The 54,424-nt window shown below is 43.1% G+C and carries 41 protein-coding genes, 7 tRNA genes and 2 pseudogenes (1 of these 50 running past the window's edge); 39 read left to right on the forward strand and 11 right to left on the reverse strand.

Annotation, left to right across the window (positions count from 1 at the left end; translation table 11 throughout):
* A protein-coding gene (gene smrB, locus H5114_RS14585) for an endonuclease SmrB (protein ID WP_124016323.1) crosses the window boundary here: on the reverse strand, nucleotides 1–461 show its 5' portion. The gene continues 67 nt to the left of window position 1, outside the view; the window shows 461 of its 528 coding nt (coding positions 1–461); it begins with the start codon at nucleotides 459–461; the stop codon falls past the left edge of the window.
* Nucleotides 462–540: 79 nt separating this feature from the next.
* Between smrB and prmB the strand changes: the two genes are divergently transcribed.
* The 7 genes from prmB (at nucleotide 541) to H5114_RS14620 (ending at nucleotide 6,593) form a co-directional block, all read left to right on the forward strand.
* Nucleotides 541–1,485 (forward strand): 50S ribosomal protein L3 N(5)-glutamine methyltransferase, encoded by a 945-nt coding sequence (gene prmB, locus H5114_RS14590; protein WP_124016324.1) that lies wholly within the window; start codon nucleotides 541–543, stop codon nucleotides 1,483–1,485.
* Nucleotides 1,486–1,540: 55 nt separating this feature from the next.
* Nucleotides 1,541–2,635 (forward strand): chorismate synthase, encoded by a 1,095-nt coding sequence (gene aroC / locus H5114_RS14595; protein ID WP_182723302.1) that lies wholly within the window; start codon nucleotides 1,541–1,543, stop codon nucleotides 2,633–2,635.
* Nucleotides 2,635–3,822 (forward strand): MFS transporter, encoded by a 1,188-nt coding sequence (locus tag H5114_RS14600; protein WP_124016326.1) that lies wholly within the window; start codon nucleotides 2,635–2,637, stop codon nucleotides 3,820–3,822. The genes aroC and H5114_RS14600 overlap by 1 nt, the downstream gene beginning before the upstream one ends.
* A gap of 35 nt (nucleotides 3,823–3,857) precedes the next feature.
* On the forward strand, nucleotides 3,858–5,012 hold the full coding sequence (locus H5114_RS14605; protein ID WP_182723303.1) for an ATP-NAD kinase family protein: 1,155 nt from the start codon (nucleotides 3,858–3,860) through the stop codon (nucleotides 5,010–5,012).
* Nucleotides 5,013–5,015: 3 nt separating this feature from the next.
* A complete protein-coding gene (locus tag H5114_RS14610; RefSeq protein ID WP_124016328.1) occupies nucleotides 5,016–5,294 on the forward strand; it encodes a YfcL family protein in 279 nt (92 codons plus the stop codon).
* Nucleotides 5,295–5,316: 22 nt separating this feature from the next.
* Nucleotides 5,317–5,856 (forward strand): RNA methyltransferase, encoded by a 540-nt coding sequence (locus tag H5114_RS14615; protein WP_182723304.1) that lies wholly within the window; start codon nucleotides 5,317–5,319, stop codon nucleotides 5,854–5,856.
* Nucleotides 5,857–6,230: 374 nt separating this feature from the next.
* Nucleotides 6,231–6,593, forward strand: a complete 363-nt coding sequence (locus H5114_RS14620; RefSeq protein WP_182723305.1) for a rhodanese-like domain-containing protein — start codon at nucleotides 6,231–6,233, stop codon at nucleotides 6,591–6,593.
* 748 nt (nucleotides 6,594–7,341) lie between these two features.
* Here H5114_RS14620 and H5114_RS14625 read toward each other — a convergent pair.
* From H5114_RS14625 to H5114_RS14640, 4 genes are all read right to left on the reverse strand, one after another.
* Nucleotides 7,342–7,417: transfer RNA gene (locus tag H5114_RS14625), tRNA-Met, on the reverse strand.
* Nucleotides 7,418–7,463: 46 nt separating this feature from the next.
* A tRNA-Met gene (locus H5114_RS14630) sits at nucleotides 7,464–7,539 on the reverse strand.
* A 46-nt stretch (nucleotides 7,540–7,585) separates the two neighbouring features.
* Nucleotides 7,586–7,661: transfer RNA gene (locus H5114_RS14635), tRNA-Met, on the reverse strand.
* A gap of 46 nt (nucleotides 7,662–7,707) precedes the next feature.
* Nucleotides 7,708–7,783, reverse strand: a tRNA-Met gene (locus H5114_RS14640).
* Nucleotides 7,784–8,079: 296 nt separating this feature from the next.
* Here H5114_RS14640 and rlmKL point away from each other — a divergent pair.
* The 5 genes from rlmKL to rmf all read left to right on the forward strand — a co-directional run bounded on the left by rlmKL (nucleotide 8,080) and on the right by rmf (nucleotide 14,681).
* Nucleotides 8,080–10,218 carry a bifunctional 23S rRNA (guanine(2069)-N(7))-methyltransferase RlmK/23S rRNA (guanine(2445)-N(2))-methyltransferase RlmL gene (gene rlmKL, locus H5114_RS14645; RefSeq protein ID WP_124016331.1) on the forward strand — a complete coding sequence of 713 codons (2,139 nt, stop codon included), beginning with the start codon at nucleotides 8,080–8,082 and terminating at the stop codon, nucleotides 10,216–10,218.
* The gene (locus H5114_RS14650; protein WP_182697069.1) at nucleotides 10,205–10,441 is read left to right on the forward strand and encodes a glutaredoxin family protein; all 237 of its coding nucleotides are present in this window, start codon (nucleotides 10,205–10,207) and stop codon (nucleotides 10,439–10,441) included. The genes rlmKL and H5114_RS14650 overlap by 14 nt, the downstream gene beginning before the upstream one ends.
* 1 nt (nucleotide 10,442) lies before the next feature.
* Nucleotides 10,443–12,359 carry an ABC transporter ATP-binding protein gene (locus H5114_RS14655; protein ID WP_182723306.1) on the forward strand — a complete coding sequence of 639 codons (1,917 nt, stop codon included), beginning with the start codon at nucleotides 10,443–10,445 and terminating at the stop codon, nucleotides 12,357–12,359.
* Nucleotides 12,360–12,384: 25 nt separating this feature from the next.
* The gene (locus tag H5114_RS14660; RefSeq protein ID WP_182723307.1) at nucleotides 12,385–14,274 is read left to right on the forward strand and encodes a DUF3466 family protein; all 1,890 of its coding nucleotides are present in this window, start codon (nucleotides 12,385–12,387) and stop codon (nucleotides 14,272–14,274) included.
* A gap of 230 nt (nucleotides 14,275–14,504) precedes the next feature.
* A complete protein-coding gene (gene rmf, locus H5114_RS14665; RefSeq protein WP_124016335.1) occupies nucleotides 14,505–14,681 on the forward strand; it encodes a ribosome modulation factor in 177 nt (58 codons plus the stop codon).
* A gap of 91 nt (nucleotides 14,682–14,772) precedes the next feature.
* Here rmf and fabA read toward each other — a convergent pair whose 3' ends face one another.
* The gene (gene fabA / locus H5114_RS14670; protein ID WP_124016336.1) at nucleotides 14,773–15,288 is read right to left on the reverse strand and encodes a bifunctional 3-hydroxydecanoyl-ACP dehydratase/trans-2-decenoyl-ACP isomerase; all 516 of its coding nucleotides are present in this window, start codon (nucleotides 15,286–15,288) and stop codon (nucleotides 14,773–14,775) included.
* Nucleotides 15,289–15,363: 75 nt separating this feature from the next.
* Nucleotides 15,364–17,103, reverse strand: coding sequence for an AAA family ATPase (locus H5114_RS14675; RefSeq protein ID WP_182723329.1), 1,740 nt, complete (start codon nucleotides 17,101–17,103; stop codon nucleotides 15,364–15,366).
* Nucleotides 17,104–17,376: 273 nt separating this feature from the next.
* Here H5114_RS14675 and H5114_RS14680 point away from each other — a divergent pair.
* From H5114_RS14680 to H5114_RS14730, 11 genes are all read left to right on the forward strand, one after another.
* Nucleotides 17,377–17,466, forward strand: a tRNA-Ser gene (locus H5114_RS14680).
* Nucleotides 17,467–18,075: 609 nt separating this feature from the next.
* Entirely contained in the window at nucleotides 18,076–19,590 is a 1,515-nt protein-coding gene (locus H5114_RS14685; RefSeq protein ID WP_182723308.1) for an RHS repeat domain-containing protein, read from the forward strand.
* A 70-nt stretch (nucleotides 19,591–19,660) separates the two neighbouring features.
* On the forward strand, nucleotides 19,661–20,194 hold the full coding sequence (locus H5114_RS14690; protein WP_182723309.1) for a hypothetical protein: 534 nt from the start codon (nucleotides 19,661–19,663) through the stop codon (nucleotides 20,192–20,194).
* A 160-nt stretch (nucleotides 20,195–20,354) separates the two neighbouring features.
* Nucleotides 20,355–20,576 (forward strand): hypothetical protein, encoded by a 222-nt coding sequence (locus H5114_RS14695; protein ID WP_182723310.1) that lies wholly within the window; start codon nucleotides 20,355–20,357, stop codon nucleotides 20,574–20,576.
* A gap of 942 nt (nucleotides 20,577–21,518) precedes the next feature.
* A complete protein-coding gene (gene aguA / locus H5114_RS14700) occupies nucleotides 21,519–22,631 on the forward strand; it encodes an agmatine deiminase (protein WP_182723311.1) in 1,113 nt (370 codons plus the stop codon).
* Between the two features lie 78 nt (nucleotides 22,632–22,709).
* Nucleotides 22,710–24,416, forward strand: coding sequence for an amidase (locus H5114_RS14705; protein WP_182723312.1), 1,707 nt, complete (start codon nucleotides 22,710–22,712; stop codon nucleotides 24,414–24,416).
* Nucleotides 24,417–25,217: 801 nt separating this feature from the next.
* Nucleotides 25,218–25,877, forward strand: coding sequence for a DsbA family protein (locus H5114_RS14710; RefSeq protein ID WP_182723313.1), 660 nt, complete (start codon nucleotides 25,218–25,220; stop codon nucleotides 25,875–25,877).
* Between the two features lie 167 nt (nucleotides 25,878–26,044).
* Complete coding sequence (locus H5114_RS14715) at nucleotides 26,045–27,757, forward strand: FAD-dependent oxidoreductase (protein WP_182723314.1); 1,713 nt, start codon at nucleotides 26,045–26,047, stop codon at nucleotides 27,755–27,757.
* A 37-nt stretch (nucleotides 27,758–27,794) separates the two neighbouring features.
* Nucleotides 27,795–29,144, forward strand: coding sequence for an APC family permease (locus H5114_RS14720; RefSeq protein WP_182723315.1), 1,350 nt, complete (start codon nucleotides 27,795–27,797; stop codon nucleotides 29,142–29,144).
* Nucleotides 29,145–29,249: 105 nt separating this feature from the next.
* Complete coding sequence (locus H5114_RS14725) at nucleotides 29,250–30,986, forward strand: thiamine pyrophosphate-dependent enzyme (RefSeq protein ID WP_182697063.1); 1,737 nt, start codon at nucleotides 29,250–29,252, stop codon at nucleotides 30,984–30,986.
* Nucleotides 30,987–30,995: 9 nt separating this feature from the next.
* On the forward strand, nucleotides 30,996–32,486 hold the full coding sequence (locus H5114_RS14730; protein WP_182723316.1) for an FMN-binding glutamate synthase family protein: 1,491 nt from the start codon (nucleotides 30,996–30,998) through the stop codon (nucleotides 32,484–32,486).
* A 117-nt stretch (nucleotides 32,487–32,603) separates the two neighbouring features.
* Here H5114_RS14730 and H5114_RS20540 read toward each other — a convergent pair whose 3' ends face one another.
* Nucleotides 32,604–32,915 (reverse strand): hypothetical protein, encoded by a 312-nt coding sequence (locus H5114_RS20540; protein ID WP_235781782.1) that lies wholly within the window; start codon nucleotides 32,913–32,915, stop codon nucleotides 32,604–32,606.
* Between the two features lie 607 nt (nucleotides 32,916–33,522).
* Here H5114_RS20540 and H5114_RS20730 point away from each other — a divergent pair.
* The 3 genes and pseudogenes from H5114_RS20730 to H5114_RS20740 all read left to right on the forward strand — a co-directional run.
* Nucleotides 33,523–34,263 (forward strand): annotated as a pseudogene (locus H5114_RS20730) (alkene reductase); the annotation flags it as partial.
* A 119-nt stretch (nucleotides 34,264–34,382) separates the two neighbouring features.
* Nucleotides 34,383–34,610 carry a hypothetical protein gene (locus tag H5114_RS20735; RefSeq protein ID WP_404948356.1) on the forward strand — a complete coding sequence of 76 codons (228 nt, stop codon included), beginning with the start codon at nucleotides 34,383–34,385 and terminating at the stop codon, nucleotides 34,608–34,610.
* 97 nt (nucleotides 34,611–34,707) lie between these two features.
* Nucleotides 34,708–36,075 (forward strand): annotated as a pseudogene (locus tag H5114_RS20740) (NAD-dependent succinate-semialdehyde dehydrogenase); the annotation flags it as partial.
* A gap of 416 nt (nucleotides 36,076–36,491) precedes the next feature.
* On the opposite strand, the gene H5114_RS14750 reads toward H5114_RS20740, so the two are convergent.
* Entirely contained in the window at nucleotides 36,492–37,190 is a 699-nt protein-coding gene (locus H5114_RS14750) for a Crp/Fnr family transcriptional regulator (protein ID WP_182723318.1), read from the reverse strand.
* 586 nt (nucleotides 37,191–37,776) lie between these two features.
* Complete coding sequence (locus H5114_RS14755) at nucleotides 37,777–37,962, reverse strand: hypothetical protein (protein WP_124016348.1); 186 nt, start codon at nucleotides 37,960–37,962, stop codon at nucleotides 37,777–37,779.
* A 173-nt stretch (nucleotides 37,963–38,135) separates the two neighbouring features.
* Here H5114_RS14755 and H5114_RS14760 point away from each other — a divergent pair, with 173 nt between their 5' ends.
* The 5 genes from H5114_RS14760 (at nucleotide 38,136) to ptsG (ending at nucleotide 47,120) form a co-directional block, all read left to right on the forward strand.
* Nucleotides 38,136–38,921: a PRC-barrel domain-containing protein gene (locus H5114_RS14760; protein WP_124016349.1), complete on the forward strand. Its 786-nt coding sequence runs from the start codon at nucleotides 38,136–38,138 to the stop codon at nucleotides 38,919–38,921.
* 898 nt (nucleotides 38,922–39,819) lie between these two features.
* Nucleotides 39,820–40,269, forward strand: coding sequence for a copper resistance protein NlpE (locus H5114_RS14765; RefSeq protein ID WP_182723319.1), 450 nt, complete (start codon nucleotides 39,820–39,822; stop codon nucleotides 40,267–40,269).
* Nucleotides 40,270–40,948: 679 nt separating this feature from the next.
* Nucleotides 40,949–42,244 carry a carbohydrate porin gene (locus H5114_RS14770; RefSeq protein WP_182723320.1) on the forward strand — a complete coding sequence of 432 codons (1,296 nt, stop codon included), beginning with the start codon at nucleotides 40,949–40,951 and terminating at the stop codon, nucleotides 42,242–42,244.
* 494 nt (nucleotides 42,245–42,738) lie between these two features.
* Nucleotides 42,739–45,321, forward strand: a complete 2,583-nt coding sequence (ptsP, locus tag H5114_RS14775; protein ID WP_220487537.1) for a phosphoenolpyruvate--protein phosphotransferase — start codon at nucleotides 42,739–42,741, stop codon at nucleotides 45,319–45,321.
* Between the two features lie 47 nt (nucleotides 45,322–45,368).
* Nucleotides 45,369–47,120, forward strand: a complete 1,752-nt coding sequence (ptsG, locus tag H5114_RS14780) for a PTS glucose transporter subunit IIBC (RefSeq protein ID WP_182723321.1) — start codon at nucleotides 45,369–45,371, stop codon at nucleotides 47,118–47,120.
* A gap of 167 nt (nucleotides 47,121–47,287) precedes the next feature.
* Here ptsG and H5114_RS14785 read toward each other — a convergent pair whose 3' ends face one another.
* Complete coding sequence (locus H5114_RS14785) at nucleotides 47,288–48,190, reverse strand: LysR family transcriptional regulator (RefSeq protein ID WP_124016353.1); 903 nt, start codon at nucleotides 48,188–48,190, stop codon at nucleotides 47,288–47,290.
* Between the two features lie 106 nt (nucleotides 48,191–48,296).
* Here H5114_RS14785 and H5114_RS14790 point away from each other — a divergent pair, with 106 nt between their 5' ends.
* The 8 genes from H5114_RS14790 (at nucleotide 48,297) to H5114_RS14825 (ending at nucleotide 54,375) form a co-directional block, all read left to right on the forward strand.
* Entirely contained in the window at nucleotides 48,297–48,764 is a 468-nt protein-coding gene (locus tag H5114_RS14790) for a CidA/LrgA family protein (protein ID WP_182723322.1), read from the forward strand.
* A gap of 4 nt (nucleotides 48,765–48,768) precedes the next feature.
* Complete coding sequence (locus tag H5114_RS14795) at nucleotides 48,769–49,455, forward strand: LrgB family protein (RefSeq protein WP_124016355.1); 687 nt, start codon at nucleotides 48,769–48,771, stop codon at nucleotides 49,453–49,455.
* 708 nt (nucleotides 49,456–50,163) lie between these two features.
* On the forward strand, nucleotides 50,164–50,583 hold the full coding sequence (locus tag H5114_RS14800) for a secondary thiamine-phosphate synthase enzyme YjbQ (RefSeq protein ID WP_182723323.1): 420 nt from the start codon (nucleotides 50,164–50,166) through the stop codon (nucleotides 50,581–50,583).
* A 250-nt stretch (nucleotides 50,584–50,833) separates the two neighbouring features.
* Nucleotides 50,834–51,478, forward strand: coding sequence for a UvrY/SirA/GacA family response regulator transcription factor (gene uvrY, locus H5114_RS14805; RefSeq protein ID WP_011638098.1), 645 nt, complete (start codon nucleotides 50,834–50,836; stop codon nucleotides 51,476–51,478).
* 44 nt (nucleotides 51,479–51,522) lie between these two features.
* Entirely contained in the window at nucleotides 51,523–53,355 is a 1,833-nt protein-coding gene (gene uvrC / locus H5114_RS14810; RefSeq protein ID WP_124016365.1) for an excinuclease ABC subunit UvrC, read from the forward strand.
* 44 nt (nucleotides 53,356–53,399) lie between these two features.
* Nucleotides 53,400–53,948, forward strand: coding sequence for a CDP-diacylglycerol--glycerol-3-phosphate 3-phosphatidyltransferase (gene pgsA / locus H5114_RS14815; protein WP_124016366.1), 549 nt, complete (start codon nucleotides 53,400–53,402; stop codon nucleotides 53,946–53,948).
* Between the two features lie 236 nt (nucleotides 53,949–54,184).
* Nucleotides 54,185–54,260: transfer RNA gene (locus H5114_RS14820), tRNA-Gly, on the forward strand.
* A 41-nt stretch (nucleotides 54,261–54,301) separates the two neighbouring features.
* Nucleotides 54,302–54,375 (forward strand) — tRNA-Cys (locus H5114_RS14825).
* Nucleotides 54,376–54,424 lie beyond the last annotated feature (49 nt).

Consider the following 54,424-nt stretch of genomic DNA (forward strand, 5'->3'; position numbering starts at 1 on the left):
TTTGGTGCTTGGTGAAAGGCTTTTACGTTTGGATGTTGTGCTAGCCACATTGGCGTTTGTTGCTTTAAAATTCCCATTCCATAACCGTGCATTACACTGCAACATATTATGCTTTGCTTAACGCATGCTTGAATCAGTGCTGCTAATTCAAGTTTGGCTTCTGCTTGTCGCATTCCATGTAAATCTAACAATAGGTCGGGTGAATAGTCCCCGCGTCTTAAACGTTTCAATTCATGTTTATCTGTGTTGGAATTAATCCAGCGCATAGGTCCATCGACCGGCATAAGCGGCTGATATATGTCCGAAAAATAACTATCAGCATGAATCTGACGTTCTTTGGTTTCGAACTGTTGTTTGGCTTTGACTGGCTGTTTAAAGTGGTGAGTATCTTGCCGTAGCGGTTTGATATCTGCGATTAATGCACTAAACAGCGATGAGTCTGCATAATTATCGTGTTTCATAAGCGTATTGTATTGAATTCTAGGTCATCTTAATAGACATCAGTTACAATAGCGCAGAACAATTTTTAAGGAGTGTGTTTTGGATAAGATCTTTGTAGATGAAGCTGTCACTGAGTTAAGTACCATCGCTGATATGTTACGTTGGGCTGTTAGCCGTTTTAATGATGCCAATATTTATTATGGTCACGGAACGGATAATGCTTGGGATGAAGCGATTGCATTGGTTTTTCATGCTCTACACTTACCTGAAGAAATCGGCCAACAAGTTATTTTAAGTAATTTAACCAGTAGCGAAAAACACAAAATCGTTGAATTAATCATTCGTCGAGTTCGTGAGCGTTTACCTGTACCGTATTTAACCAATAAAGCCAATTTTGCCGGGCTTGAATTTTATGTTGATGAACGCGTGCTTGTACCGCGTTCACCGATTGCTGAAATGATTAATAATCAATTTAGCCCTTGGTTATACAACAAGCCAGTTAATCGCATTATGGATTTATGTACTGGCAGTGCTTGTATTGCCATTGCTTGTGCTTATGCATTTGAAGATGCAGAAGTGGACGCATTAGATATTAGTGAAGATGCGCTTGAAGTTGCTCAGATTAATATTGAGTCATTGGGCGTATTAGATCGTGTTTTCCCTATGCAATCTGATTTATTCTCGGCTATTTCTAAAGGCCCGCATTACGACTTAATTGTTTCTAACCCGCCATATGTAGATGCCCAAGATATTGGTGACATGCCAGAAGAGTATCATCACGAACCTGCGATTGGATTAGCATCTGGTAATGACGGCTTAGATTTAACCAAGCGTATCTTAGCTAATGCAGCAGATTATCTTACCGAAACCGGTTTACTGGTCGTTGAAGTAGGTAATTCAATGGTGCATTTGATTGAGCAGTATCCGGATATGCCGTTTACTTGGGTTGATTTTGAATTTGGCGGTGATGGTGTGTTTGTATTGACCCGTGATCAGCTAGTTGAAAATGAATCACTTTTCGCCATCTATAAAGATAGTGAATAATAGGCAGGTACAGCAAACGCATTACTGTAAATTTAAATAGAGGTAGTTAACGCTCATGTCAGGAAATAGTATCGGTCAAAATTTTGTGGTGACAACTTTTGGTGAAAGCCATGGTGTCGCGTTAGGTTGTATTATTGACGGCTGTCCGCCAGGACTTGAGTTAACAGTTGAAGATATGCAGCATGATTTAGATCGCCGTCGTCCTGGCACGTCTCGCTATACTACTGCTCGTCGGGAAGCTGATGAAGTGAGAATTTTGTCAGGTGTCTTTGAAGGCAAAACCACTGGCACCTCTATTGGTTTATTGATTGAAAATACCGATCAACGCAGCCAAGATTACTCCGATATTAAAGACACCTTCCGTCCCGGTCATGCTGATTATACTTATCAGCAAAAGTACGGCATGCGTGATTACCGTGGCGGTGGCCGTTCGTCTGCGCGTGAAACGGCAATGCGTGTTGCCGCGGGTGCCGTAGCTAAAAAATATCTCAAGCAAGTTCATGGCATTGAAATTTATGGCTACCTTGCTCAATTAGGACCTATTTGTGCTGAGACTATCGATTTAGCTCAAATTGAACAAAATGCATTTTTCTTTCCTGATGCCGCTAAGTTAGAAGCATTAGATGAGTATATGCGTGGCTTGCGCAAATCCGGCGACTCAGTTGGTGCCAAAGTTACCGTTGTCGCGACTGGCGTACCAGTGGGCTTAGGCGAACCAGTATTTGACCGTCTCGATGCCGACATTGCCCATGCATTAATGGGCATTAATGCGGTTAAAGGTGTTGAAATTGGTGATGGCTTCGGGGTTGTTACTCAAAAAGGTTCCGAAGGTCGCGACTTAATGTCTCCACAAGGTTTTGCCTCTAATCATGCTGGTGGCGTTTTGGGTGGAATTTCATCTGGTCAGCCAGTCGTTGCCCATATTGCGTTAAAACCCACCTCAAGCATTAGCGTGCCAGGCCAAAGCATTACAGTGCAGGGCGAGAGTATTGAGATGATCACCAAAGGTCGCCATGATCCTTGTGTGGGCATTCGTGCAGTTCCTATTGCTGAAGCGATGCTAGCCATTGTTTTAATGGATCATTTATTAAGACATCGTGCTCAAAACCATGATGTAACCAGTCAAACGCCAGTTATCGGAATGCGCTAATGTCCTCAGTGAAGCGCGCCGAGCCAGATTTACGCTGGCTCGGCGCTTGTTATTTTTTCTTTTTTTCCATTCTCGGCATTATGGTTCCCTATTTGGGCGTTTTCTTTGATAGTCGAGGATTCAATGCCCAAGAAATTGGTTTTCTCTTGGCAATACTGATGGCGACTCGAATTGTTGCGCCTAATGTGTGGGCTGCTGTGGCTGATCGCACCGGTATGCGCTCAGAACTGATTAAGCTCGGCTCCTTTGCCGCTGCGATTACTTACACCAGTTTTTTCTTTGATGGTAGCTTCATATATCTCGCGGTCAGTCTGGCTATTTATACCTTCTTTTGGAATTCGATTCTTGCTCAATTAGAAGTAATTACCTTAGAAACCTTAGGTGATAAAGCAGAGCGTTATGGGGCTATTCGCAGTTGGGGCAGTGTGGGATATATCGTGCTGGTGATCAGTGGTGGCCTGGCAATTGATCACTGGGGGCCAGAAGTATTGCCTTATATGGGGATGATATTATTTTTAGGTTTATTTGCTTGCTCGCTCCCATTACCCGCTAATCGCAGTGTGGTGGTCAATAAATCTGAACGGCCCAAGCTGACATTTGATGCATCATTAGTGTGGTTTATGTTATCGGCAATGTTATTGCAGATGAGTGTAGGGCCATTTTATGGCTTTTTTGTATTGTATTTAAAACAGGTCGGCTACTCTGAAACAATTGCTGGAATACTGGTTGCTTTAGGCGTTTTAGCTGAAATTGTGATCTTTTTCTATTCATCGCGTCTTATCCGCCAATATGGTATTCGAGTGTTACTGGTGGTGAGTCTTTTGCTGACTTCGGTTCGCTGGTTACTGTTAGCGTTTGGCGTTGAACATGTTTCATTATTAATCGTCAGCCAATTATTACATGCATTTACCTTTGGCTTAGTGCATGCAGCATCAATTCATTTTATTCATCGGCATTTTAATGTCAGTCACCGCAGCACTGGGCAGGCATTATATGCCAGTGTTAGTTTTGGGGTGGGCGGTGCACTAGGTACATGGATAAGCGGCATGATTTGGGGCGATGGTAGTCAAACCATGTGGGTGTGGGTATTTGCTGCAAGCTGTGCATTGCTATCAATGTTTGCGGTACTGATGATCCCCAACATCAATGGTGAAGCAGCTACAAATACAACCACTGCTCAAGGTTAATTAAAACAGTATTGTCGTTATAGCAAGGAGTTGATGTGAAACGTTTTCGCTTAGGAATTATCATTAATCCACTCGCTGGTTTAGGCGGGAGTGTCGGCTTAAAAGGCTCTGATGGTGTAGCTAATGAAGCCTTAGCTAAAGGCGCCATACCCAAAGCACAACAACGTATGCAACAGGCTTTGGATGTCATTTTACCGTTTGCTGAACAAATCGATATTATTACCGCATCTGGTGACATGGGCGGGTTGTTATGTCGCCAAATGGGCTTTAGCACTCAAGAGGTGTATCGCGCTATTGAGACTCGCTCTGCTGAAAAAACATCTGCGCTAGATACACAGCAAGCGGTTAAATGCTTACTTGAGCATCAATTAGATTTGCTGTTATTTGCCGGTGGTGATGGTACTGCTCGTGATATTTACGCTGTTGTTGATGATTCTTTCCCTGTACTGGGCGTTCCCGCTGGAGTGAAAATTCATTCTGGAGTGTATGGCATTACTCCGCATGCATCGGGTGTAGTGGTCCGTATGCTATTAAACGGTGAGTTAGTCAGTTTGATGTCAGCCGATGTTATGGATATCGATGAAGTTGCGTTTAGGCAAGGCATTGTAAAAGCGAGACGATTCGGTGAGATGACGGTTCCTGCAGAGCCGCGTTACATACAAGCCGTTAAAATGGGCGGAAAAGAAGTCGATGAATTAGTGCTGGCCGACATTGCCGCTGACATAATTGAATCCATGGACGATGAACTTTATATTATGGGGTCTGGCAGCACTGTTGCCGCCGTAATGGAAGATTTAGGCTTAGCTAATACCTTGCTCGGTGTTGATGTTATTCAACATAAACAGATTATGGCTCAGGATGTAACGGCGCAGCAACTGCTCACGTGCATTGCGGATAAAAAAACGTATCCCAGCGTAAAACTGGTGATCACTTTAATCGGCGGGCAAGGGCATATTTTAGGTCGAGGTAATCAGCAGTTGTCACCTGATCTCATCAGACAAATAGAAAAAGACAATATTTTAATCTTAGCGACAAAAACTAAGTTAAAAGCACTTGAAGGTAGGCCACTTATTGTGGATAGTGGCGACCCTGAATTAGATAAAGCACTCACTGGCTATTACAAAATAGTCACGGGTTACCATGATTACGTGATGTATCAAGTAGCCAACCCAGATTTAGTGGAGAACTAGAACATGTTAGAACAGTACGATGCAGCATTAGAGTCCTGGATTGAAGACAGTGTTAGCCACAGCGACGATGATGCATTGTTTGCTTGTGGTTATTTACAAGGCCATGTCGCCGTTGTGTTAGCCGAATTAGAAATAGAGGCTGAACAAGATTTAGCAGCACTGGACCAAAAATTAGTTAAGTGCCTTGCCTTGGCAAATGAAGAATTAGATGAACATGATTTTTCGTTAGTGGAAGCTGCGTGGCAGCAATTACGTCAACGTATTGTTGCTCAAGCAGCATAACTGGAATAGATAAACAGCTTTTATGGTAAATCCTTCTTCGCAAGTGACTATTGGTTTAGTCAATCCTAAGACTCCGGTTAATGTTGGCGGTATTATGCGTGCAGCAGGCTGTTACGGTGTTGGTAATGTTTGCTATACCGGAAAACGCTACGAATTAGCAGCGAAGTCAGGAGATGCTCAATACGATGTCGACACTAAAGATGCAGCCAAACGGATTCCTCTAGTGGGTGTCGAATCACTACTTGATAGCGTGCCAGAAGGGGCGACGATAGTCTGTGTTGATCTGGTAGTAGGTGCTACGCCGCTGCCTTTATTTATTCATCCCGACAATGCGTTTTATATATTTGGCCCAGAAGATGGCACTATTCCACAGCAATTAATTGATGCTGCTGAGAATGTTGTCTACGTCCCCACATTGGGCTGTATGAATTTAGCTGCTTCAGTGAATGTGTTGCTTTATGACCGATTAGCAAAAACAACTCAAGTTAGAGCCGATGATGAATTAATTAAGCAAAGCCGGGACAATAATAATCGCACCAGAGTAAAACATTGGTTGAAGTAACTTTATTTAAATCAATATTTTAGATAATAAAAATGCCGAACGAGAGATCTTTCGGCATTTTTATTATCACTGTAGCACTAGAGTAGAAATATGTTAAATAGTCGCTAGCTCTGGTACTTGAGTATTGCTTAGGTGCTGCTTCATGTTAGATTTAACGTTAGTGATATCCATATAATCTATGTTAATTAAAGCTTGATGAATTGGCTTATGTGGCAGATATGGTCGCCATAGTGATTATTGATAATGACCATTGATAGTGATTTTGATATAAACCTAAAGTCATCATTATTCATTTGATGCCTTGGAACCAATCAATATTTTTCAATCAAGCCTGATTAGGCATACGCATTAGGCAGCAATATTTGGAGTATGTCATGTCGATATTAAACAATCTGGCTCAGTGGCTACCATTTGGAAAAGTACCTGAAATGGACGCCCAAGCGGTGTTTAAGCGACTTCAGAAAAATAGCATTCAAATAGTAGATGTTCGATCAAAAATGGAATGGGACAAGTCGCATATAGAAGGTTCGCTAAACCTGCCCATTACATCGCTTTCCATTAACACGATAAAACAGCTGCAATTATCACAAGAGATAACCACTGTCGTTATATGTCTCTCTGCCCATCGAAGCATTCCTGGAGTTAGAAAGCTTAAACAGTTTGGGTTTACTGATGTGTATCAACTTGAAGGTGGAATGCTCAGCTGGTGGAAATTAGCATTGCCAATATCAAAATAACAGCAGAAAAAAGACGTTAACAATGACGTTAATATTTCTGCATGGTTGAGGATGTAGCGTGTTGTTTGGGAGTATCAACAGCAGTTTTTTGATAATGCTGTAACACTTCACCTTCCAGAGCCCCCACAAGGTAATAAGTTAACCATTGTGAGCTAACTAGCACAATGGCTGATGAATTACATTGAAGATAGACATCTCAAAATATCTTTGAGCCCTAAGAACCCAAATTAATTTAGCGCTTAAAGACTGCGGCCCTAGGGTTATGTGAAATGATTTTTATGCATGTGATAAGTTTGATTTTATAGGGAGCCTTGAAGCAATTACGATTCCGGTTCACATTATTGTCGGTGATAAGGAGCAGATGATGTCTTTGATGTATGCTATTTTTTGAATCATAACTTACCTAAAACAGAGTTCACGATTATCGAAGCTCCAACTTACACGACCTTTTCTGACAGCCTGACTTAATCTATAAAACAATTGAGCAGTTTCTAGCAAGCCTCTAAAAAATGACAGTATTGAGTCCGAAGGGGCATTAATCGCTGTGATTAGCTATGGGAATGGTTGCATTACGATGAGGTATTAGATGAATATAGGAAGTTTACTATTAGAAAATGGTTGCGGGAGTAGGACTTGATAAAAATCTACGACCTTCGACTCTTTATTTATAAAAAGCTGAGCCCAACAAACAAGTGATTGATTTTACGATGAGGTGTTAGGTAAATATAGGAAGTTTACTAATATAAAATGGTTGCGGGAGTAGGACTTGAACCTACGACCTTCGGGTTATGAGCCCGACGAGCTACCAACTGCTCCATCCCGCGTCCGATAAAACGCTATCAATTGTTTTTATTCTATTGATTAAAGAAATGGTTGCGGGAGTAGGACTTGAACCTACGACCTTCGGGTTATGAGCCCGACGAGCTACCAACTGCTCCATCCCGCGTCCGATAAAACGCTATCAATTATTTTTATTCTATTGATTAAAGAAATGGTTGCGGGAGTAGGACTTGAACCTACGACCTTCGGGTTATGAGCCCGACGAGCTACCAACTGCTCCATCCCGCGTCCGATATAACGCTATCAATTATTTTTATTCTATTGATTAAAGAAATGGTTGCGGGAGTAGGACTTGAACCTACGACCTTCGGGTTATGAGCCCGACGAGCTACCAACTGCTCCATCCCGCGTCCGATTGACGCTACTTTGATTTAGCTTACTAAACTCGCTGGTTAGCGTGTTTAACTGTCTGCTTCAAAGCGGGGCGAACTATAGCGATCCCCGTTTCTATTTGCAAGTAAAATCTAGGCTGTAGCTATTTGTTTGCTGGTAAAATAAGCGAGTTACTGCTTTATCGAACGATATAAGGTTATTAAGCCTAAAATAAGGGAATTTAACAGCCCATTTCGATAAGTCGTTGGGGTTATGTGTTTGAACAGGTATAATGCTGCACTGAATTTTGCGTAACCGATGACTGACTAAATACATGTTTAATTTTTTTGCTGCTGCCCCAAAGGGGTTCGAATATAGCCTTGCTTCTGAACTTAAAGAGTTTGGCGCAACCGACGTTAAAGAAAGTGTTGCTGGGGTGTATTTTACTGCTCCATTAGAGCTGGCTTATCGAATCACACTATGGACTCGTTTAGCGAGCCGTATCGTATTAGTGATCTATAAAGGAGCCTGTGATTCTGCCGAGCAACTTTATAACGCGGCATACTGTATTGATTGGCCATCGCATTTTTCCCATAAGAAAACATTCAGTATTGATTTTCACGGCACGGGTGGTTTCATTAACAACACTCAATTTGGCGCGTTGAAAATTAAAGATGCGGTTGTTGACCGTTTTCGTGACGATGGTACTCCTCGTCCAGATGTAGAACGTGTTAATCCCGATTTTAAAATTGATGCCCATTATCGAAATGGTCAGTTGACTATTTCAATGAACTTCTCAGGCGCGTCATTGCATCAACGTGGATACCGTTCAACTACAGGCGAAGCACCATTAAAGGAAAACCTCGCGGCCAATATGTTAGTACGCAGTGGCTGGCAAGCAAATCCAATTACAGTGCTTGACCCATTTTGTGGTAGCGGCACGGTACTAATAGAAGCGGCATTAATGGCTGCTGATATTGCACCAGGACTCAAACGCGAAAAATTTGGTTTCGAAAATTGGCAGAGCCACAATAAAGCGATGTGGCAGGTTATTTTTGACGAAGCTCAAGCGCGTGCAACTTTGGGGAAAACCCGTTGCAAACTCAAATTCTACGGTTCAGACATCGAACCACACCTGATCTCTATCGCTAAACGCAATGCTGAAAATGCTGGTGTTGCTGAATTAATTGAATTTAGCGTGTCTGATGCACTCGATGTCACACCTCCGGTAAGCGAAGGATTTTTGATCTCCAACCCTCCTTACGGTGAGCGTTTAGGTAATGTCACTGAGCTTTTACAACTTTATTATCAACTTGGTGATAAGTTTAAAAAAGAGTTTGGTGGCTGGAAAATTGCCATGCTGTGCAGTGATGTTGAACTCATTTCATCGCTTAAGCTTAAAGCCGACAAGCAAATGAAAATGTTTAACGGTGCATTAGAATGTGCTTTTAATATTTATACCTTACACGCTAACAGTACCCGTCGCGACGTACCTGAATTGCCTGAAGGTGTTGATATCATCGACATAGCTCCAGCATTTGCGAATCGTATTAAAAAGAATGTTAAACAGTTTGAAAAATGGGCTAAAAAAGAACGTATTGATAGCTACCGTTTATATGATGCTGATTTGCCTGAATATAATGTTGCGATTGATCGATATGTCGATTATGTGGTTATCCAAGAGTATTCTGCTCCAGCAACAATTCCTGAAGCGGTTACCAAGCGCCGTATTAGTGATGTGCTATTAGCATTGCCTAGTGCTTTAGGGATCCATCCTGACCGTATTACGTTAAAAACTCGTGAACGTCAGAAAGGCGCTAATCAGTATCAGAAGATCGATGAGCGCAAAGTAGAAGTTATCACTGAAGAATACGGTGCTAAATTCAAGCTTAACTTAACCGGTTATTTAGATACTGGTTTGTTCCTTGATCACCGTGTTACGCGTAAATTAGTGGGTGATAAATCTAAGGGTAAAAATGTCCTTAATTTATTTGCTTATACTGGTTCTGCGTCTGTACATGCTGCAATTGGCGGGGCAAAATCTGTCACTACTATTGATATGTCTAATACCTACATCAGTTGGGCTAAAGAAAACTTTGCCTTAAACGGATTGTCTGGTAAACAATATGACTTTATTCAAGCAGACTGTTTACAGTGGATTAAAGAAAACAGCCACCAGAAGTTTGATCTTATCTTTATTGATCCTCCTACGTTCTCTAACTCAAAACGCATGGAAGACAGTTGGGATGTGCAACGCGACCATGCAGAGATGTTAGGCGGGTTGATTAAGCTTCTGTCTCCAAATGGCGAGCTTATTTTCTCCAATAACAAACGTAAATTTAAAATGGATATCGAAGCGTTGAACCAAGCTGGTATCGATGTAACGAATATTGACCATTTATGTTTACCGCTGGATTATAAGCGTAATCCGCATATCCATAATGTGTGGCTACTGACTCATGCAAAAAAATAGTTCAGTCGCTTATGTGTTATATCACACAGAGGGTTGCCATCTGTGTGATATCGCCCAAGCATTGGTTGAGCAAACCGCAATAGATTATCAGCACATCGATATATGTGATAACGCCATACTTGCAGAGCGTTATGGCATGAGCATCCCTGTATTTGTACAGGGTGAACGTGAGTTATTCTGGCCTTTCGATGCCGCACAATTACAAGATTTTTTAGGAGTTTAGATTGAGTCTGGTACGTATTAATAATGGCTCGTTAGCCTACGGTTACATTCCTTTGCTGCTTAATGCAGACTTTACCATTGAGCCAGGTGAGCGTGTGTGTATCGTTGGTCGCAACGGTGCCGGCAAATCAAGTTTAATGAAAGTGTTATCAGGTGATGTACTGCTTGATGATGGCGAGTTTAATATTGCCAATGACGTCAATGTAAGTCGTTTACAACAAGATCCTCCTAAAGCTGAAACTGGAACCGTTTACGCTTATATTGCAGCAGGTCTTAAAGAAATTGGCGAAGCGTTAGAGAAGTATCATCAACTATCACACGATGTTGCAGATGCTAATCCTGAGCAGATGGAACGTATGCTCAACCAAATGCAGCGTCTGCAAGAAGTATTAGATCATAATAACGGTTGGCAATTAGATTCGCGGATTATTCAAAACTGTCAGTTATTAGGTCTAGACCCTGATAAGCCATTAAATGAATTGTCTGGTGGTTGGCAGCGTAAAGTGGCATTAGCCCGCGCACTTGTGGTTAACCCTGATTTACTGTTACTTGACGAACCCACCAACCATTTAGACATCGATACCATTGAATGGTTAGAGCAATTTTTATTAAGCTTTAAAGGTGCCATCGTATTTGTAAGCCATGACCGTGGTTTTATTCAAAGAATGGCAACCCGTATCGTCGATTTAGATCGTGGTGTGGTGGTCTCATTTCCAGGTAACTACCAAGCCTATTTGGATGGTAAGCAAGAATGGTTACGCGTAGAAGCAGAAAAAAATGCTCACTTTGATAAAAAACTTGCCGACGAAGAAACCTGGATCCGTCAAGGTGTTAAAGCACGTCGTACTCGAAATGAAGGTCGTGTTCGAGCGCTAAAAGCGTTACGTACCGAACGCAGCGAACGTTTAAATCGCCAAGGTAATGCCAAAATGTCGGTATCGGATACCGAACGCTCTGGTAAGTTAGTTTTTGATATTAAAGATGTTAACTATAATTTGCCGGATAAAAATTTAGTTAAAGATTTCAGTACTACTGTCATACGTGGTGACCGTATAGCATTAATTGGTCCAAATGGCTGTGGTAAATCAACCTTAATCAAGTTGTTGATCGAGAAGCTACAACCTCAATCTGGCGAAATTAAAGTCGGTACCAAGCTAGATATCGCCTATTTTGACCAGTATCGCGAAGCGCTTGATCCTGAGAAAACAGTCGAAGAAAACGTGGGCGAGGGTAAAAGTACCGTTACCATTAATGGCCAAGATCGCCATATTCTTAGTTATCTGCAAGATTTCTTATTCTCGCCAATGCGTGCACGTACGCCAGTAAAAGCCCTTTCTGGTGGCGAGAAAAACCGTTTGCTATTAGCAAGATTGTTACTGCGTCCAGCCAATCTTATTATTCTTGATGAACCAACAAACGATCTTGATATTGAGACACTAGAGTTGCTAGAGTCACTACTTGCCGATTTTGCTGGAACATTACTTATTGTGAGCCACGATAGAGCATTTATCGACAATACGGTTACCAGCAGTTGGTGGTTTGCCGGTAATGGACAATGGGCTGAGTATGTTGGTGGTTACCAAGATGCCGTTGCTCAAGGCGCAAAATTTTATTCTGAGGAACCTGTTGCAGATACTGTTGTCCAAACTTCCGCAGTGGTTGAAACCAAGCCTGTAAGCACACCTGAGAAAGTCACTAAAAAACTGTCTTATAAATTGCAAAAAGAATTAGATACGCTTCCGAGCCAAATGGAACAGCTCGAGCAAGAGATTGCCCAATTGCAGCAAACTGTCGGTAGTGCTGATTTTTACAATCAACCACAAGACTCGATTAATAAAGCACTGCAGTTGTTAGCAGAAAAAGAACACAATTTAGAAGTTTGCTTCGAGCGATGGGAAGAGCTTGAGTCACTGAAGTAAAATATAATAAAACAGGAATAGTTACATGAAGTTAAAGTTTGATAAAGCCTTGTCCCTCGTTGCGATAGGTGTATTAAGTGTGATTGGTTCAGCACAAGCTGCACCCATATATGAAATTGTTAATATCGAAAATTTCGACTTGAAGGGCACCATTGACGGTACACGTAATGGCTATGCCATGGCCGTGAACAATCAAGATGAAGTGGTAGGCATTTCAAAAGGTAAAAAGAAACTTAGCACTGAAGACATTGCCGGCGGCATTATTGATGTTGAAGACGGTATATCTGGTGCTGAAGAAATAACCTATTCAGTGCTAAAGCCTATTGAAGCAAACAACTTTACCATAACAACCAGTGCAAACGCAGCTGAAGGCGCTTGGACACCGACATTTTATAGCTTAGCTGGCACCACTAATCCTACAGATGTAGGCAGTGATGGCGAGTTAATTATTAATTCAATTGATACTTTCTTTTATGGTTTAAACAGTAATGGCACCAAAGTAGGCGCATATACTGGTGTCGAAAAAACCTTACCTTATGTTGGAACGAGTACTACCCAAAAACTTTGGTATTATCGTGACTTTGAGCTTCGCGCTGTTGCTGTAAAAGACGATGTTGAATTCTCATTATCGCCGCCTTATACCACTTATGAGCGTGCTCAAAGTGGTGATATTACTGCCGCTACCGTAGAGCTAGGCGGTTCATCTGTTGCTGCTGGTGTAAATGATAATAACCTCGTTGTTGGTTATGGCAGCACAGCATTAGTTTCATCAAGTAAAGACCGTATTGATACTTGTATTACCAGTGCGCAAGATACCGAGACTGATAATCCTACGCCTTTGGAAATTTGTGTTCAGGATTCTCAGTACCCAGATACTAATAACCGTCGTTATATTCTTTATCAAACACGCGCATTAGTGTGGGATTTAAACAATTTAGACGATAGTGGTGTACCAGGTCGTACTGAATTACCGTTAGGCTTAACGCCATCAGCAGATTCAACGCTCATTTATACCTCGCAAGCATTAGGCATTAATAGTATTGGTGATGTTGCTGGACGTTCACACGTTTATCGCGGCGGTGATACTGATAAGCTATATTTTGATGCAGCTTATTGGAAAAAGGATGCTAATGGAGAGTATCAATATAATTGGGTTAAAATGGACGATGAAGTCACTAACTCAATTGCTTATGATATAAATGATGATGGTATTTTAGTCGGTAGTTATCAAAAGTATATTGGCGGTTATTTACGTAATAAATTCTTCACCTTAGATACCAATAATCCTGAACAAGGCATTGTTACGCCGAATGACTTCCAAACTACATTGTCGGATTTAAGTAGCAAACCTAAAGATATCAATAATAAAGGCCAAGTCGTTGGTTATGTTGAATCAACTTACGACAAAGAAAAGCCCCGTCCAAAAGTGGGTTTCTTATTTGATAATAACACCAGTGAATTTGTTAACTTAAACGATCGTCTTGTATGTGGCTCGAAAGGCTATGAGCAAAATACTGACGGGGAATGGGTTCGTCATCAGGTGAGTATTCAAGACGGCACAGGTGAAACGTTAACCTATAGTTCAGATATTAAAATCGTTGAGGCGAACGGTATTAGTGAAGACGGGACGATTGTCGGCACAGCATTTATTCGTAAACCACAATATCAAACAGATCCCATCACTGGTAACGTGGTTGTTGGCGACAATGGTTTACCTCTGTTCAAATTAGATGGTAACGGTGCTCCAGTGACAGCCTATTTACCGCGTATGGTTATTTTGAAGCAAACTTCAGGTGAAGCATGTACTACTTCTGATAGTGTTGAAGAAGAGCCTTATGTGCGTCAAGGCGCCGCCAGTTTTGCTTGGTTGTTTGCCTTGCCATTATTATGGTTGCGTCGCCGAGTAAAAAAATAGTTTTACTGTTAGTTAGCAAATAGCTTCTCAAATTAGAGGCAGTCTGATAGCACAAAAAATCGAGGATAAATTCCTCGATTTTTTTTAACTTAATTCTCAACACCTTAATAAAAAATCAGTCAAATGATGTTTTTTTTAATTGATTTCGATTAAAAAACGTTCTATTCCTATAGCTAAGGCTTCAACTTCATCACGTCAAATAGAAGCCCGTCAATGAAGAGGACTCATGTATGAAAAGACAGAAAAGAGATCGTTTAGACAGAGCATTTTCAAAAGGATTTCAAGCCGGAGTTGGGGGGCGCTCTAAGGAGATTTGTCCCCATTCAAATCTGGATTCACGGTCTCATTGGTTAGGCGGGTGGCGCGAAGGTATTGATGGTCGGCTTAATGGACTATTTAACAAGTAATACTTAAGTAACACGCAACAAAATGCCCTCGCGATAAGTATCGGAGGGCATTAGTGAAATATAACAGTTACGTAAAACTAAATCCGTATTATTAGAACGTCGACGTATCGCTAAAAATACCCACTTTTAGATCAGTAGCTGAGTAGATTTGACGGCCATCAACTTCCATAGTTGCATCAGCAATACCCATCACTAACTTGCGATGAATTTTACGTTTAATGTTAAGTTTATAAGTGACTTTTTTAGCTTCAGGCAATACTTGGCCGGTAAACTTCACTTCACCTACACCTAATGCACGACCTTTGCCTTCAGCGCCTTCCCAACCCAGGAAAAACCCCACCAGCTGCCACATAGCATCTAAACCTAAACAACCAGGCATTACCGGATCGCCTTTAAAGTGACAATCAAAAAACCAAAGATCTGGAGTGATATCAAGTTCGGCAATAATTTCACCTTTACCATATTCACCGCCATCTTCATTAATGGTAATGATACGATCAATCATCAACATATTGTCTACAGGTAAACGGGGTCTATTTGGGCCTAAAAGATTGCCATGACCACATGCGACAAGTTGCTCTTTAGTGAAACTATTAGCTTTTTCCATTGAAATCGATACCACTTATTTGACTGATAATCTTAACAAGATAGCGAACACGTGTACGCTAAACAACTCCGATCACTAAATAATTCGTAATCTAGCTAACAATTTAGCAAAAAAGTTCAACTCAACGTCATCATCATCTTGCCCTGCTAACTTATCTAAACGCTGTTGTACTAATCCGTAAAGCGTCTCTGGCGCAAAGTCATTATCTTCATTAGCAACGCCAGCGGGCATTTGCATTAGCAATTCAACTGCTTGATCCATATGCTCAATTGCATGGATATGGAATAATCCTTTATCAATAGCTTCAATCACATCCGGTTCAAGATTCAACTGCAAGACGTTGGCCTTAGGCATAATAACACCTTGATCGCCTGTTAACCCGCGGCGTTGACATAAATTAAAGAAGCCTTCAATTTTTTCATTCACACCACCAATGGCTTGGACATTACCAAACTGATCTAATGCACCAGTCACCGCTAAACTTTGGATAATCGGTTGCTCTGCTATTGCAGACATTAAGCAGCAATATTCAGCAAGTGAAGCACTATCACCATCAATTTCTTGATAAGACTGCTCGAACACGATATTAGCATTGAGGTGAAGAGGTGCATCTCGACCGAAAATACGATACAAGCAAGATGATAGGATCATCATGCCTTTTGCATGAATATTGCCACCCAATTCTGATTTACGTTCAATATCCGCGACTTCACCATCACCATAATGCACTGATGAGGTAATACGTGCAGGCTCACCATAGGTATAGTCTCCAGTATCAATAACAGTAAGCGCATTAATTTGACCTACCATAGCACCTTTAGTTGGCAGATTTATGAAGTTGTCATCAAAACTTTGGGCTGAATACACTTCAGAACTATTATGGCGGAAGGTTAATTTTTCGAGTGCTTTGGCTATCGCAGCAGCATTTAACGCTGATTGACCGCAATAGGCTTTTGCTTGACCTAACAGGTGCCTAAACTCCAACATACTTAAGCTTAAACGTTGCTGATGCTCGACCAAACGAGAGCTGTACCAAAACAACGGCAGTAAACTTGACGTTTCTAACTCAACTGATTCACTCTGGGCAAGTACATTTAGCCACTGCACATATGAAGACTCAGGATGTTGGGTTAAATCTACTTCATTGCTCATTTCAGCAAGCAGCGGAAAATGCCGACTAAAGTGCCTATCTTCAACACGAAGCTGGCTATAGGATAAACCGCTTCCGACAAGCACGATCTTACAATTAAGCGGAATAGGAGCGAGTTCGTTATTAATCCGATAAAAGCCGTCGTGGAGAATCTGCATCAACAAATCCCACAAACTCTCACGTTGCCACAATGATGCTAAGCAAATAAACACAAAATGATTTTTCGCTAATGCTCCAGGTTTATAAACACTGGATTTATCGGTTTTAAGCATTTTTCCGAGCAGGTCTGCACGGCGAATCGTCCCCTGTAAATAACAAGACAAGGATTCTTGCCTAGCAATAATACCGACATGCTCTGGTGGCAGAGTTTGCTGCCACTTAAACTGGATCTCATCTTCTTCGTGCGTTTTTTTTGTAGCAACAAGATATTGGTTTGACGGTGTATTAGCTTGGGTTACTAACGCATTAATAAATAGTGGTCTATCCACACCCAAAAAATCAGCAAGAAATAGATGTTGCGAATTAATTTTGCTCATTAGTTTGAAGGTATCAACTACTCGTTCTTGACCAAGTAAGATATGACTTGGAAAACATGCTGAAGTCGATGGGTCAGGTAAATGATACTGAGGAGCGAGTTTGGCACTAGGCAATAGCGTTGAATTCATATAGTAGTAATCTAGCTGCGGCAACGAAAAATAATAAAATGATATTAGCATAAAGCGTCGTAAAAGCCTTAGCAGATTCAATTGTTAGCGCTTATCTCATGGTTATTACGTCTGTCAGCCGCCAAAAGCGACTTTACTAAGGTCAGTCTGATTCAAAAATGCTTTAATAATGATAAAAATATGTTCATGCTGATTAATTGCTATGCATTCAGATGTTTTTTTTACAATTATGGTTTACAAGCAAACGCGTTACTTATATTATTCAGCCCGTTCGGAGGGATGGCAGAGTGGTCGAATGCACCGGTCTTGAAAACCGGCAACGGTTTATCCCGTTCTAGGGTTCAAATCCCTATCCCTCCGCCACATTAAACACGAGAAAAGCCGTTGATTATCAACGGCTTTTTTTGTTTCTGGCGTTTAAGGGGCTCTCCACAATGATTGACTCAGACAATCTATATTTATCGAGCACCCAACAATGTATACTTTACACGTATCTGTTTATCCAAATATTTACGTGGCAAGGATTTCCCCTTTGACGTAAAAGTCTCCTTACTGACTCGTGACAGAGCAGAAGCGGTCATCCGTAACATTGATGTAGCCGGAACACTCAAAAAATCATCAAGTCTATTGACCATAAAACCCGTATTAATGACTTTATTCGCTACGTTGATGAGGTCATTAACCATCTCAGAGCTCAGTTTGATGCTGATGATTCTGATATTACGTTCAACATCACGCAAAAACCTCATTCCATACCAATCAGAGACACTAAGTAGTCAGAGCATCGTGAAACCACAGCTGTTGCGCAAGCAAAGCCTGTCTTAACGTTAGATGAGGCGTTAACCTCATTTATTATCTCAAAACAAAAATCGGCTATTAGGTCGCTGTCTATCAAGCAGCTTGAGCATCCCACAATTATGTGGGGCTAGTACGTAACCCGGTACGTTTATCTCCCACTTTTTGTTCCAAAAAGTGGGAGATAAACTCGGGCAGGGGGATTATCCCTTTGAACCCCAAAAGCCAAGCACACCTGAGCGCAATCGCACCCAAGACTTCACCTATGACAATAACGATAACAGGCTCACGGGTGATGGCGTAACGTTAAGCTATAACGACCAAAACAAGCCGTTAACGGTAGAACGCAATAATGTAAGAAGTATATTCAGTTACGATGCGAATGGTAACCGCTATAAACAGGTTAAGCAGCAAAACGGTAGTGTGGTATCGACTACGTATTATGTGGGCAGTTTTGAGCGTGAAGTGACCCTAAGCAGTACGGTAGATAAAACCTATATTGGTGACCACACCATTAAGATGAAAGCCCATGTGGGCAGCTTAGGTAATCAATCACCGTTCCAGCACGTACTGCGCGACCACTTAGGCAGTGTTGATACCTTGATGGATGCCAGAACCGGTGCCGTATTACAGCACCGTGGTTATGATGTATTTGGTCGTCCAAGAGATATTGCATCAGGTAATACATTATTAAGTAGCTGGCAGGGGGTAACCAAAGGCTATACAGACCATGAGCATTTGATTGACCAAGAGCTTATTCATATGAATGGGCGGATATACGATTTTAACATCGGTCGTTTTTTAAGTGTTGACCCGTTTTTGCAGTTCCCAGAGAATAGTCAAAGCGCTAACCCGTATTCGTATATTTTGAATAACCCGATGAGTGGGGTTGACCCGACTGGGTATAGATCTGAAGAATTAGACGAGGTTATATCAGGTAAGGCGTTTGAGAAGCTTGAGAAAGATGAAAGTGGGAATCTTTATGTGACAGCTGATGGGGAAACTTATAAATTAACTTCAGTTTCAAATGGCGAGAAGAACTTTTCCATATCATTTGACGGTAATGGTGGCGGTACCGCGCAGGTTGGTAAAACTACAGGAACCGTTAGCTTACATAAAGGAAATAGTAGTACCAATGTAGATAAGGTGGACATTTCTGGCTCTAAACGGGGCGAAAAGAAAGGCAAAGTCCATGAAGCGGATTTCGAGGTTGTAATTGCTGATGACTTTGAAGATGGCTGGGCTGACCCTCATTATGCAGCTAAAGCATTTTATGACCGAAATGAGGCGGCATATCAGTTAACCGATAAAGACTCAGAGCTCATGGGATTCGTTGTCCAAGGGGATAATGGGAATTACTACTTCACCACAGCAGAAAAGGTCTCTGCGACATTTACGGTGTCGGCACTCATAAGAAAACCAAGCGGCTGGGGCTCGAGAAAGAGTTGGAATGCACTTACTGTTCACACTCATCCCGGAGGACATGGAAATCAGGAGGGTTTCAGTAAAACAGATGCTCAAGCAGTTCTTAGTGGTTCAACTGCCGGGTATTACGTTCGCACCCCTAAAGGCGACGTTAGGTTTATAAACGAATCAATCGCCAAAAGAACCAGAGAGAGGTGGGGAGCTAAAGGTGAATCAATATGCTCTGGAGGGGCGCCATGTATGACACCGTATGGTTCGTCAAATTAAGGATTGAATAATGCTAAACACTATAAAAGTAACATGCTTGTTTATTATGTTTGTTTCTACGGGGTGCGCAATGGCCGAAGATTACCAAAGGACCTCAGAGCCATTACCGAAGGCGTCACCTAGAATAATCGTTGTTGAGAGTTCACCTACAACGAAAAGCGCTATCAGTAATTATTCTGGGTTGTTTGCTACATTGATGGTTAGGCCAAAAGTAAGGAATGGTGAATACTGGAAACCAAAAGGGTTGCGAGAAGCTGCTATGGAGTTAAACAGAATGTTGCCTCCAAAGTTTATAAAACGATTTTCGAAATACTATGGTCTAGGAAATAGCCTAGAGGCACTCAATGGCTACACGCCCGACAGTGACATAGAAGAGCGCCAGTACGACCTTGACCAATACCTGATATACATTTGGGGCCTTGACACAAATTCAAAACTAGGAGTGGAATTTCAATGTATGGGAATCTTTGAAAGAGACCTTCATAAGTTTTATGTTTTCTGGGCTGGACTTGAAGCTGAAACAAACGGTATGAGCATTGAAACTGATATTTCAACTGAGTATCACAAACTTAAAAGTTATTTAAAAAAAGAGTGTGGCTTTTAGATTCGTACTGACTTTTGCTGGCCGTATCCCTGCGGGATCCGGCCCTTACTTTACCAACCATCATCACTGCTTCACCCCACTTCAGCATCAGCAACAACCCCACACCATCTCCAAAATATTCCAATTTTAGACTATAATCTCGAAAGTTATGGAGAGCCGAATGAGTAATATCAGCAACTTAGAAGATTACAGAACACCCACCCCAAACACCGAAAACTCGAAAGTTACCAATACCCGCAAATATAAAGATGTTCGTGAGCGTGAGTATCTAACATCATCAGAGATTGAACGCATCAGCAAAACTGAAAGCCTAGTCGTTGCATTATGGATAAAGCCAACTTCAATTGACAATTTTTCATTTCAATCATATAGTCAATCTTAGTTAGCAATTGCAGACTTTGAAGATGAAAATCTCTGCAACCAAATGAATTTAAACGACTATTTTACCTATTTAATTCGAGAGTCTGGGTTCAAATTCCTATCCTTCCGCCACATTCAATGAAAAGGCCTTATCGAAAGATAAGGCCTTTTTGTTTGGGCAAAAGATAGGGATTTAAACCAAGTGTTCTTCTTTATTACAAGTAAGCTACCCCTCCGCCATATTAAAGACGAAAGGCTCATCAGAAATGATGAGCCTTTTTTCGTTTAGGCGATAGATAGGAAATTGAACCTAGGGTTCCTATTTATAAAAGATCACTATCCCTCAGTCACATTCAACGAGAAAGCCTCATCCGAAATGATGAGCCTTTTTTCGTTTAGGCGATAGATAGGACTTTGAACCCACGGGTCCTCTTTATAAAAGAAAGCTATCCGTTCTCAAGATTCAACGAGAGAGCCTCATCAGAAATGATAAGGCTTTTTTGTTTGGCGAAAGATAAGACTTTGAACCTAGTAAGCTTCTAGAATAGTAGACACTTCATAAAGGTAGTCCGTTAGATATTAGCAACACCTAAAAAGCCTTAATAACTATGTCACTAAAAATTGCCCATAAATGTGCCTTAAGGCGTAAATTATGTGTCCCATTGCGTGATTGCACTCATCAAGAGTGCATTAAGCTTGCAACCTTCTTACCTTACAAATTATTATCTATGCCCTGCATACAACTATCCAACGCAAGCAGTCTTAAATGATAAGATACACAGTAATATTTCAACCAAGCTGAAACTCACCGAGTGAAGACGTGGCAATTTTGGCCTAACTATCGCCTGATGAATGCGGTAATTCGATTTATTGATTTGATTAACGTTAGGTGTATTTTTATTCTGTCGTCCTATGTTAGGACGCACACCCTTATAGATTTTCAGCATTACTGGAGACAAAACTCATGACAAACGTGACAGTGGATGCCACGCAGTTAACGACTAAGCCATCACAAGATGGTTTTTACATGCCCGCTGAATGGGCAGCGCAACAAGCGGTGTGGATGATTTGGCCGTATCGTCCTGATAACTGGCGCTCTGCTGGGGCTTATGCTCAGGCGACGTTTGCCAAAGTGGCCGATGCCATTGGTGCAGTTACACCCGTTTATATGGGTGTTCCTAAAGAATTTTTAGTTCAAGCTAAGACAGTGATGCCTTCCCATGTCACTTTGGTCGAAATAGAGAGCAACGATTGTTGGGCTCGCGATACTGGGCCTACTGTAGTAATGAATGCCAAGGGCGAACGCCGTGGTGTTGATTGGAGCTTTAATGCCTGGGGAGGTCACAATGGTGGCTTGTACTCTCCATGGGATAAGGACGAACAAGTCGCACAAAAGATGCTAACACAGCATGATTTTGAACGTTATGTCGCGCCGCTGATCCTCGAAGGTGGTTCAATTCATGTCGATGGTGAAGGCACCTGCATAACGACAGCCGAATGTTTGCTCAACAGCAACCGCAACCCAGATCTGAGTCGTGAACAGATAGAAGCATTACTGGGCGATTATTTAAATGTGCAGCAGTTTATCTGGTTGCCAGAAGGCGTGTACATGGATGAGACCGACGGACATATTGACAATATGTGCTGTTTTGTTCGCCCTGGCGAAGTGGTTTTACACTGGACTGATGATCAAACCGATCCCCAGTATCCTCGTTCAAAAGCCGCGTTGGATATTTTGCAAAGTACTGTGGATGCAAAGGGGCGTAAGTTAAAAATCCATCTATTGCCACAACCGGGTCCTTTGTATTGTACCGAAGAGGAATCTCAAGGCGTAATAGAAGGAACTGGTGTGCCTCGCACTGCGGGTGAGCGTTTAGCGGGTTCATATGCGAACTTTTTAATCACCAATCAGCGTATCGTTTTCCCGCTACTCGATCCTGCAACCGACGATATCGCAGCCCAAAAATTGCAGGAGATTTTCCCTGAGTATGAGATTGTCGGTGTGCCTGCTCGCGAGATCTTATTAGGTGGTGGCAATATCCATTGTATTACCCAACAGATCCCCTCTGGAAAATAAGTGAACCCAAGGAGAACACAATGACCATGTATGTCACTGTTGTTGCAATACAATTGGCTTTCATTAGGAGCGTGTCGCATGTTTGAAGTAACTGAAGTTTCTATTGCCGAGCTACGTGCCGCCCTCGAATCCGGTCGAACTACTGCGGTTGAACTGGTGCAGTCTTATCTTGCACGAATTGATGCTTACGACGGCCCAGCGACACAGACTAAGCTGAATGCATTAGTCGTCCGCAATCCTGATGCGATCAAGGAAGCAGAGGCTTCTGATGCACGCCGAGCTAATGGTGAAACACTTAGCCCACTTGACGGTATTCCCTATACCGCCAAGGACAGCTACTTGGTTAAGGGGCTGACGGCAGCTTCTGGAAGCCCAGCGTTTAAGGACTTGGTTGCCCAATACGATGCCTTTGCTGTTGAGCGCTTGCGCGCCGCGGGTGCTATCTGTTTAGGTAAAACCAACATGCCACCTATGGCCAATGGTGGTATGCAACGCGGTCACTACGGTCGCGCCGAAAGTCCATACAACGCTAACTACCTCACCGCACCTTTTGCCTCGGGGTCTTCTAACGGCGCGGGTACTGGTACGGCTGCAAGCTATTCTGCTTTTGGCCTAGCTGAAGAGACATGGTCGAGCGGGCGTGGGCCGGCATCAAATAACGGTCTGTGTGCCTATACCCCATCTCGGGGCGTGATTTCTGTGCGCGGCAACTGGCCGTTGACACCGACCATGGATGTAGTGGTGCCTTACACTCGCACTATGGCAGATATGCTCGAAGTGCTGGATGTTATCGTTGCTGACGACCCGATCACCCGTGGCGATCTATGGCGTCTGCAACCTTGGGTCGAAATTCCCAAAGCATCAACAATCCGTCCTGCATCTTATGTGGCGCTTGCCGCTCAGGCCGACACGCTCAAAGGTAAGCGTTTCGGGGTGCCGCGCATGTACATCAATAAGGATGAATTAGCTGGCACCAGCGAAACCCCTGGTATCGGCGGCCCGACCGGTCAGCGTATCAATACGCGTGCATCAGTGATCGACCTTTGGCAAGCTGCACGCACAGCGCTGGAAGCTGCCGGAGCCGAAGTGATTGAAGTTGACTTCCCGCTGGTGTCAAATTGCGAAGGTGACCGCCCAGGCGCGCCGACTGTATTTAATCGCGGCATCGTTACGCCTGAATTTCTCGATGATGAGCTGTGGGCACTATCGGGCTGGGCATTTGATGAATTCTTGCGTGCCAATAATGATCCTAAACTCAACAAACTGGCTGACGTCAACGGCCATTTGGTTTTCCCGCACGACCTTGGCACCTTGCCCAATCGTGAGGGCGATCTTGCCGCTGGTATGGATGAGTATGTCAACATGGCCAAACGAGGTCTCAAGTCGTATAACCAAATCGACAGCATACCGGATGGTCTGCGTGGCTTAGAGAAAACGCGCAAGCTGGATCTCGAAGATTGGATGGACGAGTTAAAACTTGATGCCGTGCTGTTCCCAACCATGGCAGACGTGGGGCCGGCGGATGCGCATGTTAATCCAGCTTCCGCTGATATTGCCTGGAGTAATGGTATTTGGGTCGCTAACGGCAACCTAGCGATTCGTCACTTAGGTGTACCAACGGTGACAGTGCCTATGGGGGTTATGGCCGATATTGGCATGCCAGTCGGTTTGACGTTCGCGGGCCGTGCTTATGACGACAATAATCTGCTGAGGTTTGCTGGTGCATTTGAGGCAACTGGTAGCAAGCGCATGATACCTGCGCGCACGCCAGAGCTTAGTCAATAAGCACTAAGCCAAAGCACTTAGTAATACAGAACGGGATTGGCGTCTACACGCCAATCCCGTTTTTTTAACGCCAACGTAAATACATCGTTAACATACACATGATGTAAAGATGTCGTTGAGCATAGTCAAAGAGCAAACGTCCTTAAAACAGCACTTAAGACGGCCTTTTACTGCCCATCATAGCGTCGATTATTAATGGCGAAATCAATACTTTGATCTAGGTTTGAGCAAATGAGTGGCATGTAAAATGGTCACCTATTTGTTACGCGGTAATCCTCATAGTTTCCACAGAGACTTGACGGCGACATATTGGCCGCCAACGCTCAATGGTGCGCCAAGCCCAAGGTCAATCTTAACTAAGCCTTTCGCTGAACGTTCAGCTAAAAGCGCTTGCCCCATCACTTTTTTGAGCGCGAAAGGGTGTCGTTTGGGTTATCGATTTGCCAAAATGTTGTGATCTAAACCGATTCAGTCGAATCACTTTCAATAAAATGGTCGATCAGTGTTAAGGGCAAACTCACACCTGAAGTTACTGATCACAATCAAACCTAATTGTCAGCACTTTACCTAGAACAGAAATTCTTTTCTGCACTAGGCCTGCTATTGACTAAGGCTCAAGAGATTACGAAATCGTGCCATTCATTTGCATGCTTGTTGACAGGTAATGGTGCTGAGATGTCTGTAGATAAGTGTATGTACGCAGTCGCACAGACAGTGTGATCGACTGATGGCATCATTTGAAGTTCTGACCTTATCCCATAGTGTCATTAAACCGCCTCAGGTGCAGGAGTGACATGCCAAATGAATAAAACCTTAGTCATAGATTATTACACTGACATTCTTTGTGTTTGGGCTTGGATTGCTCAAAAACGTGTCGATGAACTTAATAAAAAATTGGCAAACAGCATCGAACTTCAATGTTACTACGTTGATGTTTTTGGTGATGTACCGACAAAAATAAACACCCAATGGCAATCAAAAGGCGGTTTTATTGGCTTTGCCGAGTACATACAACAGTCTGTATCTGCCTTTGAATACGCTCATGTAAACCCGAAAGTATGGACGCAAGTTAGACCCACGACTTCAGCCAATGCGCATTTGATGCTTAAAGCGATAGAGATTACTTATGATAAAAAGAAAAGTATCGATATGGCGCTAACGTTTCGAAGTGCATTTTTTGTCGATGGCTTGGATATTGGCAATCTTGACGTGCTCTATGATTTAGCTAACGCCAATGGACTTGACCTAAACGCCATCGATACCAGTATTCGTGATGGTTCTGCTATGGCGTCATTAATGGGTGACTATCAAAAATCAAAGCAACAAAACATTAACGGTAGCCCGTCTTTTGTGCTTGATGGTGGGCGACAAATATTGTACGGCGACGTAGGTTTTCGCGTAATTCTTGCCAATGTTGAAGAGCTTTTAAAGCATCCAACAGATGAGGCAAGCTGGTGCTGAAATGAGCGCGACTCGCTCATTGATGCTATCGATAGTGACATCGATCAGATGCCTGCTTAGCGATGAAGGGATTTTGGACCATTCGATACATAAAGAGAAACACGAATCCTAAAATCCCCCCTACAAGCACGTTAGACAAGAGCGACGATAATGTTAAGAGGTGATAAATGGTAGCCGAATCTATGTCTACGTCCACAGAATCAGCCACACAAGCGAAAACGGTTGCTGTTTTTGGTAGCGGTATTGCCGGACTAACGGCAGCGCATGAATTTGTAAAACTTGGCTATAAAGTCAAAGTGTTCGAAGCCAATCCTGATGCCGGTGGTTTTTTTAGAAGTGCCAGAAGAAAAGAAGATCAAGATATGCCTTCTGAATACTCCTGGCATGGAATGGGCCCTTGGTATAACAATTTTTTCGAACTCATCAAGGAAATCCCCTTTGATGAACACTCCAGTCTTTATGACAACATCCTTTCAAGGCCGGTAGTATTCGGCTTGGCGCCCAATTCAGGCACGGCGCATTTTGGTGATTCTAATTCCAAAAATGTCGATTTGGAAAACCTGTTTAGTATGACGACCAAAGAAAAATGGCTTTGGTGTTGGCTGATGGGAAAAGCATGGTGTTCAAATAATAGGAGCAGCCAAAAGTACAGCAACATCAATGCTAAAGAAGCTTGGCGCCCCTATTTAGCCGCTTCGACGCTGAGCACCTGGAGTTCCACTTTTGGCCCTTGGGTGGGTTCCGACTGGTGTCATGTTTCTTTCCATCATGTGGCGCATTTTTTTCGTAAACAATTAGTCACCAAGTATTCGTATCATCATTCAGGAGACAGTGAAGGCGGCCCGTGGGATCACACGGCGCGCGACGGTTGGCTGCTTCTGAACGGGCCCAGCAGTGAGGTTTGGTTTGATAAATGGGTCGATGATCTGAAGCAAAAGCAGGTCGAGTTTCATTGGCAGACCCCACTTTATCGTTTGAGTTTTGAGAATAACAGCATCACAGCGGCAGAGCTCGCCAATGGCGAAACCGTTCAAGCCGATATCTATGTCCTGGCACTGAATCCTTTTTCTGCGGCAGATATCTTGGCAAGAACCCCTGAGCTTGAAAATAAACCGCAACTTAATCTTTTTAAATCCTTGGTACAACAGGGGCCTCACACCCAAGTGTCTTTTAGAATTGGCTTCAAAGAAAAAATGTCTTGGCTGCGACAAAGATGCGCGCTGGTTATTTCAGACTCCGCCTTTAACCTGACGCTTTTTTCTCAGGAACAAGCGTGGGGAGAGTCGAGTTCTCTGGGGGACGATATTCAATCTCTGTGGACTGTCACCGCTTGCGTTTCAAAAGTCCCAGGCCCGGTTCATGGTCTTTGTTTGGAACAATGCACTGAGGAACAATTTCTTGATGAAGTGTTATTTCAATTAAAACAGAGTCATGCCCTAGATGAACTGGTGAAAAAGGCTAACGGCGGCAAAAGCTGGCAAGATTTTTCGATTGTAAAAATCACAGTTTGGCATGAATGGGCGTTTTCTCCTGAAGGAATAACATCGGCGCAACCCAAATGGGTGAATTCGACCAATACCCAGCAATATATGCCACAGCAAAAGACAACAATATCCAACCTTGTTCTTGCAGGCGCTCACACCCAAACGACCGCAGATGTGTGGAGCATTGAGGCCGCGGTCGAGAGTGGCAAGCTGGCGGTAAAGGTTTTTGAGCCGCAACTTAAGGTCATTCCACAGTCGAACTTTCTGGTGTTGAACGTCCTTGGGAAAATAGACGATGTGCTTTATTACTACAAACTTCCAAACGTGTTGGATGTTGGTTTAATCGTCATGGTTATGTTATCAATAAGTCTAATCGCCTTTGGGCTTGCCGGATAAAGAGTAGCTTATATAAAACACAAATAGCGGAGGACTTATGCATGACCATGAGGATAAAAAATCGCATTATCAAAAAGATAGCCTGACATTGGTCGGTGCTGTTGCGCTTGGCACTGGCGTTATGATTGGCGCTGGTATATTTGCCTTGACGGGCCAGATGGCCCAGATGACCGGAAGCCTTTTCCCGCTGGCATTTCTTTCGGCTGCGGTGGTTGTCATATTTAGTGCATATTCTTACGTCAAAATGTCCAATGCCTATCCTTCCGCCGGTGGCATAGCCATGTACCTGAAAAAAGCCTACGGCAGCACGGTGACAACCGCTTTTCATTCCCTGCTGATGTATTTTTCAATGGTGATAGCTCAGAGTTTTCTGGCGCGTACCTTTGGTACTTATACATTGCAGCTGTTTGGTATCGATGATACTAGCTTGTTGGTGCCGACATTGGGTGCCGGATTATTGCTGGTGGCGTTTCTGATCAATTTGTCCGCCAACAAGATGATCGAAGGTGTCGCGTCGGTGCTCGGCTTTATTAAGATTGGCGGTATCGTTTTGTTCGGTATCGTTGGCGTAATGGTGGCTGGCTCGGTAGAAGTCGATTTCTCAACAGTCAGTTCAGACGCTTCAACTTCTGGTGCAACAATCGCTGGTTTTATTGGTGCAACCGCGCTGGGTATTTTGGCCTTTAAGGGCTTTACCACCATTACCAATAGTGGCTCAGAGCTTATCGATCCTCACCGAAATGTAGGCCGAGCCATTATGATCGCTATTGCTTTGTGTGTGGTGATTTATACGCTGGTGGGCTATTCCGTCGCCAGTAACCTGTCACTTCAGCAAATCATCGAAACAAGAAATTACTCGTTGGCCGCCGCTGCAAGGCCTGCGCTGGGCGAATATGCCGTCTGGTTTACGGTTGTTCTGGCCATGTTGGCAACAGCAGGCGGTGTTATCGCCAGCATATTTGCGGTTTCGCGGATGTTAGCAATGCTGACCGATATGAAACTCGTTCCCCATAGCCATTTTGGCATGCCCGGTAGCATCCAAAAGCACACCCTGGTTTATACCGTCATTTTAGGTTTGCTGTTGACCATATTTTTTGACCTGACGCGGATTGCGGCTATGGGCATCATCTTTTATCTGATTATGGATATCGCGGTACATTGGGGGATCTTGCGACATTTGCGCCATGACATAGGTGCAAAACTCAGTATTTTGATCACCGCCATTATCCTTGATCTGATTGTTCTGGGTGGTTTTGTCTGGGTCAAGATAAACAGTGATCCATTGGTGGTCGGTGTCGCTGGTGTGGTCATGCTGGCTATTCTGCTTGTCGAAGTGCTGTTTTTAAGGCATCACCCTATCGAATCAAAAGACCACAAACACGGATAAAGTAAATAGTACGCCGCAGCAGATGGACATTTTGCTGTACTTCTCTGCTGCAGGTTAGCTTGGTCATTATACCGAATATTTTTTATGTAAACATTGGAGCTAATTATGTCAAAAAACGTATCAGATCATTTAGTCGAAATGCTGGTAGAAGCCGGTGTTAAGCGAGTTTATGCCGTGACTGGCGATAGCCTTAATCCGGTCAACGATGCTGTGCGAAGGGATGGCAGATTGCAATGGATCCATGTTAGGCACGAGGAAGCTGGCGCCTATGCGGCCTCTATGGAAGCTGAGCTCAATGGTATCGGTTGTTGCATGGGCAGCAGTGGTCCTGGGCATGTTCATTTAGTCAATGGACTCTATGATGCCAATAGAGCTGAAAATCCGGTTATTGCGATTGCTTCAACTATTCATACTGAAAAAATGGGCCTGGACAACTTTCAAGAGACAAGACCCGAAGCGTTATTTCAAGATTGTTCAAAATATGTATTTCTCGCCAATACCCCTAAACAAGCTGTCAATGGTTTGCAAACCGCGATTCAGCATGCCATCAGCAAGAAAGGGGTCGCTGTGCTCGGGCTTCCCGGTGATGTGGCTTCAGCAAGTCTGGAATCTGTGCATACGGCGAATAAAAACTTCTATACCCAACCCAGAATAACCCCAAGCCATGAACAGCTTCTAGAACTGGCAAACGTCATTAACGAACATGAAAAAGTAATGCTGTTTTGCGGCCATGGTTGTCGCTATGCCGTTGAAGAAGTGATGGCATTGGCCAAAAGGCTTAATGCCCCATTGGGATATAGCTTTCGAGGCAAAATATTTTTTGAACGTAAAGAAAATCCTTATGCCGTTGGATTAAATGGGCTGTTAGGCAATAAATCCGGTTTTGAAGCCATGCATCAAGCCGATGTCCTGTTGATGCTGGGCACAGATTTTCCATATAGTGAGTTCCTTCCCGAAAAATGCAAAATTATTCAAATCGATACTAAACCCGAAAAATTAGGCCGTAGAGCTAAAGTGGACTTGGGATATTGTGGTGATATTAAATCAACCCTTGAAGATCTTATGCCGTTAATTGATGTCAAAACGTCCACGGATTTTCTCGACAAAACCCGTTCACTGCATCAAAAAATTGAAGCTATCTATGAGAGCTATGTGGAAGAAAAGGGATCGGAAAAAAACATTCATCCAGAATATGTCGCTCATTTGGTGGATAAACTTGCCGATGACGATGCGATATTTACCGTTGATACGGGCATGAGCGCCGTGTGGGCCGCGCGTTATTTAAAGGCGGGAGCCAATCGTTATCTGACCGGTTCCTTTAATCATGGCTCGATGGCAAATGCCATGCCTATGGCGATGGGGGCAGGTTTATCACAACCAGACAGACAAGTGATTGCGTTTTGTGGTGATGGCGGTATTTCAATGCTGCTCGGCGATTTAATGACCATTAGCCAATATCAAATTCCTGTCAAAATCATCATCTTTAATAACCGTTCGTTAGCTATGGTGAAGCTTGAAATGCGGGTAGAAGGTTATATGGAGTGGCAGACGGATATGGTTAATCCTGATTTTATAAAATTGGCAGAGGCGATGAACATTGCTGCATGGGAGGCGACGGAGTCCAAAGATGTGGAGCTTGCACTGGCAAACGGATTCAAGCATAAGGGACCTGCGATAATCAATATTTTTACCGATCCCAATGCTTTGGCAATGCCACCTACCTTAAACTTTGAGCAAGTAAAAGGCTTTGCGGCATCGATGACAAAATTAATGGTCAATGGAAAATTTGCCGAAATAGTCGATACCACTAAGAACGATTTAAAATACTTACGGGAATTATGATAAAACATTATGAAGCAAGCTATTAGGTTCACCACAATCGTCCTGGTTATTTTTGTCGTCATTATCGGCATTATACTCTGGCCTTTAGCGGGTCTTATTGTTCTTGTAGCCTTGCTCGTGCTGCTTGGATTGTATGATTTATTTCAAACAAAACACTCGATACTGAGAAACTTTCCTGTTATTGGTCATATTCGTTACCTATTAGAAATGATAGGCCCAGAGCTGCATCAATATTTCGTGGAGTCGGATACTGATGGTAAACCGATTAATAAGAATCATCGCAGGTACATCTATGAGCGAGCCAAAGAGCAAAATCAAACATCCCCCTTTGGCACTGAGCTCAATGTATATGATGATAATTATAAATGGATGCAGCACAGCATCTATCCCGCTAAGAAAATGGACACACCGCCACGGGTTGTGATTGGTGGCAAAGATTGCCAACAACCTTACAGTGCTAGCCTATTTAATATCTCAGCCATGAGTTTTGGTGCTTTGAGCAAAAATGCCATTCAAGCCTTAAATTTGGGCGCTAAAGCCGGTGATTTTTTTCACGATACCGGCGAGGGCGGTATATCCGAATATCATTTACAAGGTGGCGATTTAGTGTGGGAAATCGGTACAGGGTATTTTGGTTGCCGCACAGAAAATGGCTGTTTTGATGCGGAAAAATTTAAACAAAAGGCCAATTGGGCGCAGGTGAAGATGATTGAAATTAAACTCTCACAAGGTGCCAAACCCGGCCATGGAGGAGTACTTCCCGCAGCCAAAAATAATCAGGAAATTGCTGACATAAGAGGCGTTCAACCCCATACCGATGTGCTTTCACCTCCCGGCCATTCCGCTTTTAGCAATGCAGCAGGGTTATTGCAGTTTGTTGAGCAATTAAGAGTGTTATCCAACGGAAAACCTGTCGGCTTCAAACTTGCTATAGGCAGTAAACAAGAGTTTATTGAAATATGTGAAAAAATGCTCGAAACAGGCATCAAACCCGATTTCATCACTGTGGATGGCGCAGAAGGGGGAACGGGCGCGGCACCTATCGATTTCTCAAACTATGTTGGTATGCCTTGGGAAGATGCACTGCTTTTTGTCGTGGATACGCTCAATACCTACACGCTCAAACAAGACATAAAAGTGATTACGGCGACTAAGATATTTACCGCTTTTGATTTGTTTAAAGCCCTTTGTATCGGGGCTGATGTGTGTAACTCCGCGCGGGGCATGATGCTGGCTTTGGGTTGTGTTCAGTCCTTGAAATGCAACACCAATGAGTGTCCTACAGGCGTCACCACAAATAACCCCAAATTAGTGCGAGGTTTGGTGGTTGCAGAAAAATGGCAAAGGGTCAGGAATTATCACCAACATATGTTGGACGATTTTTTGCAACTAATGGCCGCTTCGGGTTGTCATTCACTTGAAGAAATGAATCAAAATTTAATTTACAGGAAGGTGGATAAGCACTGGCTTTCCTATGCTGAAGTGGTAAAAGCCCGCTGATTTTTATGGATCATGCCGCTCCAATCGCCGTATCGTTATAACAGAAGCCGGGTCCACGCCTGCCAATATACTATTGGCAGGGATATTACGTACAACAATTGTCAGTGACGGAGACTATTAGTCACTCGCGAGGCTCTGCAAAGCATTGGTGATCTCACTCATCCGCGCCGCCGTGACTTTACCATGAACCTGCGAGATCAGATTACCGTTCTTATCCAAAACAACAATGACCGCCTCTTCGCTATCGGATGGAACACCCAAGGCGCTTTCCATGATTTGTGAGTTGAGAATCCAGGTTTGATCGTGATAGCGCTGCGGCACTTGTTCTTTGGCGCGGCCAATGACATCTTCTTCCGACATAAAGAAGGGTAAATTGACAGCCAGTACGTCGCGAACCCGATATTTACTATGATCTATCTCTGAGCGCAATGTGTTAACCCACTCCCGAGTGGATATTGCGGCATTGCGAGACGGCGTAAGTATCAGCAGTGTCGGTTGACCTATCAGTTTGTTACTGTCAACTTTTTCGCCGCTAAGCGCCGTCGCTGTAAATGACGGCCATGGTCCATCGCCTGCGACAGCGGTCGGCCCACATAGGGTTAGTATTGCAAGTAGGGTCAGTTCAGTAATGTGTCGGGATACTGATCCCCAAAGTGTTGTCGGTATCATTGGTCTGGATATCATAGTATTCCTCTGCTCAGTGGTAGGTGCGCGAACAAGCAGGCTAAGCCAGATCCAAACACAGAAGGCGCAGCATTCACGAGATTCCTTGTTAAATCATCTTGGCTCTCATGTCTGACGAGTAAGCATCACATATACAATATGCTATTGATGACATTTCATCTGTTCGCTAGCGAACTTTCTGCCAACCAATGACCCTATTAGATTTGCAGACGCCATTTGTGGGTATGTGTTCTATCGAACAGACCAGCCAAATGCCAGCGCGCAAGCTGTAATTATCAGGACTTGCCGCAATGATCTTTTCCTCGGGCTCGGCAGGTTTCATCCTCATCATACATAACAGGATATCTAGCTTATGCTTTTCGAAACGTTTTCTAACCGCTCGCTACAGCTAGCCAATCGCATGGTAATGGCGCCGTTGACACGCAGTCGGGCTACGCCTGAGCACATGCCGAACGCGCTGATGGCAACTTACTACGGCCAACGAGCAACGGCGGGACTGATTATTACCGAGGGCACTTCGCCCAGCCCCAACGGACTGGGTTACCCACGCATTCCCGGCCTTTTCGATAGCGCTCAGATGAATGCATGGCAGGCAAGTACTTCAGCGGTACACGCCCAAGGCGGTAAAATCTTCTTACAGTTGATGCACTGCGGTCGAGTTGCGCATGTTGACAACTTGCCGGCAGGTGCCGAAATACTCGGGCCTGATGCCGCGGCATGTCCCGGCGAGATGTATACCGACACCCTAGGCATGCAGCCCCATAGTACGCCCCGCAAAATGACCGAGGCCGACATCGCTCATGTGGTAAAAGAGTATGTGACGTCGGCAAAACTCGCGCTGGAAGCTGGTTTCGATGGTGTCGAAATACACGGCGCCAACGGCTACCTGATTGAGCAGTTTTTGAATCCGCTAATCAACCTACGCAATGACGGTTATGGCGAGAGCATTGAAGGCCGCAACCGACTCGCGCTGGAAATTGTGGCTGCGACAGTGGCTGCCATCGGTAGCGACCGGGTCGGCATCCGGCTCTCGCCTTATGGTGTGTTCAATGGCACCGGTGCATTCCCTGACATAGAGACGCAGTACCTGGCATTGACCAAGGCGCTTTCCTCGCAGGGACTTCTCTATATCCACTTGGTTGATCATTCATCCATGGGGCGCCAACTGTACCTGCCGACTTCAAGCTCAAGCTGCGCGCTGGTTTCGATGGCTTGTTTATCCTCTCAGGAGGGTTCGATCATCAAAGTGCTGAACAGGCGTTACGCGATAAACATGGCGATCTGGTCGCCTTTGGCCGCCCGTTTTTGGCTAACCCTGATCTCGTCGCTCGGATGCGCCAAGGTGCCGAGCTCAACACGCCAGACGAAGCGACTTTTTACGTACCTGGCGCCAAGGGCTACACCGACTATCCCACTCTGGCGACGTCACAAGAACGTTAACGCCAAAAGTCATCGCCGAGGCCGCACAAATTCAGTAGAAACTTGCGGCGCCCATAAGACCAAATTAAAACAGGATTTTACTATGACCTACAAAAGCATTAATCCTAATAACGGAACAATCTTGAAGACCTTTGATGAAATCAGTGATGAACAGCTTGAGATCAAGCTTGCCGCTGCGCACGCCTGTTACCAAACATGGAAAAACACCAGCTATAAGCAACGCGCCGCTATTATGACCAAGGCTGCTGAACTTCTGCATGCGCATACTGATGACTATGCCAAACTGGCAACACTGGAGATGGGGAAGCGAATTGATGAAGCCCGTGGCGAAGTGAATTTCAGTGGCAAAATCCTCAGCTATTATGCAGAGCACGCGGAAGCGTTTTTAGCTCCAGAGAAACTTGACCCGGAACATGGTGAAGCCCATATGGAAAGCAGCCCGATAGGCGTGATCTTCTGCGTCGAGCCGTGGAACTTTCCTTTTTATCAACTTGCTCGTGTCGCTGGCCCGCAACTGATGGCGGGCAATGTTTTGGTGGTGAAACATGCCAGCAATGTGCCCCAGTGTGCAATTGCCTTTGAGCAGTTGCTGATTGATGCGGGCGCCCCAGAAGGCCTGTACACCAACCTGCTGGTTTCGCACCAGCAGTCTAACCAGGTTATCGACGACCCGCGCGTCAAGGGCGTGGCACTGACGGGTGGTTTTGCCGCTGGCAGAAGCGTTGCCGCCCGAGCAGGGCAAAACCTCAAACCCTCGTCGATGGAGCTCGGTGGCAGTGATGCGTTTATCGTGCTTGATGACGCAGATCTCGACAACACTATTCCATGGGCTGTGTGGGGGCGTATGTACAACCAGGGACAAACCTGCTGTGCTGCGAAACGCTTTATTGTGCTCGATTCGATTGCTGATAAATTCATCGACAAGTTTCAAACCGCGCTTGAACTTCAGCAACCTGGCGATCCGATGGACGAAAAAACCACCAAGGGGCCGATGTCGCAAGAAGCCGCTCTGGTTAATATTTTGAAGCAGGTCGATGATGCTGTAGCCCATGGGGCTAAGGTGTTAATGGGCGGCAAGCGTATCGATTGCCCGGGATCGTTCATGCAGACCACGATACTGACCAACATTGCGCCAGGCAATCCTGCTTATCGCACTGAGTTCTTCGGCCCAGTCGCGTTAATTTTTCGGGTCAAGGACGAAGCTGCGGCCATCGCGCTTGCCAACGACTCAGACTTCGGACTTGGTGGGTCGGTGTTTACCGAAGATGCAGCTCGTGGCAAACGCGTCGCCAGTCAGATTGATACCGGCATGATGTTCATCAACAATATTGATTGGACCGATGCCGCGCTGCCGTTCGGCGGCGTCAAAGATTCCGGTTATGGCCGCGAACTCGGCGAAATGGGCATTCAGCAGTTCGTTAATAAGAAGTTGGTTCGCACCATTTCGATGGCAGCACCTGTGTAACGGTTGCACATCTAAGGGTTAGCAAAATGAAAATATTAATATTTCACAAGCAATACCCTATAAGGCAACGGCATAACATGGCGAACGCGCATAGTCACCTAAGATAGCGACATCACTATTGAGGACTCAAGTAAATCAATGGGGTAGGTGGCTATGGTTTCACAATGCTATGATTTCATAATGCTATGGTTTCAAAATATCATGGCTTCACAACACTGGGTTTGAATGAAATGAAATGAAATCAATTCATTTCATTTCATCTTAAGCGTCTAGTTGTGAAGCCGATTAACCTTGCTTGGCGGATATCGAAACGGCATGACGATATTCTATAAGGCTAGGGTGATTTATGTTAAATCACAAGATAGTCGCTTATCTGTCAAGACGTCAATGAGTGAAACTTAGCATAGATATTTTAGTTAATAAGTTTCTAGTCTATCGGTTTCAGTTTTTACCACGGCATAACATTCGCAGCACAGGGTTTCGAGTTTTTGTCTGTTGGTCACGGTAATTTGGCCGCGCTTATAGTTGATTACCCCAAGTTTTTGCAGTTTACCGGCGGCTTCAGTTACGCCTTCTCGTCTGACGCCTAACATGTTGGCGATCAACTCTTGGGTCATAGTGAGATTGTTGCTAGCCAGTCTATCAAGTGATAGCAGCAGCCAACGACAAAGTTGCTGATCGATAGAATGGTGTCTATTACATATTGCCGTCTGTGCCATTTGGGCCATCAGTGCTTGGGTGTAACGTAATAACAATTCGCGAAGGTTTTGATTATCGTTAAATTCATCGAACAATACTGATGCGGACAATTTATAGGCTCGACCTGCGCTTTGTACTATGGCGCGATTTATGGTGCTGCCTCCCCCCATAAACACCGCAATGCCCACTAAACCTTCATTGCCGACAACAGATATATCTGCCGATGCCCCGTCTTCGAGAACGTTCAGTAAAGAGACAATACTATCGATGGGGAAATAGACATTTTCAAGGTTTTGACCAGCTTCATAAATAACTTTACCTAAGGGCAGTTTTATTATCTTTAACTGCGGAAATAAGCGCTTTTTTGTCTCTTCAGGTAATGCTTTAAGTAATGCGTTCTCATTTGGGTCAATCATTGATAACCTTTTTATATTAAAGTGAATCATTCACCACTAGCTATGAAATTTCCTATGTTATTGCTTTTATTCAAGATTGCATAATGCTTAAGTAATCTCATTATCAATATAACAGAGTTTGTTGAATCGAGTAGGGTAAAGTGCATTGCTCAGCGTCATTAGCGTCATTAGCTATCACTGCAGGCAGTGGAGCCATTATTTTCCGTGTAAAAGCTATTGCATCTTGGGTGGTATTTATGGATATCGACAGGAAATTTAGTGAGGGCAGATAGTAAAAAAGGTCTTTGCAAAGCTGCGTTTCGCTCATAGGAAAGAGACTAAACAACAGCCTACAGCGATTACTTTGAGGCAGAAAGTCAGCGACTAAGGCTGCTATTTTGTGAAGATGAATGGCATAAAAAGGCTGAGCAGCAAAGTGATGGCAAGAGCCATTTTATAGCGGCTAGACAGTCGGCCTCACCGCCGGAGTTAGTTAAGTTTATGTGCTTTAAGTTTAGGTGCAGTCTGATGCAAGGTGCACTTAGCACCTGACTTTTTCATCTACTTATAACTCACATGTTGAGGTGCTTTGGCTGATATTTGCCATTTATTTATTTTGAATATCATCAAGTGCCTGACGAACTTCATTCAAAATTAATCTGTTTGCCAAGTCTTCATCGATATCGGGCACATCCCATCCAAAAATAGCGCGATATTTCTCAATCAAATTGTTGACGTCATCGATGATATCGCTGCGATGGGCCGCTAACTCTAATTTTTCTATGTCAGTCATGCTAGTTCACCTTAAAAATGTATAGATAGATTTAGATTAGGCTAGTATTCGTGCTTCTTCAGTGCGACACCGAACAGATTGAATAGGAAATTTGGTGCAAGCTGATAGTTATTCACTCTATTAGCAAAGCAATGACTTATTGTTTGCTATCTTTAATCTGGAGCAAATACATCATGTTATATACACTGAATGATTTAAAAAGTTTAGCTATTCACGCCTCTGATGGCGATATTGGATTAACTAAAGATTTTTATTTTGATGACAAGCATTGGGTCATCCGATACTTGGTGGTGGAAACGGGATCTTGGTTATCAAGCAAAAAAATATTGCTTTCACCCATATCAATCAAAGAGTTTAATCAGCAGCAGAAGACGCTTACTGTCACAATCTCAAGAGAGCAGGTAAAAAATAGCCCTGACATCGATAGCGAAAAACCCGTCTCTAGGCAGCATGAGGTCGATCATATGGAATATTATGGTTACCAACATTACTGGGGGAACACAGGTATTTGGGGAAGTGAGCCCAGTCCTAATATGATGTCTCCTGGTTATTATAGTGTCGCGCCAAAACCAGATAACATAGATAACTCAGAAATGTCCGCAGACGTCGATGCTGCATTATCACGGGATGATGATCATCATCTGCGCAGTAGTGAGGCCGTGACGGATTATCACCTTGATGCGATAGACGGTGAATTGGGTCACTTACAAGGTATGTTGATAGATACCGACACTTGGGCTATTCGTTATTTGATTATTAACACCAGTAATTGGTGGTTGGGTCATCTAGTTTTGGTTGCGCCCAAGTGGATTAAAGAGGTGAGTTGGCCTACCTCTAAAATTTATGTAGATATGACGCAGCAGCAAGTGAAAGATGCACCCACCTTCGACCCCTCAGTGCCTTTTAGTCTTGAACATGAGCAAAATTTGCAAACTCATTATGGTCGTAATGATAAATAACATTATTACTTCTTCATCAGGGCTTTGGCTGGTGTGTTTACGTGACACATTTAAATAATTTCAATGTGAAAATATAGGCAATCTCAGTTAGCCATTGCGTGTCTATTGGCAATTAACTTTTATTAGTATGTGAAAATACAACACTAATTTACATTTAATACGAGGGCCTTAGGTGCAAATTACTATCCCTTGGTCGCATTTTAAAATTAAAAAGTCATTGATAATCAATGGCTTTTTCTTTATAGCATTTGAACAATCATATTCTCAGGCCAAAAATGGAAAACTGAGACATATGTGCCCGCTTTTGATAACAAGATGTTGAGTCACAAATAACACCTATTAAACCGCATGGCATTGGTCGTTAATTGACTGACTCTTAGTTTTCTGCGGATATAACATCTTCCTACTGACCAAACCGCGCGATATCGCCATCGGGCGTGCTGTGGTCGATAATGATTAGCCCCGGTTTTTAGGTTATTTCAATTTAATCATGCTGACTATTTAAAGGCAGGGTTTGTCTCAGCTGCTAAGTGACAAACTTCATATTTCTGACTCAATATGTGTACAGGTGGAGTGATAATCGACATCTGGAATAGCACAAGATCTATCGCAACCTCATCGCTAAATCATTATGTTATTGACTCAATAAGTGGGTTTCATGGTTGATTTTGAGTATAGATTTGATGTTGAAAGTAACGAATTTTAAAGAGATATTATTTTCATCATTAATTACAGCTTTGGCATGAATTACCAACCTTTTCACTACTTAAATATCACAAAAATACAACTTAAGTTGCTGTTATAAAATAAAAATAGCCAAACTTAGACTAGCTCGTTTTTGGCAGGTATGATGAATGAACATAAGGCGTTACTATGCCCAAATTGTCTTGGATAAATTATGAACAAATCAATATCTTGTATCGCCGTTTTGGTTTTACTCACCGCGGCTTGCTCTGAAGCCCCGAAAGAAGACATTGCAGCTAGTACGAGCCAAGTTCAAACAGATGTTGCCAATCCTGTGCCTGTGGGTGACAGCAGTCAACATTCGCTCGATTGGGCAGGTAGCTATGAAGGTGTGTTGCCTTGCGCAAGTTGTGAAGGTATACAAACCCTAATGACACTTAAAGCTGATAATAGCTTTGTTGAGGAAACTGTTTATTTGGGCAAAGACGAGAAAATTTTCAAACTGATTGGCAAAGTGACATGGGGCGAGCATGGCCAAAAAATCATCTTGCCAGATGGCACACAATATCTAGTTGGTGAAAATCAGCTGATCAGATTGGACACTCAAGGCAATAGAATTACTAGTCAGCTTGCTGCTAATTATGTGTTGAAAAAGAAACCATAGCAGCGGGTTTATATCAAGAACTGAACATCGCACTTCAGTTTGTGGTAATGAAAAATACGCTAGCCTCTAAAACATTAAATATTAACAGCTCAACCAGGGAACGGTTATCAGACTCAGACATGAGTAACTCTTATCGATATTGACGATATCAATTCTAGTTTGGGCTGTACCGCAATATGACATATTCAGCTAAAGCGTGACTTTGAATCCACAAGTACCAAGGATCCGCTATCGAGATTGCTCACCCACTTAGTCGTCAATGGCGTTAGGTCAGTACGAATACTAAACAGACTGATGGAGTTCAGTTTGAAATATACATCTATTTCAACGCTAAGTCGGTGTGCTTATTCAATGTAAATCTAACTAAGTATTGATACTTAAAAGCGCTGACGGTTGTCGATAGTCCTTTCTACAGTGGGTGTTGAGCCTGCTTCTCTTAATCACTATGCAATCTAAAAGCCAACTAAATACAAGGTGTTCAGCAATCATAATGACATTTACCAACTTGAGATCAAACGCTCAAAATCAACATTTTCCGCATTAGCGTGTAAATTTATTACTGTATTATTGTTCTGTAATTACTATTTTTGATACAAAAAAATCTTTTAAGTAACATTCCATAGTGCATTTATCTTATAACGATGCATTGCCTTTTCCAATTGACTATAAGAAGTATTCAATGAAAAGTATCAACACTCTTACGACAGCCTCAGTGCTGTTACTTATTTGCAGTAGTCCAGTGCAAGCCGATAATTTCTCTGCTGATAACTACCTGTTTGGTGATATTGGTGGTATTCGCAGCCAGATGCATAATGCTGGTGTTGACGTTAGCTTAGGTTATACCTTTGAAACAGGTGGCAACCTAAACGGTGGACAACGTCATGCGACTAGCTATGCCGACCAAACTGTCCTTGGTGCTAATTTCGACCTCGAAAAATTACTTGAACTGTCCGGTGCCAACTTCCACGTTGCGTTAACTAATCGAGGTGGGCAGAGCCAAAACATTAATGATAAAGCCGAAATTGGCCAATTAATGCAGTCAATAGAAGTGTTTGGTCGTGGCCGAGTTACCCGTATTTCAGAATTTTACTATGAGCAACATTTGCTTAGCGGTGACCTCAATATCAAATTAGGCCGAATGAATGTGGGCGCTGAGTTTGGCGATTTTCAGTGTGAATTTGCCTATCTTGGATTCTGTGGTTCGCAAGTTGGTAACTTTAATTCAACTATATACAACTGGCCTATCAGTCAATGGGCTGGTGTTGTTAAATATCAGCTCGCGCCAGAGTGGTATGTCAAAACAGGTATTTACCAGATGAACCCAAGCTGGCTTAAAAACAGCCAAAATCTTAATTTAGGCAGTCCTCACGGCACTTTGGGGATGACGATTCCTGTTGAACTTGCTTGGATGCCGAAGATCAATGGCTTACCGGGTACTTATAAACTCGGTTATTGGCATGATACCGTTGGCGGGGAAGACCTTTACTACAATGAAGAGGGTAACCCCTTGATTATTGATGGCGGTAAAGCACGCCAACATGACAGTAAAGATGGGGCTTATTTTGTTGCTGAGCAACAAGTGACTTCTGTTGGTGGTGATTTTGATCGTGGTCTTAGTGTGTTCTTTATGGGGACGTTAAACGACCAAGATATCACTACTGTTGATCACTCTTTGGCATTAGGTGTTAATTATCAAGGTCCATTTGCAGCACGTGCAAATGATAAGTGGGGCTTAGCCGCAACCTATTTACATGTAAACGATAGTTTTGCCGATAGTGCACATTTTTACAATAATAATCATGTGCTTAATATGCCTGTCAAAGACACTGAGACGGTAGTTGCAAGCTATTATAAATTTCAAGTCACTAAATATGCTGCTATTCGTCCTGAAATTCAATACATCATTAATCCAGGTGCTATCAGTGAAAATGACGATACTTGGGTGGTGACACTTAAAGGTGATATCGCATTTTAAGTAAGGTTCAAATGGCAAGTTATTGTCAGAGTCACTTAATTGAGTGCTAATAAAGAGATTGCCGTTATATTAAGTTTTTCGATTTTATGAAAAATGAGTGAGTGAAATCCACATAAAAGGATGGTTTTTAACCTTTATCGATGGTTTGAACTATTTAGGATGTTGGTAACAATTAGGTAATTTTGTTACCGACATCATATCTTGGAGATCTGATTGTGACATCACATCTTAGCTTTGTTAAATTGATGTCTGATCACTCACGTAGTCACCTCGACTATTCGAGGTTTCAACCAAATAGTGTAGTTATTCCTACAAATTAAGGAGTGGTAATCGTTGGTCTCCTTAATAAGTACATTAAGTTGTACTAATAGTCTGATTGATATTGGAATAGTGAGTAAAAATGTAAGCAGCCGCTTTTTTACTTTACCTATTCCACTGCAATAAATAAAAAATACACTAATATTATGCAGTTAAGTGTTTAATTCGGAGTTCCAATGAACAAAAAAACTTCAACCACTATTCAGTTGCTCGCCCCTTTCACAGGAGTTTGCTGTCCACTGAGTCAGGTTCCTGATGCCGCATTTTCACAAAAGATGGTCGGCGATGGTCTAGCGATAGACCCCATTGAAAACATACTTCACGCGCCATGTGATGCCACTATTAGTCAAATACACCCTTCAAAGCATGCCGTGACCTTATTAACTGCCACAGGCATTGAGATTCTGGTTCATATAGGTGTCGACACCGTTAAATTGAAAGGCGAAGGTTTTAAGGCTTTGGTTAAGGTGGGGGATGTTGTCAAAGCCAAAACGCCACTCATTGAGTTAGATTTAGATAAAGTAGGTTGTAGCGTCAAAAGTTTGCGTACAGTGGTACTGCTTACCGATATGACAAGAATTATTAACTTAACTCCGACCATGGAAAAATGTGTTAACGCCGGAGATTTGTTGTTTAGTGCTGAGTTAGCTGCGGCAGGGGAAGCGGTAACAAAGTCAGATGACATGATAAGCTCAGACCCTATCGTTGTCATTAATCCAACCGGTATTCACGCTCGTCCCGCTGCCGCCATCGTTACCGCGATTAAGTCATTTGAATGTGACGTGATGATTGAAAAAGCAGGCAAGCAAGTCAATGCCCGCAGTGTGGTTGGTCTGATGGGGTTAGACATCGCTTTTGGGGAGCAGATTGTTATTCTCGCTAAAGGCAAAGATCAACAAGCGGCAATCGCGGCATTAGCTGAGGCGATAAGCTCAGGTTTAGGTGAAGAGGGCGCAGATGCATCACAGGTGACTAACAAGGTTAAAAGTGATTTTGATCCTTTTTCCGAGCCGTCACTGCTACTGCAAACAAGCCAAGATCCCCGTCAGTTAATTGGGGTAGAGGCATCACCAGGTCAAGTGAGAGGGCGTTTATATGTGATTAACGCTGAGGTGCCTAAATTTGACACTTTTGCTGATGATGCACAGGTTGAGCAAAACATTCTTGACGATGCGATGAAAATAGCCGATGCCACTTTGGCTGAGTTAGTTGAAGAATTACAACGTAAAAATATGGGGCAAAAAGCCGATATTTTTGTCGCTCATCAAGAGCTAATGTCAGATCCAGATTTGTACGACGATTGTATTATTGAGTTACAACAAGGCAAGTCAGCCCCGTATGCTTGGAGTAAGAGCATCTGCCGCCAAGCCGATAAACTTGCTGGGATGGATAATCCCTTGTTGGCTGGACGTGCAACGGATCTTATGGACGTCGGCAACCGTGTCTCACGGATTATGGCGGGATTATCTCAAGACACGATTCCTACTGATCTCCCTGAAAATACTATTCTAGTCGCTAAAGATTTAACCCCTTCTGATACCGCAAAACTTAATCCTGCATTTGTTAAAGGCATCTGCACCACATTAGGTGGGGCATCGAGCCACAGTGCTATTTTGGCAAGAGCAATGGGCATTGCTGCTATGGCTGGCGTTGAAGCTAAGATCATGTCCTTGCACGGTACCGAGGTATTACTCGACACCGCTAAAGGCTACCTATTATTGTCGCCAACCGAAGCTGAAATGACTGAATTGAACGTCATTAAAGATGCTGCGGAAGAACAAAAAGCCTTAGCTTTTGCGCAAAAAGATGAAACAGCCGTGACCTTGGATGGAGTACGGTTTGAAATCGCCGGTAATATCGCCAAAGTCAGCGATGCCCAGAAATTAGTCGACATGGGTGGTGAAGCCGTTGGCTTATTACGCTCAGAGTTTCTATATCAAGATCAATCTGTTGCTCCTTCAGAAGATGAACAGGAGCAAGTCTATCGTGCGGTACTGCAGACCTTAGGCCAGCGACCACTGGTGGTGCGCACGTTAGATGTCGGCGGTGATAAGCCCTTAGCGTATTTACCTTTGCCTAAAGAGGATAACCCATTCCTTGGAGAGCGAGGGATCCGGGTTGGTTTAGATAAACCGGCAGTCTTACGCCAACAAGTACGAGCCTTATTGAAAGCGGCCGATGCGGGTAACTTACGCATTATGTTCCCTATGGTGGCGTCTTTGTTCGAGCTTAAGTTAGCCAAACAAGTGGTAAAAGAAGAAGCCGAAAAATTGGCGATTGATATCAGTGGTATTCAGATTGGTATCATGATTGAAGTGCCATCAGCTGCTGTAATGGCAGATGTATTAGCTGAGCATGTTGACTTTTTCTCTATCGGTACCAACGATTTAACTCAATACACTTTAGCGATTGATCGTGGTCACCCTAAGTTGGCTGCCATTGCTGATGGCTTACACCCAGCAGTATTACGCCTTATCGATATGACCGTTAAAGCCGCGCACGCCAAAGGTAAGTGGGCTGGTATTTGTGGTGGCTTGGCTGGCGAAAAAGATGCAGTGCCTATATTGGTTGGTTTAGGCATTGATGAATTGTCCGTGAGTGTGCCTTCGATCCCTGAAGTGAAACATCAAGTACGTCATCTAAATCAGCAAGCTTGTCAGCTTATCGCTGCTAAAGCGATGAGCTGCGCAGATGCCAAAGATGTTCGAGCATTAATGCGAGATCCTAATACGCTAATAGCTGTTAAAGGCGAGATCTAAAAAGCGTTGATCACTTGGTTATCTATTGAAATTTCTAAGGTTGTATTATGACATCTAAAACAATAAAAACAGCTAAGCCGAAGAAGGCCATGATGAGTGGCGCATTTTCGGTGTTACAAAAAGTGGGTAAATCGGTTATGTTGCCGGTTTCTGTATTACCTGTCGCGGGTATTCTGCTAGGTGTTGGGAGCGCAGGTTTTAGCGTATTACCCGATATCGTCAATGTGTTAATGGTCCAAGCGGGGGAAGCTATCTTTGGCAACATGGGATTACTTTTCGCCATAGGTATTGCGTTAGGTTTTGCTAAAAATGATGGTGTGGCTGCTATGGCGGCATTGGTTGGATACGCCATCATGGTTAGAACCATTGGTGTACTTGAACCAGGCACAGATGTCGGGGTGTTTGGCGGTATGATTGCAGGTGCAATTGCGGCTTCGACATTTAACCGCTTCTTTAAAATTCAATTGCCTTCTTATCTGGGCTTCTTCTCTGGTAAACGAAGTGTACCTATTATTACCGGTTTTGGAGCGATTTTTGCTGGCGTTATCTTATCGTTTATTTGGCCTCCGATAGGCAATGCTATTGCTGCATTCTCTCATTGGGCGGCATATCAAAACCCAACATTAGCCTTTGGTATTTACGGTGTGGTAGAACGCTCGTTAATTCCAGCTGGTTTGCACCATGTATGGAACGTGCCTTTCTTCTTCGAAGCGGGTAATTGTGTTGACAGTTTAGGGAAACCGGCAACAGGCGTACTGACATGTTATTTGCAAGCAGACGATGCTAGCCGAGCTGCGGGTAATGGTTTTGGTCAATTAGCCGGCGGTTACTTATTTAAAATGTTTGGTTTACCAGCTGCTGCAATGGCGATTTGGCATACTGCGCGCCCAGAAAATAGAGTGATGGTCGGCAGTATCATGATTTCGGCGGCGTTAACTGCATTCTTAACCGGGATCACTGAACCTATTGAGTTTGCTTTCTTATTTGCGGCACCGTTACTGTATGTTGTGCATGCATTAATGGCTGGTTTTGCTTATGTTTTAGTGAATATGTTGGGTGTGGTTCATGGAACCTCGTTTTCGCATGGCTTAATCGATTTCCTTGTTCTTTCTGGTCACTCGCAAAAAATCTGGTTATTGGTTGTTTTAGGCCTCATTTATGCTGTGCTGTATTACATGGTATTTAGATTCTTAATCTTAAAGTTCGATTTGAAAACGCCTGGACGCATGGATATTGAATTAGAGGTTGTATCAACACAAGGAACGGAAAGAGCGCGTAACTTTATTGAAGCCTTTGGTGGCCCTGAGAATTTAACCAATGTTGATTCTTGTATCACCCGTTTACGTATGGATGTGGTTGATACCAGTAAAGTGGATCAGGCGAGATTGAAGCAACTCGGCGCTAGTGGTGTGTTGATTTCAGGCAATGCCGTACAAGCAATTGTGGGAACTATCGCCGAAGTGTCACGCACTGAAATTGATGAAATGCTCGCTTCTGGTGGTTATGTTGTTGCTGGTCCTGTGGCAAGCACAGAAACGGATGCCGTTAACATTACGTCTAGTGATCGCCAGCAAGCGCTTGCCATTCAACCACTTTTAGGTGAGGTCAGTTCATGTCGCGCTATTGCGGATAACCGTTTACGCCTTGAAGTGAAAGATGCAAGTCAATTAGATAAGACGGCTTTGCAAGCTCAGGGAATTGAAGCCATATTGGTATTAAATCCGAATTTAGTGCATTTAATTTTTAATGCCAATACTGCGGGTATCGCCAATGTATTGAACGAGACTTTTGCCGATTAAACCTGAGGTTCAAGCCATTAATAATGGTGTTTTTTACCTGTAACGGTTAAATCAGTGTTTACGTCCTCAAGCGCCTATTGATAGCCAATAGGCGCTTTTTTAGTGTGGTGCCTACCGTTTAGCCTCACTTATCGCATCTCTTATCTCGAGTGTTGAACGTACTATATTTACGTTTCACTCTCTAATTGACTCAAGTGCTGCTTAATCAGCGCTATCATTGCTTGCGCGGCAAAAGACAAATGTTTTTGCTTCCGCCAAAACAATGATAATTCCCAGCGTAAGTCTTCACTTGCTAAAGGAATATTGACAACCGCGCCAACTCGGTATCGTTCGGCAATAATTTTTGGCAATATCATGACTCCTGTGCCAGCGGCTACCAGGGCAATACCAAAATCAGCATGACTGACTCGAGTGATATTTGTTGGCTTAAATCCCGCCTTTGCACACGCTTCAAGTACCAGCTCATATAGGGCATATTCGGGTTCAAACATCACTTGAGCCAATAGATTAAGCTCACTGAGTTGGAGTATTGATTTACTCGCGAGCACATGGGCCGAAGGCAATACGACCACCATTGAATCATTACGGACGCGAATACCATCAAATTCATCGTCAAAATCAATGATGCCTGTTGCAAGTTCAATTTCATCTTTATGTAAGGCCACTGTTTGTTCAATCCCGCCGCGCACCAGTAACTGCAATTCAACGTTAGGATGTAGCTGCCTAAATTTTGCTATTACTGGAGCAAATAATTCGGCGCTGCCTAAAGGAGCTAAGCCTAATTTAAGTAAACCGCCACTTAAATTTCGCAAATGATCCAGCTCGGTTATCATCAGTTGGCGACCTTCTAACAAAGTAGACGCATGGCGATAAACAACTTGCCCTGCTTCAGTTAAGCGGATCTGAGAGCCGCGTTTTCCGCGCTCTAGTAATACCATATCAAGTTCTTCTTCAAGCAAGCGTATTGCCTTTGAGAGAGCGGGTTGAGTAACAAATGCCGCATGACACGCTTTAGCGAAACCACCGGCGTTAACAACCTCAGTGAAATAGTGCAGTGCTTTAAGATCCATATGCATAACCAAAAGTGATTCAATCAATCATTAATATTCATTTTTTTTATGAATTAAGCAAGAGTAAACTGCTCATATCAACTAAAAACACCCAGTGTGAAATCAAATGTTATCTTCATTAAATACCCATAGCGCCTTTTTAAAGTGCCAAACAACCTTATTCATTCAAGTGAGTGGTCTGTGCCTATTTGCTTGGTTATGTCAGTGGGCTGCTCAATCTGTTGATTCAATTATTCCTGGTAGCGTTATAGGCTTAGGCATTCTATTAGTCTTATTGTCATGCCACTGGGTACCCGAAAAAATCGTTAACCAAGGTTCAGCATGGTTAATTGGTGATTTATTGCTATTTTTTATTCCGCCAGTTGTGGCGATTACCAAATATCAATTAATACTCGAAAGCTATGGTGCTGAGCTGATTATATGCATGTTACTGGCCAGCACTAGCGTGTTATTAGGCACGGCATTTATCGTTGATAAGTTATTTAAGTTTGAACGTAAACAAAGGTTAAACAGCATTACATCACAGCGCTTACACCTTAAAGAAACTCCGCTCAATTTTGAATACAATAGGTAGTAGCATGAATGGTTCATTATTAGGCTTTTTGTGTTTGTTACTCACATTGGCAGGCTATTACTTTAGTAAGCGACTTTATCTACGCCGGCAACGTGTTTGGTTTGCTCCGATCATAATGGCACCGACGATTATTTTGCTGACCGTAGTAATATTTCAAATCCCACTGGCTGACTACTTTCAATTTACCCATTGGCTACCCGCGTTATTGGCTCCTGCGACTATCGCGTTTGCGGTGCCCATTTATCGGGAGCGCGCATTGATTAAGCGTTACCCATTAACCATCAGTATCGGGGTGATAGTGGGGTTATGTTTGGGCGTGGGATCGTCATGGTTGATTATTCAATTTACCCATATGCCGTCTGAGCTGTCTAAAAGCTTGATTGTTAGATCGGTTTCAACTCCGTTTGCGATAGAGGCCACGAGCGCATTTGGTGGCATACCGGAATTAACCGCGATGTTAGTTTTAGTGACAGGTATTATGGGCATGCTGATTTGCGATCCCCTTTTTAAAGCTGCGAACATAAAAAGCAGCTTAGCCAGAGGGATTTCTTTAGGTGCATCAGCACATGGCGCTGGAGCGGCTAAAGCGAATCAAATTGGACGGGAAGAAGGCGTTATCGCCAGTTTAACCATGATTTTTACCGGTATTGCCATGGTCATTACCGCGCCCTTATTTGCATTGCTTTTTTAATCGCGAGTGTTTGGCTTTGTATATTGAAATCACAACAGCCCAAACCGTAGGCTTACAGGTCGTACTAGCTAGTGATTTTATGGAGTCTAAATGTAAATTGATGATTCCCCAGAGCATAGGGTTAGCCCGATAAAGCATAATACAAATGTCGAGTTGATTAGCTTGTCGGGCTCCGAATTACTTGATGTCAATTGGAAGCGTGATGGTCATCATGGTTCACAAAAAAGTAATCTTGTATCTGTGTAGTTAATTAATATGACCTTAAGCCTCATTTAAATTATGGGGCTTTTTTGTTTGTTGCTAAGACATTCGGGTAACTGTGTGCTGGTCGTTAATCGCTTAATCGCTTAATGGCCAGTGGTGTATATCGTGGCCATATGGCGATATCGTTGGGATGACAAACGATAATCAATATTCCAAAAACGCTGGGCTATCAATAAAGGTGTTGAGTGGGTTGCTCCATAGTCAGACAACTTTTTATTATTACTGCCAATCGTTGTAGTGTGACGCAATAGTTGTATTTTAGTCGCAACTATTGATGGTACTATTTATTGTTAAGCTGCTCAGTAAAAACTAGATGGATTACTATGTTAAACGTTACCTCATTCTGATGTATCATTGACCACAGTGCGGCAAAATATATTGTTAATAATTAGTCGTATACGTGTTTAGTGCTTACGAGTGTTGTCTGGATATAGGATTTATGTGATGTGGTTTCAACGAGAGATAACACTTAAGCCTCACCGGCGTGGATTTCATTTAATCACCGATGAAGTGATTGCGAAGCTACCACAGCTAAGAGATATCAAGGTTGGCTTATTGCATGTGTTTATTCAGCATACTTCGGCATCACTGGCCATTAACGAAAATGCCGATCCGACAGTGCGTGGTGATATGGAGCGATATTTTAATGTGCTAGTACCAGAAGGTGCGCCATACTTTGAGCATACTTTTGAAGGTGAAGATGATATGCCTGCTCATATCAAGTCGACCTTGATTGGTTCTAGTCAGTCTATTCCAATTACCAACGGACGATTGAACCTAGGTCTCTGGCAAGGGTTATATTTATGCGAGCATCGTGATCATGCTGCGGCGCGCACGATAATTGCGACGCTTCAAGGTGAATGATTATAAAGGTTAAATTGTAATGCTTAGGTAACAAAGCTGTTTGTTTTATATGCATCTTTTGCGGTCAATGGTGACTTTGCTTGTGTAAGTAAATGTAAAGATGTTAAATTCATTCAGATAAGTGAGATGAAATGAATGTAACTTTTAGCTGCGAAATATTGATATAATATATTTGCAAATAAATGTTTTATATATAAAAAATGGCCCTAAAATTCAAAAATGAATTACGCATAATAATAGGTGGGTTAACGTGATATCTGTATATTTGGTTGACGACCATGAACTCGTGAGAACGGGGATCCGTCGTATTTTGGAAGATGAACGCGGTATTAAAGTCATCGGTGAAGCGCCAGATGGAGAAACAGCAGTACAGTGGTCTCGACAGAATGAAGCCGATGTCATTTTAATGGACATGAATATGCCGGGTATGGGCGGCTTAGAAGCTACCCGTAAAATTTTACGTTATCAACCTGATGCAAAAATTATCGTGTTAACGGTGCAAACTGAAGACCCATTTCCGACCAAAGTGATGCAGGCGGGAGCTTCTGGTTATTTGACCAAAGGGTCAACATCACCTGAAGTGTTGCGTGCTATTACCCAAGTAGCCCGTGGTCAGCGGTATTTATCGCCTGAAATTGCTCAGCAAATGGCGTTGAGCCAATTTAATCACTCTGATGAGAACCCATTTAGCAGTTTGTCTGAACGTGAATTACAAATCATGATGATGATTACTAATGGCGAGAAGGTGAATGACATTTCTGAAAAATTAAATTTAAGCCCGAAAACCGTCAATAGCTATCGTTATCGGTTATTCGCTAAGCTTGGGATCGGCGGTGACGTTGAGTTAACCCGTTTAGCTATCCGTTACAAAATGCTTGATACAGGTTCATTTTAGTCAGGAATAGTGTATTCCTCGCAACGCATTAAGTAGCTTTAATCATGTCCAGTGGTTTTAACGCCAAATCTTTTTTAAAAAATGTTACCTCAGCACCTGGTGTTTATCGTATGTACGATAAGCGCCAGCAGGTTATTTATGTTGGTAAGGCCAAAGATCTCAAAAAACGCCTGACTTCTTATTTTCGAGCTAATATTGCCAATGTAAAAACCCAAGCTTTGGTCTCACATATCGATCATATTGATGTAACCGTTACGCATAGCGAAACCGATGCGTTATTGCTTGAAAACGATTACATCAAACAGTACATGCCTAAATACAATGTGTTGCTGCGTGATGATAAGTCTTATCCGTATATTTTATTGAGCGGCCATAAGCATCCTCGATTGGCATATCATCGAGGTCCAAAGCGTGAAAAAGGCCATTATTTTGGTCCTTATCCCAATGGCGGCGCAGTGCGTGAAAGTTTGCACTTAATGCAAAAACTGTTTCCTATCCGCCAGTGTGATGATTTGTACTATAAATCGCGTTCTCGTCCTTGCTTACAGTATCAACTGGATCGTTGCAGTGCGCCTTGTGTGGGGATTGTCAGTGATGAGGAATACAGTGAGCAGGTCAAATTAGCCAGTTTATTTTTACGCGGCAAAGACAAGCAAGTGATATCTCAGCTGGTGGCGAAAATGGAAACTGCTGCAATTGAGATGGAATACGAACGAGCGGCTCAGTATCGTGACCAAATTACCGCATTAAGACGCGTAGCAGAGCAGCAAGAAGTGTCTAATCATAAAGGTGATATGGATGTCATTGGTGTCGATTACGCCTCTGGTATTGCCTGTTTTCATCTATTGTTCATTCGCGACGGTAAAATCTTTGGCAGTCGTAGTTATTATCCTTCTGTACCAGCAGAAACTGAAATCGAAGAAGTGCTGTCGTCATTTTTAGGTCAGTTTTATTTAAACGCGGATATCCAGCGCACTATTCCTAAAGAAGTCATTCTCAGCCATCACTTTGATGGCATAAAAGAGTTGGAAGCATCGATAGAGCATGCACTGGATAAAAAGTTTGAGTTAAAAACCCAAGTGCGCGGCGACAGAGCTAATTTCTTACGCTTAGCGATGACCAATGCGAGTAATGCTGTTGCCACTAGGTTGTCGCATAAAAACACGGTTGAGCAACGATTCCAATTGCTTGAAGAAGCACTTGAGCTTAATGAGCCGATTAAGCGAATGGAATGTTTTGATATTAGCCACACTATGGGTGAAAGCACGGTTGCCTCCTGTGTGGTGTTTAATCGTGAAGGACCACATAAAGCCGATTATCGCCGCTACAACATTACCGGCATCACAGGGGGAGATGATTATGCCGCGATGGAACAAGCAATCAGTCGTCGCTTCGACAAAATTGATAATAATGGCAAAATACCTGACCTAGTCTTTATTGATGGCGGTATTGGTCAATTAAGAGTGGCGCAAACGATTGTCGATGAGAAGTGTGTCAATATCGACCATCCACCGTTACTCATTTGCGTGACCAAAGGTGAGGGCCGTAAAGCAGGGCTTGAAACCTTTATAGTTGGTGGCAGTGAGCAAAGTTTTGATATTGCGAGTGATTCACCAGCATTTCATTTAATGTTGCATATTCGTGATGAGTCTCATCGCTTTGCGATTACCGGACACCGTAATAAACGTCAGAAAACGCGTAACACCTCAACCTTAGAATCTATCGCCGGCGTCGGACCTAAAAGACGTAAAGCTTTGTTGCAACATTTAGGTGGAATACAAGAGGTGAAGGGCGCTAGCGTGGCAGAATTGACAAAAGTTCCCGGAATTAGCTTAGAAATGGCACAAACAATTCATGATGCATTGCGAGGGGGCTAAAATTAAGGCAAGATTGGCGCTGCTTCTGACAAATTGGTCTTTTTATGCCGTTTAATTTACCTATTGCACTGACATTATTCCGTATTGCTTTGTTACCTGTATTCATCGCGGTTTTCTATTTACCATATTCATGGGCACCATTTGTTTCGGCATTTATTTTTTGGCTGGCCGCTTTGACCGATTGGTTAGACGGCTACGCTGCTCGTAAACTCGGCCAATTAACCCGATTTGGGGCTTTTTTAGATCCTGTAGCTGACAAAGTGATGGTGTCGACAGCACTAGTGTTGTTGGTTCAGCAAAATGACAATGTGTATTTAACCTTAGCTGCATTATTTATGATTGGCCGCGAAATTGTTATTTCAGCCTTGCGTGAATGGATGGCTGAAATAGGTAAACGCGGTGTTGTTGCGGTGTCTTGGATCGGTAAATACAAAACAGCCACGCAAATGATCGCCATTATTGGATTAATTTGGAAGCCTACACCTTGGTTAACTGATGTGGCTTATGGGTTGTTTTATATTGCAGCTGCGCTGACGTTCTGGTCGATGATGAGTTACATTTCAGCAGCTTGGAAAGATTTAACGGCAGAATAGCGTAATAATAGTTCAATAAGATTATTTAGTGTGCAAACAGTCAAAAATGCATAAATCAATAATTGACACACGAGGTTAATTCGGTAGAATGCCACCCCGTAGACAAGTGATGAGTCAACAACAAACCCTAGGGTGCGATGTTAACCAACACGATTTATGAATAGTTAGCTCAGTTAGATAGGTTGAAAATGATACCTTTCTTTTTGGTGTAACGAAGCATAAAAATGATTGAATACGCGACATTAGCTCAGTTGGTAGAGCGATACCTTGCCAAGGTATAGGTCATCGGTTCGAACCCGATATGTCGCTCCAATTTCTTATCTTATCCGATGGATTTGAATTTGGTTAAAGATGGCGCGATGGCAGAATGGCTATGCTACGGATTGCAAATCCGTCTATCTCGGTTCGACTCCGGGTCGCGCCTCCACAAAATTGCGTTTAATGGTTACTTTTAGTAGCGGTTAAAACAACACTTT

This window comes from Shewanella sp. SR43-8, assembly GCF_014163775.1.
GTDB lineage: Bacteria > Pseudomonadota > Gammaproteobacteria > Enterobacterales > Shewanellaceae > Shewanella > Shewanella vesiculosa.

Bases quoted from the DNA above. Each gene is read 5' to 3' on its own strand.
- aroC (WP_182723302.1), top strand. From the start codon at position 1,541: ATGTCAGGAAATAGTATCGGTCAAAATTTTGTGGTGACAACTTTTGGT.
- H5114_RS14600 (WP_124016326.1), top strand. From the start codon at position 2,635: ATGTCCTCAGTGAAGCGCGCCGAGCCAGATTTACGCTGGCTCGGCGCT.
- H5114_RS14610 (WP_124016328.1), top strand. From the start codon at position 5,016: ATGTTAGAACAGTACGATGCAGCATTAGAGTCCTGGATTGAAGACAGT.
- H5114_RS14615 (WP_182723304.1), top strand. From the start codon at position 5,317: ATGGTAAATCCTTCTTCGCAAGTGACTATTGGTTTAGTCAATCCTAAG.
- H5114_RS14620 (WP_182723305.1), top strand. From the start codon at position 6,231: ATGTCGATATTAAACAATCTGGCTCAGTGGCTACCATTTGGAAAAGTA.
- rlmKL (WP_124016331.1), top strand. From the start codon at position 8,080: ATGTTTAATTTTTTTGCTGCTGCCCCAAAGGGGTTCGAATATAGCCTT.
- H5114_RS14650 (WP_182697069.1), top strand. From the start codon at position 10,205: ATGCAAAAAAATAGTTCAGTCGCTTATGTGTTATATCACACAGAGGGT.
- H5114_RS14660 (WP_182723307.1), top strand. From the start codon at position 12,385: ATGAAGTTAAAGTTTGATAAAGCCTTGTCCCTCGTTGCGATAGGTGTA.
- rmf (WP_124016335.1), top strand. From the start codon at position 14,505: ATGAAAAGACAGAAAAGAGATCGTTTAGACAGAGCATTTTCAAAAGGA.
- fabA (WP_124016336.1), bottom strand. From the start codon at position 15,288: ATGGAAAAAGCTAATAGTTTCACTAAAGAGCAACTTGTCGCATGTGGT.
- H5114_RS14675 (WP_182723329.1), bottom strand. From the start codon at position 17,103: ATGAATTCAACGCTATTGCCTAGTGCCAAACTCGCTCCTCAGTATCAT.
- H5114_RS14690 (WP_182723309.1), top strand. From the start codon at position 19,661: ATGGCCGAAGATTACCAAAGGACCTCAGAGCCATTACCGAAGGCGTCA.
- H5114_RS14695 (WP_182723310.1), top strand. From the start codon at position 20,355: ATGAGTAATATCAGCAACTTAGAAGATTACAGAACACCCACCCCAAAC.
- aguA (WP_182723311.1), top strand. From the start codon at position 21,519: ATGACAAACGTGACAGTGGATGCCACGCAGTTAACGACTAAGCCATCA.
- H5114_RS14705 (WP_182723312.1), top strand. From the start codon at position 22,710: ATGTTTGAAGTAACTGAAGTTTCTATTGCCGAGCTACGTGCCGCCCTC.
- H5114_RS14710 (WP_182723313.1), top strand. From the start codon at position 25,218: ATGAATAAAACCTTAGTCATAGATTATTACACTGACATTCTTTGTGTT.
- H5114_RS14715 (WP_182723314.1), top strand. From the start codon at position 26,045: ATGGTAGCCGAATCTATGTCTACGTCCACAGAATCAGCCACACAAGCG.
- H5114_RS14720 (WP_182723315.1), top strand. From the start codon at position 27,795: ATGCATGACCATGAGGATAAAAAATCGCATTATCAAAAAGATAGCCTG.
- H5114_RS14725 (WP_182697063.1), top strand. From the start codon at position 29,250: ATGTCAAAAAACGTATCAGATCATTTAGTCGAAATGCTGGTAGAAGCC.
- H5114_RS14730 (WP_182723316.1), top strand. From the start codon at position 30,996: ATGAAGCAAGCTATTAGGTTCACCACAATCGTCCTGGTTATTTTTGTC.
- H5114_RS14750 (WP_182723318.1), bottom strand. From the start codon at position 37,190: ATGATTGACCCAAATGAGAACGCATTACTTAAAGCATTACCTGAAGAG.
- H5114_RS14755 (WP_124016348.1), bottom strand. From the start codon at position 37,962: ATGACTGACATAGAAAAATTAGAGTTAGCGGCCCATCGCAGCGATATC.
- H5114_RS14760 (WP_124016349.1), top strand. From the start codon at position 38,136: ATGTTATATACACTGAATGATTTAAAAAGTTTAGCTATTCACGCCTCT.
- H5114_RS14765 (WP_182723319.1), top strand. From the start codon at position 39,820: ATGAACAAATCAATATCTTGTATCGCCGTTTTGGTTTTACTCACCGCG.
- H5114_RS14770 (WP_182723320.1), top strand. From the start codon at position 40,949: ATGAAAAGTATCAACACTCTTACGACAGCCTCAGTGCTGTTACTTATT.
- ptsP (WP_220487537.1), top strand. From the start codon at position 42,739: ATGAACAAAAAAACTTCAACCACTATTCAGTTGCTCGCCCCTTTCACA.
- ptsG (WP_182723321.1), top strand. From the start codon at position 45,369: ATGACATCTAAAACAATAAAAACAGCTAAGCCGAAGAAGGCCATGATG.
- H5114_RS14785 (WP_124016353.1), bottom strand. From the start codon at position 48,190: ATGGATCTTAAAGCACTGCACTATTTCACTGAGGTTGTTAACGCCGGT.
- H5114_RS14790 (WP_182723322.1), top strand. From the start codon at position 48,297: ATGTTATCTTCATTAAATACCCATAGCGCCTTTTTAAAGTGCCAAACA.
- H5114_RS14795 (WP_124016355.1), top strand. From the start codon at position 48,769: ATGAATGGTTCATTATTAGGCTTTTTGTGTTTGTTACTCACATTGGCA.
- H5114_RS14800 (WP_182723323.1), top strand. From the start codon at position 50,164: ATGTGGTTTCAACGAGAGATAACACTTAAGCCTCACCGGCGTGGATTT.
- uvrC (WP_124016365.1), top strand. From the start codon at position 51,523: ATGTCCAGTGGTTTTAACGCCAAATCTTTTTTAAAAAATGTTACCTCA.
- pgsA (WP_124016366.1), top strand. From the start codon at position 53,400: ATGCCGTTTAATTTACCTATTGCACTGACATTATTCCGTATTGCTTTG.